The sequence below is a fragment of the Bacillus sp. MYb209 genome (assembly GCF_002975175.1).
In the GTDB taxonomy this organism is placed as follows: Bacteria; Bacillota; Bacilli; order Bacillales; family Bacillaceae_G; genus Bacillus_A.
Map to the genome: position 1 here is coordinate 1 of NZ_PCNZ01000017.1, position 57,671 is coordinate 57,671.

Here is a 57,671-nt window from a genome sequence, read left to right on the forward strand (position 1 = left end):
TATCAAAAATTTTCCTTCGTCTGTTTGACCTCTTACAGAAAAACGGACGGAAATCCCATCGATATGAGAAAAAGACAGTCTTTGATATTTTAGGCGTTGTTTATCAGTGCACTGTATCCAATCAAAAGCAGAAAACTGCATAACCTTTAAAAATACACCTTATCAAGGTTTATTTGGAATGCGTATTTTTAAAAACAAAGAAATAAAATATCAAGCATGTAGGCAACAAGAACGGAAGTTCATGGAATACCCAACCTTAGCTTGATGGGCATGTATGGTGACCCCTATTAAATAAAGGATTCTAAATATGTTTTGATCAAACTTTTTATAAAAACATATGCTGTATACAAAAATGGCTTCAATTTATTAGCTGTAATGAGGGATAAAAGTGGAATTAAGATCATAAATTGTCGTGATAAAAGGAGTGGCTCCCCACTCCTCTTTCATTTTAGTATAAGTGTTAAACAACATGTATTTAATGTTAATTCAAGCCTAAAACTCTATTTCTTTTGTCTTTCAGTAAAAGTTATTCTTCTCGGTTTTACTTATTTTATTTCTATAATATCGTTTGAACTATAAATATGAATACCAGATTCTTCACGCAGCGCTGTTATATACATTCCTTTCGCCACATCTTTAGCTGAAATTGGTTTATACTTTTTAAAAGCCCCTTTAAATATAAACGGAAGAATACGAGATAATTTCTCAGCCATTCTTTCCCCAAAGCGATATTCTTGTCGATTTCCAACTAATAATGACGGCCTGAAAATATGTATGCCACCAATAACTAGCTTTTTCAGCTCCTCTTCCATTTTCCCCTTCACTTGCGAGTAAAAGAAAAATGATTTAGGTTTTGCTCCCATTGATGAAATAACAAGAAAATTTTGCACGCCTTGTTTTTCAGCTAAGCAGGCAGCTCGTATCGTATATTCATAATCTACTTTTTTAAAATTCGCCTTCGACTTCGCTTTTTTTATCGTTGTTCCTAAGCAACTAAAAACATCATCTACTGCAAAAAATTCTTTATATTCCTCTAATACTGAAAAATCCACCTGTTTCTGTTGCAATTTCTCATGCTGTAATTGTAATGGTTCCCTTACAAAAATAGTAACCGAATCGTAGTAATCTGAGTCAAGTAATAGTCGCGTTATTTCTTGTCCAACTAACCCACTTGCGCCAAGTACTAACGCTGTTCGCTTATTCATATATGTGTATACCTCTTTATTTACTATTCTCTCCTATAGCTAATCGTCGCTAACAGGAGTTTCCGTTCTCCCATTTTATCATAAGTAAAGCACTATGCGTATGCATAGTGCTTTACTTACTCTTTTTTCTTTTCTTTTTCTTCCGCTGGCAATTTCGTAATTGTTGTAGCATCTCCTAAATTACTTATTAATCTCCTTAAAAAAATTAAAACAAAAGATAATGGCAATACTACGGCAAGTATTAATAAGATAGCCTCCATGAAGTAACCCAAGCACTCATCCCCTTTTTTTCTGCTCCCTCCCAATATATGAAAGTAACATTGTCACATATGCACCCATCATAAAAATTAATACCGTTCTTTTTGACAAATTTATAACAAAAACAAATCGTAATGATTATTATTTATTGCAACTTTCATAAAGATGTATTATACTAGGTCCGCAAACTAAAACGTAATTATTCCGTTTTGTATTAAAACGATATTTTTCTTCTATAATTGGGGAAGATATATCCGTAAAAAAGAAAAGAGGAGAACTTCATGCTTAAAAAATTGACTATATTTTCATTCTTACTTATTTTCACTTTAATTTTTACTGGCTGCTCAAATAAAAAAGAAGATACTGCCAAGAAAGATGGAAAACTAACTGTTTATACAACCATTTTCCCACTTGCTGATTTCACAAAAAAAATCGGTGGTGATTATGTAAATGTAGAAGCAATTTACCCACCTGGTGCAGATTCTCATACATTTGAACCGAGTCAAAAACAGACTGTACAAATCGCAAAAGCCGATTTATTCGTTTATAATGGGGCAGAATTAGAACCATTTGCCGAAAAAATGGAAAAATCATTAAAAAAAGAAAACGTAAAAGTTGTAAATGCATCTAAAGATATAGAACTTCGTGCTTCATCTGAAGAAGAGCAGCACGATCATGGAGACGGTCATAAAGAAGATGAACATCACCATGATAAAGACCCACACGTTTGGATAGATCCTACTCTGGCGATGAAACAAGCAGAAAAAATTAAAAATGCACTTGTAGAATTACAACCTGAACATAAAAAAGAGTTCGAAAAAAACTTCGCAGCACTACAAACAAAATTTACTGATTTAGACGATCAATTTAAAGCTGTTGTTGCAAATGCAAAAACGAAAGAAATATTAGTTTCACATGCAGCTTATGGCTACTGGGAACAACGCTACGGTCTAAAACAAATTCCAATCGCTGGAATTTCAGCATCTGATGAACCATCTCAAAAACAGCTTGCTGACATTACAAAAACAGTAAAAGAACACGGTTTAAAATATATTTTATTTGAGACATTCTCTACTCCAAAAGTAGCATCAGTTATTCAAAAAGAAACAGGTACAAAAATTTTACGCTTAAATCACCTTGCTACTATTTCTGAGGATGATGCAAAGAACAATAAAGATTACTTCACATTAATGGAAGAAAACGTAAATACTTTAAAAGAAGCAACAAACTAATCAACTATATTTTCTAGGCAGCTGAATATATCATTCAGCTGCCTTTTTATGTATTTACCCTTGACTTGACCGAAATAACAAGTAAAATTATCCATATTAGCTTTTAAGCTATAATAATTTAGAAGGTGAGTTGGAACTATGAATCTTCACATTTGTGAAGTAACAGTAAATAATTGGCGTTCAATTGCTGCTTTAGACGTAGCAAAAGACCAGCAGCAATTTATTGAAAGCAATGCGTTTTCTTTAGCAGAATCATTATATGAAGAAAACGGAACGTCATTGGGATTATATGATGAAGAAACACTTGTTGGATATGCAATGTACGGTTGGTATTCCCAAAAACATGAAAGCGTATGGTTAGATCGTTTTATGATTGACCAACAATTTCAAGGAAAAGGATATGCAAAACGTTTCCTTCGCTTATTAATCCAATTCTTACAACAAAAATTTGAATGTAAAAAAATTAATTTAAGTCTACATCCAGACAACAAACTTGCAATGGGACTATATGAATCATTTGGATTTCGCTTAAATGGTGATATTGATGATGAGGGCCCAGTTGTAGGTGTTGTAATGGAATTGCTTATAGATGAAAATACAAGCCTGTGAAAACAGGCTTTTTATAATTCACTCATATATCTTTTGAAACTAAAAAAATAAGCCTGCGATTTACGCAGGCTTACTTCACACACTCTTGAAAATGTTCTTGAAACCATTCTTTATTAATATCTTTTCCGATGAAAACTACTTCACTTACTCGTTTTTCACCTTCTTGCCACTCTCTATCGTACGAAGCAGCAAATAATGTATGTACACCTTGGAAAACGATGCGTTTATCTACTCCATCAATAGATAAAATTCCTTTGTAACGATATAAATACTCCCCTAGCTCTTGAACAACAGCTGACATCCACTCATTCAGTTTTTGTAAATCTAACGGGCGCTCTTCGCGTAATACAAATGATTTTATACCTTCTAGATGGTTATGTTCTTTATGAGGGTAAATTTGTAACGTATCTTTCGTTTTAAATGTTTGTATTTGTAGTAATGATGGAATATCTACTTCACAGTTAGTCGTCTCAATTAATTTTGCAGTTGGATTAATTCCTTGCAGTTCATGTAAGAGATTTTCCTTTTCACTTTCGTCAATTAAATCTAATTTATTTACTAAAACGACATCAGCAAATGCAATTTGTTCCTTTGCCTCTAGCCCTTTTTCAAAATGTTTATGTATATGATAACTATCTACTACCGTTACAACACCGTTAATTTGATATGCAGATTGAATAACAGGATCTAAAAAGAATGTTTGAATAATCGGACCTGGATTTGCAAGGCCAGTCGTTTCAATTACTAAACCATCAAAATCCATTTTCCCTTCTGCTTTTACATCCAGTAATTGTTTTAAAGCAACGAGTAAATCTTCACGTACAGTACAGCATAGACAACCGTTTGTCATCTCCATAATTTCTTCTTCAACGTTCATAATCAATTGATTATCGATACCAATTTGCCCTATTTCATTTACAATCACTGCTAATTTCTTACCGTGATCCTCTGATAAAATTCGATTTAATAATGTCGTTTTCCCTGATCCAAGAAAACCAGTTAATATTGTTACTGGAATCATTCCTTACCTCTCCTTATAGCTATATGTTTCTACATTATAGCATATAGAGAAAAACGTTTTTGTAGCAAAACATATTTATTGTATGTACAACCGGGTAACTATATAATAATATGTAGCAAGAAAGCCTTTTCAAAAACATTATCATTCATCAAGGGGGTACTTATAATGGAACGAGTTCAAATGGCCGAAACACTAGAATTTTCTCGTATTATTCAAGGGTTTTGGCGTTTAGCAGAATGGAATATGACGAAACAAGAATTACTTTCTTTTATTGAATCTTGTATGGATATGGGAGTTACTACTTTTGATCACGCTGACATTTATGGCGGATATACATGTGAAGGATTGTTTGGAGAAGCGTTACAATTAAAGCCTTCCTTACGCGAAAACATGCAAATTGTCACAAAATGTGGAATCGCTCCCCCATCACCAAAATTTCCAAATCGATATGTCGCTCACTACAACACGAGTGCTGAACATATCATAAAGAGCGCGGAGGATTCATTACAAAACTTACATACAGATTATATTGATGTATTGCTCATTCATCGTCCTGATCCATTCACGGACCCAAATGAAGTGGCAGAAGCGTTCTCACGCTTAAAGCAAGAAGGAAAGGTTCGTCACTTCGGTGTATCTAACTTTTTACCTTCACAGTTTAATATGTTGAGTTCATATTTAGATTTCCCGCTCATTACAAATCAAATTGAAGTATCTGCAATGCAGCTCGAACATTTTGAAAAAGGTACTATTGCTTTATGCCAAGAAAAACGAATCAATCCTATGATTTGGTCTCCTCTTGCTGGTGGAGAAATCTTTACTGGCCAAACTGAACGTGCTGTACGTTTACGCGAAACACTGCAAAAAGTTGCTACTGAGCTAGGCGTTGATAGCATTGATACTGTTATGTATGCATGGTTACTTGCTCATCCAGCTAAAATAATGCCAATTGTTGGCTCTGGCAAATTAGATCGAGTAAAAACGGCTACAATGGCAACAAAAGTTAACTTAGATCGCCAACAATGGTTTACAATTTTCGAAAGCTCTAACGGACATCCTGTACCATAATAAACAATTTAAAAAGAAGAGCTACTACTTATAGCTCTTCTTTCTCGTATGTATTTCTCGTCATTGCAAATACACACATATCTCTTAATCCATTCCCATCTACCGCAACACTCGCACTTTCTAAAATACCTTCTAATTTAAAGCCTAATTTCTCAGGTATCGCTCTACTCTTCTTATTTTGAGTATCACAACGAATTTCTACACGGTTTGCTTTCAGTTCAACGAAAGCATAATCCAATATACCTTTTGCCGCCTCTACCATATAGCCTTTCCCACTAAACCTTGAATCTATCCAATACCCAATTTCAAATTGAGGTATGTCCCAAATAATACGATGTAATCCAGCAGAGGCAATAAATTCACCTGTTTCTTTCGAAAACACTAGTAATCTCAAATCTTCTCTCTGCAAAAATTGAATATGCGATTTTCTTATACTCTCTTCTATTTCTTCCTCTGTTTGCTCTTTTTGCGCAAAGACCATCCAAGGCTTTAATTCTTTCATTGAAGCTTGAATCGCTTCATATACAACCTTACCATCACCTGGTTTTGGCATTCGAATAATGAGCCTTTCGGTATAAAATTCAGTAGGAAAATCGAATAATAACGGATTCACTATAAACACTCCCTATAGATCTTTTATATATAATAATATCCATCTCAAGTTATATAGTAAATAAATTTCTGAATTTTATAGTTTTTACTCATTCACCTCTACCGCTACACAAACTCCAGATTCAATTGCACCTTGAATCCATCCGTGATATAACGTTGTGTGATCTCCGGCAAAGTATATTCTCCCTTCTGGTTTTACAATCGCTGGTTGAAGTTCAGATTCTTGACCAGCTTGAAAAAGTGCGAACCCTCCAAGCGCATATGGATCCAATGTCCAACTTTTGGATATTCCAGACATAAATTCATCATATACTTGACCACCTAATATTGTTGCTAAATTTTGTAGTGTGTAATAGATGCGATCACCTTTTGATAAACCATCCCATAGTAATGCATCGTATGACCACGTATAACTCCCTAGCATAATGGCTGGCCCTTTTGAACCGATTCCATGACTTGGATAATAGGCGTAACGAATTGGCAAATCAGTTATAATTCTGCCGCCTAATTGCCCTTGTTCTTCCCAAAATCGGCTTTTAAATTGAATTCCTATTTTCGTCGCAGGCATATAATGCAATTCACGAATTGCCTTCCATTTCGCATGAGATATAGAATCAAATGGCTCTACTTCCACAAAACGCATTGTCGAAAACGGAATCGTAACAATAACTAAATCCCCTGTAATACTACTATATTCAAAAGTTTCCTCATTCCGATAGTAAGCTGTCACACCATTATCATGTTGATGTAACTTCATTAATTTTTGATTATATATAATATTTTCTTCTAATTGTGGTAAAAAAGACTTTGGTAATCTATCATTTCCACCTATTATTTCACAAAATCCGCTCTCCTCTTGCATAATGTATAAAAAACGTAACGTCTCAACGAATGACCTTTCTAAAAAACCTTCTAAATCTAATAGAACACCAATCATCTCAATCGTTACTGGCGAAAAATACGTATTATATTGATAAGGATGATACTTTAAAAATTGCCCTGTAGAATATTTCCCAAAATCCTTTACTACAATATCCCAATTTTTTTCTGGATTTCTTTTAATAAAATTTATAATTGGCTGTACCGCTAATAATAATAGGTCCTCCGACGTTTTCCCCTCTTCGTTCATTTCCACCGGATACTTTAAAATACTTGGGTCCTTTTCATATTGTTTCAACGTTGTTTTCCGACCATTTACGTATATAATATCAGTCTCATTCCTATTAATAAAAGGGCTCACCTGTAGCCCAAACTTTCTTATATATGCCATCGTTAATTTGTGCGAATACGGAATTCTCATCGCTCCAACATCTAAATATAATCCGGTATCTTCCATCCTAACTGTCTCTATGCGGCCACCTACACGGTTGTTCGCTTCAAAAATCTTCACTTCATGCCCTACTGCTTTTAATAAAGATGCCGAAACTAATCCAGCCATACCAGCCCCTACTACAATGATTTGTTTCGGGCGTGTCGTCTTCTTTAATCCCTTATTTATAACTTTTAACGTTTCATCCATCTCAGTGTTATACATTATATCTTTCTGCACAATTCCACCCCTTACTTCATGAAATACGAATTAGTGGTTTAGTGCATTTTATTCATAAATTCACTTAAACATAACACCGCCACAATTTGAAAATTCACTAAAAATACATAAGGTGCAGCTCTCCCCCTACCACATGCTTCATATTATAAACATACAGATAGTAACTGTAAGGAAAGGGTGGATACACATGAAACGTACTTACGATTATCATGCTACAAAAAAACATTTAGAATTAAAGAAACAGCAGCTATGTAAAAAACTCACTAGCGTTAAACTAACTGAAGAAGAACGCAAGCAAATACATTTAGAAATTGATAACTACGAATATATATTAAACTTAATCGAAATGAATCATTATGAACGAGGATTTTCTCGTTAAAAGCGGATATAATATAATCCTCTTTTTTGTGTGAGCATTTCACTACGCATTTTTCGTAAGTAAATATATAATAGAATGTACATTAAGATTGAGAGGTATATTCTATGATTAAATTAAGTGTTTTAGACCAATCACCTATTTCTGATGGCAGCACAGCAGCTGAAGCTTTTTCACATACAGTAACACTTGCGCAAGAAGTTGAAAAACTAGGATTTACACGTTTTTGGGTATCCGAGCACCATAATTCAGTTAGCTTAGCTGGTTCAAGTCCAGAAATACTCATTTCACATATTGCTGCGAAAACTGATTGTATTAGAGTTGGTTCTGGTGGTGTTATGCTTCCACATTATAGTCCATATAAAGTTGCCGAGAATTTCCGCGTTTTAGAAGCACTTTATCCAAACCGCATCGACCTTGGTGTCGGGAGAGCACCTGGTGGTATGCCGATAGCAACTCGCGCACTTCAAGAAGGCAAAATGGTCTCACTTGATCAATATCCAGAACAAATTGCAGATGTTACTATGTACTTACATGATCAAGTACCAGAAAACCATCATTATGCAAACTTAAAGGCTACTCCAGTTATCCCAACATCTCCTGAAATGTGGATGCTCGGTTCTAGCGGAGAAAGTGCAATGATTGCCGCAAAGCAAGGAGCTTCTTTTGCATTTGCACAGTTCATTAATGGATACGGTGGGCCTGAAGTAATGAAGGCTTATCAAGAACAATTCCAACCTTCTTTTTTAGGTGATAAACAAAAATCAATCGTATCTATTTTTGTTATTTGTGGAGAAACAAATGAAGAAGCGGAGAAGATTGCATCAAGTCTTGATTTATCTATTTTACTATTAGAGCAAGGCAAACGGACTACTGGTACTCCGTCTATCGAAACCGCTCAAAACTATTCGTATAGTGCTTATGATTTATTCCGCATTAAGGAAAATCGCCAACGTATGATTGTCGGTGATCCGTCTTCTGTAAAAGAAAAAATAGTAAACTTAAGCAAAGCATACAATACTGACGAATTTATGATTGTCACAATTACTCATCAATTTGAAGATAAACTAAATTCTTATCGCTTATTAGCAAATGCTTTTAATTTATCCCGCATTAACGGTTAGTAAGACTCCCACCTCAAAATTTGGCGCAGGCGCGGAAGCTAGGTGGGAGATTAACCGTCCGTAAAAGCCCGATTGGTATGGGCTAATAATTAGTGGAGGATGGACACCCCCCCACTAATTAAAGTTTCACTTTATAGTTGTAAAAGGGAGATACATCAACTACGATGTATCTCCCTTTTACAACTACTTATTGTTTTCACTTCCTATATATTCAATAGCTTCTTTTAATAACTCATCAAAATGACTAGGATAATCATGATTTAAGTTAGGCACAACTTTATACTTATGTTCTATATTCTTATCTCTTAATAATTGTACAAATTGCTGTGTGCATTCGAAACAATCTTCATCTTGATCCCCGCATACTATATATTCCTTTATATGTTTATCCTGTAGCACTCCCAGCAACTCATTCCATTCTTCAATCTCTGGAAGCCATGGTGCCATAAAAATAAAACCATCCACATCTATATCTTTTTGTAAAACAGTATATAAAGCTACTTTTGCCCCAGCAGAAAAACCACCAATAATTACATTTTCTACTTTATGATTTTCTATAAACTTATCGTAATGCTCTTTTAATTCCCTTCTTCCTCTCTCTATATCATCCCAAACAAACCCATCTGAAAACTGAATTTGCGAAGACTTTGGTAAAGCTAACGTGTAACCTTGTGTCAAAACTGATTTCCAATATGGTTCTATTATTTGTATGTTTTCTTGGTCACCATGCATGGCAATTAATAAATTCGCCTTTTTCTTGCTGTCTATATATTTCACGTCTGCTCGTTCCGTTTTCTTTGCTACTTCTTCTCTTTCTTTACATAATTGAACCATTTCATGAAATTCTTCAAATTTATGTAGTGGTTTTAAATCGTCGTCGGAAATTAAATACTCATTTCCATACCAAAATCCATTCTCTATAATAGCTTCCTTCATTAAATGCAACGCTTCTTTTTCAAGTCCTGCTGCACTTGCTAATGCATATTTAAAATTATATATTTGCGCTTCATTACCTATTACACCTTTAGCATTTTTCGTTATATAAGAATACGCTTCAAAACTTCCTTTATTTGCATAACAATCTAACGTTTCATTTAATAACTTAATATAAGTCATACTATTTTTCATATAGAAATTCCCCCGTAACCTTTTATAATAATTGTTTCTCCAATATTCCTATCATTCTAGGGTCACGGTATAAGTAGGTGAATTCTACAATTCAACTTAACAATACCTGATTCTCAGAATGATATTTAATAATTAATGTATGTATACGCATAATACACCACTCCTTCCTATCCACTAATTGTAGTATAAAGTTAAATAGACTGAAAAATCAATATTTTAACAACAAAAAAAGAAAACAATATATTATTGTTCTCATAACATCTACCCACTATTCTTTCTTTTCTTGTCTGGTTTACTTGAAACTAAATAATGTTTTTCTGAAATATATAAGTTTCTTTTTAATATACGATTTAAATATGGTCCTAATTTCACTCCGCATATGAGGCGATCTTCACTATCTTCAACAATTGGGAACATTTCTTTTTCTGTTACATATTGATCTACGGCCTTTTGTACGATATCAATTTCTTTAACTAGGTTTAAATTTTCTTCTGTATGTTCAAATACCTCAAGCGTTTCCTTCGTTATCAGAAAAAAATTTGTTGGAAATGCAGGTAAATAGGGCTTTAACAAATCATAATTTACTGTGTAATCATCATTTACTAAGACTGTATAAACGATATTAGCATTCGTTTCTAGAAACTTAGCCATCGCTTGCTCTAATTCGTCTTTCGTAATTTCCCGCTCTTCTTTTCCAGTTCTGAAAAAGCGAAACATCACATCGCCTCCTTTTTACTATATTATAGCATAAAAGAAAACTGAAAAATTATAAAAAACTCTATTGAAAGAATTTTTCAATAGAGTTTTTTAATCCATTTATGTTTATCCCGATTGAAGTGGGATAATAATCAGTGGGGATGAAAAAAACCACTGATTAAAGTTTCACTTTATTTTAAGAATGCATTTAACATCCATACATGTTGTTCTAATGTCGTATGAATTGCTAATAGCATATCAGCCGACGTTTCATCATCAGATTCATCAGCTACTTCCATACCTTCTTTTAATTCTTGAATTAGTGCAGAAAAATCATTTACTAAAGTTTGTACCATTTCTTCTGCAGACTCTTTGCTTGTCCCTTCACTCACAGTTGAAGTTGCTAGATACTCTTTCATTGTCGCTAACGGTTTTCCTTCTAGCGCTAAAATACGCTCAGCTAACTCATCAATGTATGTTCCTGCTTCATTATAAAACTCTTCAAATTTTTCATGTAATGTAAAGAAGTGTGGTCCTGTCACATACCAATGATAATTATGCAGTTTCACATATAACACATTCCAGTTTGCTACCTGCTTGTTTAATACTTCAACAACATTCGTTTTCGTACTCATACAATCCACTCCTCTTATCATGTTACAATCTTTTAATGACCTAACTTCATTTTACCATACATTCCCTATTCTTCCGAATGGACAGCTTATATGTAACAAAGTTTTAACAACCTTAATATTCCCCTAATAGCATATAATTCATGTATCCTTTCAACTACTTCATATGTCTAATTGTCCAAGCTCAGACATATGCATAATAGTAAGTCAAGCTCATCATAGAAGAAAGAGGGATAACATGGATAATCAACAATGGCAAGTAGCAAAGAAAGTCGCTGCTACTTATATCGGAACGGTCGTTGGAGCTGGATTTGCTACTGGGCGAGAAATTGTTGAATTTTTTACAGTTAACGGATTGTACGGGACCATTGGCATATGTATAAGTGGATTTTTTTTTATTTGGCTCGGTACAAAAATGATGTTACTTTCATCACAAATCGGGGCATTTTCAGCGCAAGAATTTAATAAATATTTATTTGGGGATGTATTTGGAAATGTCGTAAATACTTTATTATTACTCGTATTATTTGGCGTAACTAGCGTTATGTTATCAGGAGCCGGGGCAGTATTTGAAGAACAACTCCGTCTCCCGAGACAACTTGGTATTTTTATCACAGTCATCGCCTGCCTCATTATTGGGAGCCGGGGATTACAAGGTGTTTTTGAAGTGAATACACTTGTCGTACCTATTATGATGATTTTTATTATCGGACTTGCTATTACAACCTTTATTCATGGTACAACTCCTATTATTGACACCGTTCCTACAGAAAGTTGGAATATGAAATGGATTACTAGCCCTATTACATATGTCGCATTAAATCTTTCTCTCGCCCAAAGTGTTCTCGTCCCATTGGCCAGTGAAGTAAAAGATCGAAAAGCTATTTTATGGGGTGGTATTTTAGGAGGCGCGGGGCTTTGCTTTATTTTATTATGTAGCCATTTAGCAATATTATCAGTTGAACAATTTTATCAATATAACATCCCAATGGCTGAAGTTGTAAGAAGGTTTAATGCAACTTTCCATTTTTTCTTTGTTCTTATCATTTTTGGTGAAGTATTCACAACATTAGTTGGGAATATATTCGGAATGACAAAACAAATGCAATCCATTACCGGCTGGAAAAGTAATAACATTATTTACTTCATATTACTAATTAGTTATTGCTTTAGTTTCATCGGATATAGTGAATTACTTCATATTCTATACCCTATTATCGGTTGGGCGAGCATCATTTTACTACCGATTATTGCCTTTAAACAACTTCAAAAAACATGAAAAAACATCCGTGTATACGGATGTTTTTTCATGTTCATTCACAGTCTTCACATACTTCCCAGTACGGCCCCATTTCTACTGCAAGGTATGGCTTTAATTGCAAACGAATCATTCGACTTGGCATGCGTTCTAATACGAATTGAATGCCTTCTTCCTCTTCATCTAACTCAACTTTTGAAATAGCAATTCTTTGCATAGTAGTAATAGGGCTTCCATCTTTATATAAAGTGATTTTCACCTCATCATACTCATTAAAATACAATTCAACATTCATTTGCTTTTTTAACATTTCATCAACAATTTCATAATTATCATTTTGTTCCTGGATTATATATTTCCAGCCGCCTCTATCCAATTCTATCGGAGCAGCTTGGAATAATGTCATCAAATCCTCGTATAGCATAAGATAACCCCTCTCTTACTAAAAAACGATGAGTATTTTATATACCCTTTATCTCTATCACTATCCATGTTTATTGTACCATATATCACGAATCTTACCGCATTCATTTGCTTCATAAACACATATAAAACATATAGTATTCTTAATTCATTATCTACTCTCTACTGATAACTTATCTCTTGCCTCATTTTGAGGTAGGAGTCTTACTGCCCATCAATAGCAGGGTAAAGATTTAAGATTCTATATAAAAAAGAAGAGTGACCTTAATCACTCTCCCCTCAAAAGACTTTTCCCGTCGCTGCTAATGCTAAAACTATAATTAGCCCTGCAAATAATAGCGATACTATTAAACTAAAAATCGGTAATACTTTCTTTTCATTCTTCTTAGATAGTAACCTTAGACTAAGAATGATATTTAATGGTACAAATATAAAATAAAAATATTTAACGATTTGTAATGAGCTATTTGAAAGTGCTTTCAATACAAACACTTCAATTAAAAAAACAGCAAAGAATAAAATACTTAACCAAAATGAGACATAGCTAAGCCAAGAATGTCTTTTCGTTCCCCAATACACTCCCATACTGATCTCCTTTAAACGTAGTCTATATTATATTAATTATACACCCGCTTAACAAATTCCTCTATTGTTCGACAAACATTACATACATTGAACCTCTAATCCGTTTATCAGCTAAAAGACGGTCTCTAATAGCACTAATGCTATTTTGAGACAGCCTCCCCTTTTTATACTTTAAATCTTTCAATTAATACTTGTAACTCTTCAGCCATTTGAGATAGTGTACCAGCTGCAGAACCAATTTCCTCCATGAAAGCTAGTTGCTCCTCAGCTGACGCTGCAACACTTTGTGTACTCGTCGCATTATTTTGTGCTGTCATTGCAATTTGACCAACTGAAATAGATACTTCATTTGCACCTTTTGACATTCCATTAGCCGTTTCAACCATCGTTTTAATTTGATCAGCAATTTCATTTGTAGATTGTAAAATCTCAGTAAAATTTTGTTTCGTTTCATTTGCAATAACAAGTCCAGATTGAACTTCTTCATTTACATTATTCATAGATTTTACTGTCTTACTCATATCATCTTGTATTTCACAAATTAATTTACTAATTTCACTTGATGATACACTAGATTGTTCTGCTAATTTTCGTACTTCATCAGCAACGATTGCAAAGCCTCTTCCATGCTCACCAGCTCTTGCAGCCTCAATTGCTGCATTTAAAGCCAGAAGATTTGTCTGATCTGCAATATTTTGAATGACTTCTAAAATATCACCAATTTGCTTCGATTTATTATTCAATAACTGGATAACAGCATCTGATTGCGAAACAGACTCCGCAATAGATTGCATTTGATTTACTGTTTTTCCAACTAGTTTTCCGCCATCCTCTGCTTTTTCACGAGTATGAGCAGACGCAGTATTAATAGATGATGAACTATTTGCTACATGTTGAATCCCTTCTGTTACATCAAACAGTAACATGGCACCATTTTCTACGCTTGATGTTTGCGTCGATGCACCACTTGATATTTCATCCATTGCCATTGTAATTTGTTCAGTTGCTTCACTTGCTTGTCTCACACTTGCTGTTAACTCTTCAGATGCAGCTGCAACATGCCCTGCTGAAGTATTAATTCTTCCAATTAATATACGCAATGAATGTGTCATCTCATTAAACCCTTTAGCAAGTTGTCCAATTTCATCATTTGAATGTATTTGAATCGTTTGAGTTAAGTCCCCTTCGCTTATTTCTTTAGAAGTGACAACTAATTGTTTTAAAGGTTTGGTAATAGAGAGTGTCACGAAATAAATAAGCGCTCCGCCTACAACTAATGAAATAAACATTACAATTAACATATTATAAAATACAGGTTGAGCAGCTTCAACTACTTCATTTGAGTACATCGTCCCCGCAATTTTCCAACCTGTTTTTAAATTTGTGGCGAATACCATTTTCTTTTCACTACCACCATAAGTGTATGAAAAAGTGCCATGGTTATCTTCGTATATTTTCTTTGCCCAAGAATCATCTGCCTTGTCACCCGATTTTTCTTGAGGGTGAGCAATTATTTTTTGTTTTCCATCTAAAATGAAAGCATAGCCTTTTTTACCAATATTGATTAACTTTGTTGTTTTTAATAAATTATCTAAACTTAAATCTACCGCAATAACACCATTTTTATCTTCAGTTTGTTTTGCGATTGTTACGAGAATATGTCCATTCCCTTGTGCCTTATATGGTTCAGTGACAACAATTCCACCTTGCTTATTCACTGCATCTTTATACCAAGAACGTGCTGTTGGATCATAATCTGCTGCCATTTGTATATTTGGTTCTTGCACAAATTTTTTATCGTTTCCGGCAACATACACTTGTTCTACATCTTTGTTCAAACTAATATATTGGGATAATGTTTTTCTTAGTTCATCCTGATTATCCCCTTGATACATATCACTCTGAATCACTCGTGCAAAATTATTTACATCGTTGAATTTCGCTTCAATCATTTGATTGATTAAATTATCCAATATTTTTATATTATCCTGAGCGCTACTCATAATTTGTGATTCAAAATTCTTTTTAGCTGTTTGATACGACATGCCCCCAATAATAGAGACTGCCGCAATTAATATAACAAAAAATGAAATTAATAGCTTTTTTGCTACTTTCATATCTCTAAACCAACTTACTAGTTTACTCATTATAAACCTCCTGCATTTCAATATTAAGCTTTAAAGATTAAATAGAGCTAATTTTGAATATATCCCATTCCTTAGTTTCTATTTTTATAACTTGTTTTGATGAACACTTTGTAAAGTTTAAACAAATAAATTCCCTTCGTCTATATATACGAATAATATTATTATAAAATTTACAAATACAAAAAACCAAAGGGACAAGCCCTTTGGTTTTTTACATTTTTTTATGTTGTTTAGAAATCTTTTTCCATCTATCTCGTTCCGCTCTTGCCAGAGTAATGTTTTGTTTTCTCATAACATATGCCAATTCTCTTTGCAGCTTTTTATAGCTTAGCAAGCGCTCTACGGGTATAATTCCGTTATCTATAGCACTTCGCACTGCACATCCTGGTTCACCGTCATGTTTACAATCTCGAAAGCGGCAAGTATTTGCAAGATCTTCAATATCAGAAAATATAGTTTGAATTGCCGCGCTTCCTTCCCAAAGCTGAAGTTCCCTCATACCAGGAGTATCAATTACTAAACCGTGACTCGGTAATTGGAACAACTCACGGTGAGTTGTCGTATGTCTCCCTTTACTATCTTCTTCACGTATATCTCCGGTTTTTGCTACATCTGTTCCTATTAATGCATTTAACAAAGTAGATTTCCCTGCACCTGAAGATCCAACTAAAGCAATTGTTTTTCCTGGTGAAACAAATTGTTGCAATGATTCTATTCCAACGTACACTAGGCTATCAACAACAAATATCGGAACACCCATTGCTACCGCTTCAGTTTCTGCAATTTTCTGTTCCACATCTTCACATAAACTACTCTTCGTTAAAACAATAACAGGCATTGCACCACTCTCATAAGCCAATAGCAAATAACGTTCCATCCTTCTTACGTTGAAATCATGGTTAAGAGCATTCACTAAAAATAGATAATCTACATTTGCTGCAATAATTTGTTCTTCAGTTCTGTTACCAGCTTCTTGTCTTGAAAAAGAACTTCTTCTCGGGAAAATACGGTGAATAATTGCCTTTTTCTCATTTTCTATTTTCTTTATATACACCCAATCACCAACTGCCGGATAATCCCCCTTCGTTAACGCTTCATGACGAAACTTTCCAGACAGTTCCGCTACATATTCACCATCATTACAAATAATCCGATATATATGCTTATGCTCAAGTAAAATACGTCCTACTTCATAGTTCTCTACAGCTTGTTCCTCAAAAAAAGAATCCCATCCGAACGATTCTAAAATATTTTGATTCAAATTGATATCCTCCCTAGTTTGAACTCAGTGGAAGGATTGTGCGCTCACTTATAGAGTATCGCCCTTTCCGTCCACCTTTGTATTTGGTTTATTATTCATATAAGTCAATTTCTCCATAATACATCACCCCGTTCTAAATTTAATTACTCTCATTATATGGAATATCTCATTAAAAAGCTACCTTATTTAACGTAATTTTCAAACAACTTATTTTTTAGCATTTTAATTTGTCCACGATGACTAATTTCATCTTCTAGCACATGAAACCAAAGGTAGTGCTGATTATACGCTACGCCATTAGGCCACTTTCTTTCTGACATTAGCCATTTTTCATCCTGCTCATTCAAACACTTTAGTGTTTCCTCTCGCACTTTTTGCAAAAGTTGTACATAATACTGTATTTCATGACCACGAATCGTTCTCCCCGCTTCTCCTAAATACAGTGCATCTTTCCATACTTCTAATTCTTCTTTTGTGAAGTCACGATTTTGAAATGAAATAAGCTGATGTACTTTTTCTATAGCCGCTATATGCTTTAATAAAGCACCAATTGAATTTCCACCACTCGGCATTATTAAATCCAATTGCTCCACTTCTAAATCATCTATTTCCTGTAATGTTACTGCCCGCGTATGCTCCATCATACTTACTAGTTCCCCTATATTTTTTGTATAACCATCTACACTTCTTATTCGATAATCTATATACATTTCACGCACCTCTTTCTGAATTCATATTAGTGAAAAAATGCTTCATATAATAGACTGAAATATATCAGATTTTTCTGTTATAATTAAATTGAACAAGTAAATAGCCAGAACAAATTTTCTCAATATGCTGATATAAAATTTAAAAAGGAATATATATTTAATACACGAATCTTATTCACTAAAAGGAGTGGATTCGATGGAAATGTATCAATGGCTAACTGCTGTTCTAGTTGGTGGCGTTACTGGCTTCGTTTCCCATCTGATCAATAACCAAGGTAAGTTATTGCTTCCACGCCGTTTAAAAACGTTTTTCCACTTTGGGTTTTTAACCGATATATTAACCGGTTGCCTAGCTGCACTTCTTGGACTCGTTTTATTCGATGTCACCACAATAAAAGAAATTATAAAAGTATCTATTGTAACTGCCATTTCAGGTCAAACATTTTTACTTCATCAAGCTTTAGGTGGTGAACAGGCTAAAAACACACAAATTGGGAAAGCTGATGAGAAAATTCAAGAAATTGACAAACTATTACGACGTTAATCTATACTTTCTTTAAAAATTATTGTTATAATGAAAAATAAATATTTTCTATTGCGTCGTTTGTCAGAAGAAAGGGTGTTTCGTATGACAAAAAAGAAAATAGAAGATTTCTTAACAAACTCCGAAAAAGAGGAACTGCTAGAAAACTATAAATGTTTACGAGAAGCCCGCACAAAAAGCGAAGCTAACTATTTTGGTGAGGCAGTAGACCATCTATTAAATAAAGTAAAAAAACGAATTATTGAAGAAGCAGGAATACATGATGAAAATGCGGCAACAGTTCAATCTAAACGAAAAGCACTGTTTTAGTTAGATTAGCTAAAACAGTGCTTTTTCTTTATAACGCTTCTATGATGCAACTCCCTTTTCATTTTTGCCATCTCCTTATATATGAAAAGAGGGTAATACCACTCTTTTCTATTAATGCTCTAATATTGATTCCATTTTTTTCATATCCTTCTCATTCAATAAAACGTCCACAGCTCTTACACTTTCTCTTATTTACTCTGCACGCTTTCCACCAGGAATAACAGCGTCAATTCCTGGTTTATTTAATAGCCACGCTAACGCTAAATGGGGAATTGCAATATTATTTTCTTTAGCTAAACCTTTTAACTTTTCAACTCTCTTAAAGTTTTTCTTATATGTATTTTCCTCAAAAAGATTTACATCATAGCGCCAATCTTTTTTATCTAATTTGAAATCTTCTGTATATTTACCACCTAATATTCCGAAGGCAAGTGGCCCATATGGAATAAATGAAATTCCCGCTTCAATACAATAAGGTAAAAGTTCTTCCTCTGCAGTACGATCTAGCATATTGTAACGCGATTGTACAACATCTATATCTCCATATTGATTCGCCTCTTTTAATTGTTCTACATTTACATTTGATATCCCAATTGAACGAATTTTCCCCTCTTCTTTTAAACGGATAAGCTTTCCAATTGAATCTATGTAACTTGTTTCAGAGTTTGTAAAATGTAAATAATATAAATCAATATACTCTGTCTGTAATCTTCTTAAACTATTTTCCACTGCATTTTATTTCAATTCGTGAAGAAGACTTAAATACTAGATTCCCCGGTTTATTAGATGTTGTAATACATGCGACAGAACCATACTAAAAAACATCTCATATAAATATGAGATGTTTTTTAGTAATTACTATTCTTTTAATAAATCTATTAATCCATTCCCTTCAGATGTACGTTCATACCCTAAAGGTACAGTCCTTTTTATAAGTTGCGCGTATATTTCCGGCTCTGATAATTTTCTACCGTACTCTCTCTCACACTGCTTTATGAGAAGTGCTAGCGCCCCAGCGACATGCGGCGTCGCCATTGAAGTACCACTTAATACTGCATATTTCCCCTCTGGATACGTAGACAGTATTTCATCACCCGGCGCTACTAAATCAATTTCTTGATTTGAATTACTAAAGCATGAAATTTTCCGCTCTAAATTAACAGCACCTACTTCGATTACTTCAGAATAAGCACCTGGAAAATCTAATTCTTCAGTATCATCGTTACAATCCCCATCATTTCCAGCAGCGCATACGACAAGTACGTCTTGTTTTACCGCATTTTGAATAGCTTCATGTAATTCTGGTACATCTTGCGGACCACCAAGTGACATTGAAATAATTCTCACTTTCTCTTTATTCGGTCCTCTCCAATTTACAGCATAATGAATGGCCTCAATAATTTGCTCATAACTTCCAGAACCATCTCCAGCTAACACTTTTAAAACTAGCATTTTAGCAAGTGGCGCTACACCTAAAACACCGACACCATTTTCAGTCGCTGCGATTGTCCCCGCTACATGAGTACCATGTCCATTATTATCAAGATAAATTTTCGGATCACCTTCATAATCTTTTGTGAAATTTCTTCCATCAATAATATGATCTTTTAAATCTACATGATTTATATCACAACCTGTATCTAAAACGGCAACGACAATGTCTTTCCCTTTCGCACTCTTTTCCCATACTTCTGGAGCGTGAATCAGCTGTACACCTGGTGGAATTTCGTTTACTTGTTCAACCACCTTATTTACGGTAAACGGAATCAACTGTATACCCTTTTGTTTATTCGCTGTACTACTGTTCATCGTAATCCCTCCTGAAAATATATTATTTTCATTTCAGACCACTATTGAATGCGTTTAGATTTAACATTCGTTTTATTCGTTCCATTTCCCTTCCTCTCAAATGTTTCTCAATAAACAAAATAAAAGGACCCATTAATGGTCCTTTTATTTTTCAGTTTTTCAAAAGAATAATATAAATTAAGACTAAATCTCACTCTTGTTCAAAAACTGCTCAATTTCTTTTATTACATGTTTTGCCCCTTCTATACTAACAGTAATGCTTCCATTTGCTAATGAAATATTTTGGTCTGAAACATCACCTGTTATTTGACAAGCATTGTAAGGTTGATATTTTTGTAAAATGACTTTGTCCTCTTCTACAAAAATTTCAAGTGGTGATTTGATTTGTATTCCTAATACATCTCGTAATTCTTTAGGAATAACTATCCGTCCCAATTCATCTACTTTTCGAATAATTCCTGTTGCTTTCATGTTACTCCCCCCTTATTCTCTATTATTTTTTTCACCTCGCTATTTTCATTTTATCACTATATATTTGGTAATGGCTTACTCTTTTTAGAAAATATAGTACAAAAGTTAAAAAAACACATTTAACGAATATTCAATCTTTCTTTCAATTGTTTTAAATAACGAGATCGTATAATGACGAAATATAGAACTTGAATACTTACAAAAATACTTAATACAATCGTATTCTCTTTAAAAAGTGAGTACTCAAACATTTGTCCTAATGCCGTTAATGCTACTGCCCCGTGTAATGTTGCAACTCCAACTGGAACGAAGAATAAAAGCGCTAAGCGGATTGTGACTACTTTCGATAATTCGCCTCTCGTCAATCCAACTTTTCGAATCATTTCAAATAAACGAGTATCTTCCTCCAAATCAGAAAATAAGCGGAAGTAAAGGAAGCTTCCTGCACAAACGAAAAATACAATACCAATAAAGAAACCTACAAATAAAATGGGTCCTGCGATTTGTAAACTTTGATTTTGATCGTACTCTTCTGCACTAAACGTTGAATGTTCTTGATAAGGCTTAATCTGATGTGTAAGCTCTTTACCAACCTCAATTTCATCTTTCGTTCCTTTTGTTTTATACATATAATCTTTTTCTTCTTTAAATCCATCTTGTAATGAATCATATTGATTTTTAGAGATTACATAAACATTACCTCTTAGTATTTTACTTAATGAAGAAGTATTAACTTTTTTCACATTTAAAGGTTCATTCACATTTGGTAAAGTAATTTCTTTTCTTTCTTTCATGGGTGGTCCTGGTATTTCGACTGACAAAAATAAAGCCTCTTTATTTGATACAGTATTAAATGGTTCTCCTGTTAACTTTGTATATTCCTTATAATCTGATTCTTTTATAAAACTGGCGCTTCTTAACGACTGCTCCTCCGTTGTCTTCGATGAAATATTTATTTTTGAAGCTGCTATATTATGTTTCTTTAATCCTTCGTCAATAATCTTCAGATGCTGTGACTCATTGCTATTTCCTTGCTTAGAATGATAGTGAAACGCAATTGGTCTGTCCATAATTTCTTTCGTCATCGAAGCAAAACCAACCAATGTACCTATTGCTGAAAATGCTACTGTTGAAATAATTGTTACAATAAAGAACATCCTGGCATTATCTCTCATACGGTATGCTAAATCTGACAAAGTAATAATATTTGTCTGTGTCCAATAGAAACGTTTACTTTTTTTACATAGTCTAATAATAAAGACGCTCAACTGCTTGTACAGCAAATACGTACCAATAATGACTACTGTTGTAACAGGAATCATCATTACAAATACCATTGCACCATGTGACATAAGAGCTCCTGCATAACCAGCACTAAGCAATACTACTGCTAATATAGAAGAAATTATAGATGCCTTCGGTTCTGGTTTCGCCTCTGCTGATCCTCTAAACAATTTCATGATTTTATTTTTACGAACCATTCCTGCACTGAACAATGAAATAATCATAAATAATACGAAAAACATAATACTCGTTACAACAATCGCTTTCATCGGTATGTAATAGGATAAAGAAATATCTAATTTTAAAATCATCGGGGCTACAAAAATTAATATCCCTGAAAATAACATACCTGAAAGAATCCCAAAAATAATTGCCCCTATTCCAATCATGATATTTTCAAAGAAGATAAGACGCTTTAATTGATATTTCGTCATACCTAGCATCATTAAAATTCCTAGTTCACACTTTCTCGTTTTCAAAAACATTCCCATTGAATATAAAATAAAGAAGAATGTAAATAAGTAAATAATAGACTGTGCAAAAGACATACTTATAAATACGTACTGCCCTAATTCTCCCGCACTTAATGCCGGATGGAACGCAAAAAATGAATATACAAAAAAGGCCATAATGGCAAATGCACTACTCAAAAAATAAGCTGAGTATGTTCGTCTATTTCGCGTTACATTTCGAAATGCGAGTTCTCTAATGTTCATACTACTTCTCCGCCCTTCTACTAACTATGCTTTTATATTAGTAAAGTTCGGAAATGCCTTCCATCGATTCAAATGACAAAAACCTTACATTATTGAAAGGTTTTAAACAATTGCTTATATAAAACAGTTTATTTATAATAGCTACTATTCATACACGCACCCTATTGTATATTCGTTAGTTTTGCGAAATAATAAAGGATAGAAATATGTACCAATATACATATAACCTTATTTACTGCTTTAAAATGAATAGGAGGAAAACATAATGACATTACAAGAACAAATTATGAAAGCATTACATGTTCAGCCTGTAATTGATCCGAAAGTAGAAATTCGTAAACGAATTGATTTCTTAAAAGATTATGTAAGAAAAACAGGTGCAAAAGGATTTGTACTCGGTATTAGCGGCGGACAAGACTCTACATTAGCAGGGCGTTTAGCGCAGCTTGCGGTCGAAGAAGTTCGTAATGAAGGTGGTAACGCAACGTTTATCTCTGTACGTCTTCCTTACAAAGTACAAAAGGATGAAGATGATGCACAATTAGCATTACAATTTATTAAACCAGATCAATCCGTTGCTTTTGACATCGCAACAACTGTTGATGCCTTTTCAGATCAATATACAAATTTATTAGGAGATTCATTAACAGATTTCAATAAAGGAAACGTAAAAGCACGTATCCGCATGGTTACACAATATGCAATCGGCGGGCAACAAGGATTACTTGTTATCGGAACTGATCACGCTGCTGAAGCTGTAACAGGTTTCTTCACAAAATTCGGAGATGGTGGTGCAGATTTATTACCATTAACAGGTTTAACGAAGCGCCAAGGACGTGCTTTATTACAAGAATTAGGTGCGGACGAGCGACTTTACTTAAAAATGCCAACAGCTGATTTATTAGATGAAAAACCAGGTCAAGCTGATGAAACAGAGCTAGGCATTACTTACGATCAATTAGATGACTATTTAGAAGGTAAATCCGTTCCAGCTGACGTTTCTGAAAAGATCGAGAAGCGTTACAAAGTGAGTGAACATAAAAGACAAGTCCCAGCATCTATGTTTGATGATTGGTGGAAGTAAATTATATAGAAAAAGAAGCTAAATGGAAATTAGCTTCTTTTCTATATATTAACGAAATACCCCTACTCTTTTCTCTAATAAATCATGCAAGCAATCTTCATGTTGTTTATTAAACAATGGCGGCATTTTGTCTAAAGGGAAAAACTGCAAATCTAACGTTTCATCACCATCTATTTTTTTGTTCCCTCCAACGATTGAAAACTTAAAGAATATTACAATTGTCTGTGCCTGATCTCCATTCGGATATGTTTGAAAATATTTCGTATACACGCCAATGAGCTCATCAATTTCTACATCAAATCCTGTTTCTTCTTTAACTTCTCGAATGGCAGTTTCTGCGGCAGATTCCCCAATTTCCATTGCACCGCCCGGAAATCCCCATGCATCAAAATCCCCTCTTTTTTGCAGAAGTACTTCACCAAATTCATTAAATACACAACCACCTGCAAAATTCAAAATAACATAATCATGCCCTATTTTTTCACGTAATTCCTTTATATAATTCGCCATTTTCTTCTCCTTTTTATACATCTTCCATCATTCTTTTTTATCTTTTTCAAGCAATTCTATAATTCGATCTAACTTCTGATTCATATTGATCACATGTTGTTTTTTCATAGTGTTGTTTTGCAATAATCTTTTAATGAACAGAGTAAATGATACAAAAAACAAAACGATAAGTCCGATTACTAGACAAAAATATATCAATGCAAATATATTATTTTCGAACAAATTCATTCAGCTATCACGTCCTCTATTTTCAATTATTTTATCACACAATTCTAAATAATCAATAGGATTATAACCAAACGCAAAAAGAGCACCTTTTAAAGATGCTCTTTTTCATTAATACGTAAATGTAATTGTCGCTAATGAATAACCTGTCATTGCACTATATGGCGCAACTTGATAAGATACACGCTTTGCACCTTTTGGCCAAGTTATTTCATTTAATACTTTCTTTATATCTTGCATCGTTCCATCCATTGACTGCTTATATCGTACTTCTACTTTTTCTGGCTTGGAAGCAAATTGTTGCTGTAATTTCCCCTTAAATTCATTGTAAGTTTCCGCTCCATATTGTGCAGACAAATACTTTAAATTTGTTTCTTTTAACATTTGCTCATATACGACAGTTTTTGAACTACCGGCTTTTATTTTGTTTGTTAATTCATTGAAGTAACTTGTAGTTGCCGCTGGATATTTACTACGATCCCATTCATGGTCTTTGCTTAACTGCTCGTCTGACATATTAAAATATGAATATGTCACGCGCCCAGCTTTATCTGGAACCGGATCATCGAATGTAGTATCAAGGTGGTACCACTTGTTATCAATGTTCACTAAATTCCATGCGTGAGCTTGTCCATTCCCTGTACCTGTTACAATATGATTTTGAATACCTGCTTCTTGCAATAATTGATATGTTAATAATGTATATCCTTGGCAAACTGCAGAACGATTCGCTAACGCTTCATACGCTGTATACGCTTGATAAGACGTATCATAAGATACATGTTTCACAACATAATCATGAATTACCTTCACTTTTTCATGTTCATCCATACCTTGTTTAATGATAGAATTTACAATTGCTTTCGCCTGAGACTTTACATACTGTGTTTGTTCTTTTGATTCACGATACTCCACTTGTAATGTAAACGTATAATTCCCTGGCATACCTTTTATAGAATACTTAGTAGATGCTACATTATATTTTACATACTCATCCGCATCTACAATTTTATTATATTCTTTGTATAATTGGTCCATAACATCTCTAGCATTTCTACCTTTTGTTTTATATGCGATTGTAATATTTTCATCTCGATTATCAATATGTTTTTTTAATTCTTTTCGAAAATCATCTAACAATTTAGCATCTGATTGTGTAGTACCTACAGTCGATTTCGTAGCTGCGTAAGATACAGATGACGCGTGTAAGCCACCCATTACAATTGTTGAACAGAGCAGGGCAGCTGTTACATACTTATTTGTCTTTCTCATTTCGTCACTCCTTATATTCTATAAATATACAATACTTTTCAAAAAAGGTCATATGAGATTATGCATATTTAACATTTTAAAAAGGGTTGTTCTTTCAGAAAAAGAACAACCCTTTTTTTAGCAAGTTTGTAACACACAACATGTATTTTCAAAATGTCGATTTTTCAAGTCTTCATTTCCAATACAGAAATAAAGCATTCCTAAATCTCCCCACATCATATTACAATTTTTAGTATCTGAATCAATTTGGAATAAGAGCTTCATATGCTGTGGATCTATCCCCATATATTGTTCAGTCTCGTACAATACCTCATCTTGTACAGAGAATGGTTCTCCAAACATTTGATGATTATCATAGTTGTCTGGGATTAGCTCTTCAAGTAATTGCAAGAAACGATCTGAATCAGCCTCATCTTCAATGAAAAGCTCTGGTAATTTATATGTCAGTTCAAAAGTAATTGCACACTGGTTATATTTCGCTTGTATTTCATCTGCTCTACGTAATTGCTCTACAGGGATATCATAATAAAGCACACGTCCAGCTTTGGTTGGATCCACATCTTCTTCAAAGTAATTTTCAATACTAAAGAAATATAACATCCCTGTCTTAGGAAGATTATGATCCATGCCAACGTTTTGTAAATCACTTAAATTAAATTGTGCGATAAAGTATAGAGGACTCCCTTTGTATGTTGGATATTCAAATGAACCCGGCAAATCAGGAACTCCGCCCATTTTCGAACTACCTATCGCAATTGTTTCCTGTTGTTTTGGCACAACTTTTACACAAGGAAATACAGTATTAATAAGCTCCTCTTTTAAATGTGTCAGTCCATATTTATCAATTAATACTTCAATTTTTTTATCCATAAATTCTCCTTACATTTACATACTTATTTGTATCATAGCACAAAGATTATACTCCATTCATCGTGAAATCAACAAGCCTTCAAAAAAACGGGCTTATCCCTCGTACGCGAACAAGTTTAAAAGAGCATAGTATACATTGTTCCTACAAACATGATATCTCATAATTTCTTACAGTATACTTTCCCTCGTTCATTTTCACTTTTAATATAAGGAGGAATTCCACATGGGTTACGGATATAGTTGCGGTGGTTACGGCGGTGGTTACGGTTACGGCGGTAGTTGCGGTGGTTGTGGTTATGGAGGTTTCGCTTTATTAATCGTTTTATTTATCCTTCTAATCATCATCGGAGCTAGCTGTTGGGGCGGCGGATTCGGCTGCTAGTAAACTTAAAAACTATTGTAAAAAAGCGCGTACAATACGTGCTTTTTTGCCATTTTCAAATTTTCCATCTGAAAGGAAGTATGTTTAATGAAGATTGATGGTGTTTTCGAGGGAGGCGGTGTACGCGGAATTGCTCATGTAGGGGCAATTTGCGCGTTAGCCGAAAAAGGTTATGAATGGGAACGTTTAGCTGGAACATCAGCCGGTGCTATTATTGCAGCTCTTCTAGCAGCAGGATATTCTTGTTCCGAATTAAAAACTATTGTAACAGACATTGATTATGAAAAATTCACTAAAAAAACTTTTCTTGATAGAATCCCCTTTATTGGTAAAGGATTAAGCGCTTGGTCTACTCTAGGCATTTATTCAAATGTATTTCTCGAAGAATGGCTAGAAGACCTGCTTAGAAAAAAAGGAATTCATTTGTTTACAGACTTACCAGACTTGAATAAACTCAAAATTATCGCTTCAGATATAAGCAATGGTAAAATGGTTATTTTTCCCGATGACTTGCCAAACTACGGATTTTCAAATTATCGCTTCCCTATCGCTAAAGCAGTAAGAATGAGTGGAACCATTCCTTTCTTCTTCGAACCAGTGAAATGGAGAACACCGAAATGGAAACAACCTTGTTATATGGTTGATGGCGGTATCTTAAGTAATTATCCAATTTGGATTTTCGATTCACCGACTTCTCCTCGCTGGCCTACCTTTGGATTTCATTTTGTAAAAGATGAGATTCAAGCTGATCCCGCCCACTATGAAGAACCTATTTCCATGTTCAAAGGACTATTTAAAACAATGATGCAAGCTCATGATTTACGTCATTTAGATAAAGAATCAAAGGCTAGAACTATTACAATTCCAACAGGAACCATTACAAGTACTAATTTTCAATTAACTAAAGAAGAGAAAGAATGGCTCTATAACTCTGGTTATAATGCCGCTAATAAGTTTTTGCAATCCTGGAACTTCAGGCAATATGTTGATGAATATAGAGACGGAAATCAGGATCGAAAAACAAATCGGTATTTCCGTCAACTTGACTCATAATTATATTATTTTCCCTGTCACACTTTAATAGTAAATAAGCCTAATAATATAGTACATTATTAGGCTTATTTACTTCTTATGTACTCTCCTATTGTTTAAGGATAAGTTAACCCCTCTGCTTCTTCTGCAGTAATTACTATGTAACGATTTCCAGTTCTTAACCCTAATAATTCTGCTTTTTCAATTGCATCCTGTTTTGTTTCCGCATAAGCAGCTAAATATTTATCTCCATCAATCATTTGGCAAATCACATATTGCTTCATGGTTTTCTCCTTTTACCCTTTAATTAATTGCGCGATCTTTTTTATTCCAGCTTCAATTTCTTCTACAGTTGCATAGGAATAAGAAAGACGTAAAAATTGGTTAGCACTTCTATCATACAAAGTGCCTGGGTTTAATAACACCTTTTCTTGTAAAGCTTTGTCAAATAAACTACGATTCGAAATTGGTAGATTTATATGTAGCCAAATGTAAAAGCTTCCTACTGGCTCATGCCAAGTTGCAATGCCACTACAATACTTTTCTAACATACTTATCATAAAATCTCTACGTTTTTTCAATTCACTTCTTACAAACTGTAAATGTTCATCATACAATCCATTTTCAAACCACTCCGCTGCAATCTGCTGGGATATAGAACTTGAACCATAATCAGTTTGCATTTTTATATCTGCTAATCTTTGAATAACGGATTCTGATCCAACAACCCAGCCAATTCTTAAACCAGGACTAATGACTTTGGACATACTTCCAATATGTAGCACGATACCATTTTTATCATATGCCTTTAAAGGCTTTGAAACTGGTGCATCGAACCATAAATCTTGATATACCGCGTCCTCAATAATAGGTAATCCAATTTCATTACATATCTCCATCACTTCTTCCCTCTTCTTAGTGTTCATACTAAAATTGGTCGGATTATGAAAAGATGGGATTGTATATAAAATAGATGCGTTAAATTGTTTCTTATATTTTGTAATATATGAAGTATTTATACCATTCTCATTCATTGGTATTCCAATCAAGCGCATTCCTGCTGATTGAAATACATTAAGCGAATATAAATATGATGGTTTTTCTAATAAAATTGACGCTCCTTTCGGAAGAAGCCCCATAGAAATAAGTTGCAGTGCTTGAATTGCCCCTGAAACAATTAAAATAGAGTCAGGAGATACATATACCCCATGCCCTTTTAAATATTCCGCAATTTTTTCTCTTAAATGGAGATTTCCTTTCGGTTCCTCATACCCAAGTGTAACATTTGATTGTAAAATTTTACTAATAATACCCTTCATCTTTTTCTCAGGCAAGAGACGCGGTGAAAGTTCACCTGTTCCTAATCGAATTACATTGGGAGTAAATTCAGCTTGATTAATCTCTTGTACAGCAGGAAGATTCGGATAATGAAGTCCTGTTTCTACATAAGACTGCCAGTTTGGAGGCGGGGCATATGTAGAAGTACTCTCACTATTATTTATAACAATTGTTCCCTTCCGGCCATTCCCCTCAATATATCCTTTTGCTACTAATTCATCGAAAGCCATTACAATTGTACTTCGATTCACTTCAAACGTATGCGCCAAATCTCTTTGTGAAGGTAATTTAGTTCCAACTGTCCATTCCCCATTAACAATCCTTTCTTTTATATAAGATTCTATTTGTTTATATAAAGGAATAGACGAAGACATATTAGGTTTCCAAACGAGCCTTTCCATTATATCACCTCACATACTTTATGGTTGGTAACCTATCCAACCATATGGATGGATACAAATTTTCATTTCTTCTATACAATATACACTATCATAACTAATCAAATTAAGTAGGAGGTAATATGATGAGTGAAGCAATTATTCACGGTATCATCCTTGCATTTGGTCTTATCATTCCATTAGGTGTCCAAAATGTTTTCGTCTTTAATCAAGGCGCTAGTCAACCAAATATTTGGAGAGCTGCTCCTGTAGTCTTGACTGCATCTATATGTGATACATTATTAATATTAATTGCTGTACAAGGTGTATCCCTTGTACTCCTTACTTTTTCTTGGTTAACAACTACTCTGTATATGATTGGATTTTTCTTTCTTATGTATATGGGCTGGGTTATTTGGAGAAGTGATCATTCAAATGATGTAAAACAAGAAAAAAGCATGCCTTTAAAAAATCAAATTATTTTCGCCGCATCGGTTTCATTACTAAATCCACACGCAATTTTAGATACAATTGGTGTAATCGGAACAAACTCTATACAGTACATAGGAAGTGAGAAATGGGCTTTCACTTTTGCAACAATTATAGTTTCTTGGATTTGGTTTATTAGTTTAGCTTTTGTTGGAAAATTTCTAAAAGGATTAGACTCGACAAGAAAAACGATTACAGTATTAAATAAATTTTCAGGGCTAATCATATGGGGAGTCGCACTTTATATGTTAAAACAAGTTATTTTTCCTAACTAATTAAAGAGAATTGCATGTTATGTAATTAGCATGCAATTCTCTTTCGGATTATGAAGTTGGTTCCGGTTCCTGTTTTAACATCATTTTATCTTTTGCTGGTTTAATCCAAATAATTGCAATGACAGCACCAATAGCAGCGAAGATGCTCGTTAAATAAAACACTTCATGGTCCGATCCTTTCATAAAAAAAGAATAAAGGGGTGGTCCAGCTGCTACACCGATAAATCGCATTGAACTATAAAATGACGTAACTGTCCCCCTCTGCTCTTTTTCAATCCCTTGTGTAATAAGAGCATCTAAACATGGTAACGCCATACCAATTCCTATCCCCATAATAACGAGACAAAGAATTAGCAAATAGATTCCTTTTAGGAATAAAGGTAAGAAGACAGATACAGCAGCCAGTAAAAATCCAATATAAATACACTTTTTCATAATATCTTGTTTATCTCCAATTTTTTTACCAGCCATATATGAGCTAAGTGATAGTACAAGTAAAGGAATAGCGAGTACACACCCTTTCCATATACCATGAATATCGTACTTCGACTCCAGTATAGTTGACAGATAAAAAAGTATTCCGAATAAAATAAGCATAATAATTGCACCTAGTATAAAAATGGCAATTAACCATCTTCCCTTTTCTCGAAACGTAGAGATAATAGATTGAATAAATTCTTTAAGTGGTGGGACTTCTTCTTCTTGTTTCTTCGCCTTTACTAGTACCAGTAGTAAAATAATCGATATTACACATAAAACTGGAATCGCCCAAAATGGTAAGAACCATACAATAGCTGCAAGAGCTGATCCTAATATGGGACTCAATACTTTTCCAAATGTATTTGACGTCTCAATAATTCCTAAACCTGCACTAACCTGTTTTTCATCTTTGTATAAATCACCTACACATGGTATGACAACTGGCATAGCACCAGCAGCACCTATCCCTTGAATTGCTCTTCCGATAAGAATCCAAATGTAAGGGTTATCAACTTTCCATGATACCCAGCCCGTTATCGCTCCTCCAATAGCTGCAATTAATAAACTTGGAACCATTACCATCTTTCGTCCCCACCTATCTGATAAATAACCAGCAATCGGTATAAGTATAATTGCAATGATAGAATAAATTGTAATTATCATGGATACTTGGAAAGATGAAATATGTAATTTCTTTTCAATGGTTGGCAGGATTGGAATAAGCATTGAATTACCTAACGTCATAACAAGTGGAACTGATGCAAGTGCAATTAAACAACAGTTTTCTTTTTTTAACATGTTGATTTCGGAACCTTTCATCATATATTTCTTACCATATAATAGCCCTGCTGGAAATTATGTTTACATTCCACCAGGGCTATTTCATCTTTACTACTTTCCATTTACAACAAAAGAAATTGGGTAAAATATAGCATTACTCCTATTCTTTGAATCCTGTTCACAATATATCCATACCAATTAATTGAAAATAAAAAAGAAAGGAAGAACCCTTCCTTTCTCCTATAACCTTCTACATTTAGCGAGTATATCCGCCACCAAGCTGTTGTTCTGCCATCGCTACAAGGCGTTTTGTAATTTCACCGCCTACAGAACCGTTTGCACGTGAAGAAGTATCAGCTCCAAGCTGTACACCAAACTCTTGTGCAATTTCATATTTCATTTGATCTAGAGCTGCTTGTGCTCCATGTGATGCTAATTGATTAGCGTTACGATTTCTAGCCATTACCGATCACCTCCTTATATATATTAAATTGTATCAAATTCGAAATTAAATACATGGTAATTTTTGGTTATTGTTACTTTTTAAAAAAAGAGTCTCTTAAACGAGACTCTTACATCATTCCATCTTATGAAGTTACTACTTCTAATTTTCTATTTGTTAATACCTTCATTTCTTCTTTCAAGATATCTTTCGCATTATTTCCAAACCATTCTAGTGAAGCAAAATGGTCAGTATCTTTCACTTCCTGAATGATTTCATCATAATTTACTATACCTTCAAATAATGGAACCATTCCTTTACGACTTCCAGCTGCGGCATATACATTATGAGGTTCAAACACATGTAAATAATCCGCTGACGATATATTCTTAAAATGGTAATGTTGTATCCACGACTTTAGTCGACGAAAACTGTCTACCGGTTCTGCACCAGACTCCCATATGTGAAGAAAATCAAGGTTTATTTTCAAATATGGATGGTCTACTTCTTCTAACAATTTCAAAGTAGAAGGCAAAGTATCCGTTAATGTATTTGGGTGTGTTTCTAATAAGACATATATATTGTGCTGAGCAAATAGATCACAAATCATACGAATTCGTTTCACATACTCTTTTCTCTCTTGTTCCGAGAAATCCTCACTACCTTTTTGCCCAGCAAACGTACGAATTTTATTTGTATTAAACCAATTAGCTAGTGTTACCAGTTGTTCACATTTTTCCAGCGTTTTTTGAAAATCTGCTAATAATGATATATCTAAATAATCACTTATCATCGTAACTTCTAAATTTTTATCCTTTAAAAAATCCAGCTCTCTCTCTGTCGTTTCACGCTCTTGCATATATAAATTTTGTGCATGAGTCCCCCACAACTCAATCCCTTCAAAACCGTTTTCGTATGCAAATTGAACAATATCAGTAAATGAAATTAGTTGATGGCGAAATGAAATTGTGCATAGTGAATATTTCATAGGTTTGAACTCCCTTATCTTAAATTCAGTTAGATTGCTTTAAAAAGTTAAGACAGACTGATTTGTTTTCATATCTTTCCATGACAGAAACTGTCTCACTAATTCATCCTTAATTTGCAGTTCAATTGTATTCATTTCATCAAGCTTCTCAACAATTGTTATTAACATATCTTTATTTTTTGTCATTGCCATTTTGATTGCGCGGTACTGTACATTTGTAAATCCTTGTACAATGTCTTCCACTAGATCACACCAATAATCAAAGTCTTGTTCCGAATATTGTAACGTTTCATGGAAGTATGCAAAGGCATGTTCATAGCTATATTTACGTATTGCCAATACGGGTATTTGCTTTACTGCCGCTACGAGCCCCGAAAGTGAATACCCATCCTCTTCATTTACCATTTTTTTAATTAATTTTTTTAATTCCATAGTTAGTTCATTATCATTCTTTTTGAATGTTTCCATGAAATAACTTTCTACTATCTCTTGTTTTGGCTCCTGAATTCCTTCTATATCAATGAAATAGCCTCCACCAAATGGGTTGTCTTTAACCGAGTGAAGCACTTTATCTTTTTCCATATTCCCTTCCCAGCGAAAATCAGGATCAAGCATGAACCATTCATTTTCTTTCTCTGTTTTCGATATCATTAAATAATGTGGAAACGGTTTTTGATGAAACTTATTTTCTCTCTCTGGTAATAAAGACATATCGACCATTACAATTATGTAACGATTTTCAGGCTTATTTTCCACTAATTCTAAAAATGTTTCTACATTGATACTCTTACCTTTTGAATGATCATACCATTCGTTCACTTTTATCCCATACAATTTTTCATACCAAAGCAAATAATTGTCATGGTTAATATTTTCGGAATGATAAGAAATAATCCCGCCTTCTGTTATATCAAAGTCTCCATCCCATAATCCGAAATAAAATGGACGGAAATCTATGTCACTACGCCTTTTTATAATTTCACAAAAACAACTCACTAAACAGTGAACTTTAATTGAAGTCATACTCTCATCCACTTTCTCAAAGGTTAGTTATTCACATTTACTGCTTGTAACGGTTGTAACTCTTCCATAAAGTCAAGCAAGGAGCCTACTGTAAGAAACGCCTTTGGATCTATCTCATCCTCTGGAACACATAACTTTAATTCCATTTCAATGTATACAATAAGCTGCAACATCATTACCGAATCAATATATAAATCTTGATTTAAACGCATCGTTTCTTCTAAATGCGTTACATTTTTCAGTTCCATTTTTTCTCTCATAATGCTTAATACTGCATCTTTTAAAGTTTCACGACTCATGTTGTTATCTCCCCCCTCTCTAATAACTTCCGACTTACTTTCCCTGTTTTATTTTTCGGAATCTCTGTTACACTTTCAATTTCATGAGGTACTTTGTAAGACGGTAAGTGCTGTATGCACCATTCTCTTATTTGTACCGGTTCAATACGAGAGATTACTTTCGCTTTTACTATTTCCTCCCCCATCACAGGATGCTTCCCGCGATATACAATTGCCTCTTGAATGCCTTCTAGTCGAAGCATCGTTTCTTCCACCTCTATAGGAAAGACCTTTAGACCAGATACATTAATAACATCATCCATACGCCCCATAAATTGAAGGCCCCGCTCAGATTTATACCCTAAATCTTTCGTATAAATATCCTTTTCCGCAATTTTCACTACGATTTCTTCCGGCTCATTTTCATCTGAACCAATGTTAATACTTACATGAGGAAGTGGTTTTCCTAAATCTAAATGTGTTTCCATATCATGACATATACTAATGCAACCAGCTTCAGAGCATCCATACTGCTGCATCATATGTTTCGTCATCCCTTTCAGCTTGTAAAATAGCGTTTCTGGCAAAGGTGACCCTGATGTCATAATTTTATGAAACTGAAAAATCCCTTGTGGAAAACTCCCCATAATATGTAGCATAAGTGGTACTGCGTATATGATATGTTTTTCTGTATTACGAACTATATTTAATGCGAATTTAGGGTTTTTATTAGTAATGATGATAGGCTTGCTACCCCTCGTAATTGCAGATAACGTGCCACAAATTAGACCGTATGAATGTGAAACGGGAGCCATAACGATTGGCACTTCGTCTTCATCACATTTTAAAACTTCATTGTAAGCATCGATTTCCGTTTCAATTTCCGTCCATGCTCTACGAATCAGTTTCGGTTCCCCTGTTGTTCCTGAACTATATTGTAATAACGAAGGTTCTTCTTGCAATGGCTTTTCTACTTCTAATTTTATAAAGTCGTTACTTTCTACGTATAAAAGTCCAGTACAATTTGCACGCCTTGCCATTTCAATAGCTGTATCCTTGGGTGTATCTTCATGAATAAGTAGTACAGATGCTCTCTTTTCTCGTAGGAAAAACACAAGTGTAATAATATCAAATGGATCTTTTAGACAAAGGGCAAATCTATTTCCTTCTGCTTCTTGGAACTGTTCCATTTCCTCGTAAACTTGTAATTTCAATTCAAAATCATTTTTGCTATATTCTTGTTTATTAACGATTAGCATGATTTCCCCCTGTAACAACTGATTTTTGTATTTTAAGTTACCTTGCTCCATACAATGGATTTGGAACTTCATGAACAAGTGATTCCACATCCATATATAAACGCCGCTTCGTTAATTGCTCTGCATGGAATGTAGGTGTATATAATTGTAGTGCTTCAAAACGTTCTTTCAAATGCGAAAATCTGCTAAAATGATTTTCTAGTTCTTCGACAACCATGATCCAAAATCTCTCTTCTTTCAATTGATATTCATCGGCCAGTACGAAAGCTAATTCACCTAGATTGAATAGGAAAAGCGCATCTAAAACCATTTCTTGCAAACATTCAATACGATCCATTTCAAAGAAATTATTTATTTTTCCATTTGCATATGTTTTATGCATTTTCGTAAAATCAGGACATTTCCCGTATTCTTTCAAGTAAGGACGGTAAAACTCCAGTCCTTCATGAAAATCTTTTAATGCAATTCGGGTCGGCATTCCTTCTTCATGAGCCAAAATCATGTTTTGCCCATGTGATTCTAACGCAATTCCATGTTCTACAACGAGGTGTACAACTGGTATAATTGCTTTTTGAATAAGCAATTGTAGCCAGTGTTCTACTCCATATCTCTTTAACCACGAATCAATAATCGGTGTACCATCTTTCCCCTTAGCATATAATCCGTTAAAAGGAATTGCATCTTCCTGTTCATCCAAATACTTGTGAACGCTTTCGCGCCAAATACATCCCAATGAACCGTATGTAGCCTTTTTATTCGAATCATACGTTACACTCGAAAATTCCTTTAACAAAATCAAACGCAATTCATCCCTTAAATAAGAATCCTGATTTACTACTTCATTTAACCAATTCGATATAGCCGGTGCACTCACAACCGAATGTGGTTTTAATGTACGGATAGTTGAAGTATTGAGTAGATTCATTGATAGCTTTACATACGGCTTCGTTGGATTCGTAACATTTCGCAATGTCCTCATAGACTGTTGCGCACAATAATCATCCGCTGTTTCCCCTAAATAAATAATATATTTATCCTGTATATGGTCAGCATAATTCGGAATAATAAAGTTCCCCCACTGCCAAGGATGAACAGGTATAAACATATACTGCTTCGAATCACAGCCCATTTTTCGAATACGATTTAAATACTCTCCGATTTTCTGCTCTCCGATTTCTTCTTTCAAAATACAGTTGTAACTCTCTTCATTTTCATAACCTACAGTCGTATATTTCTGATGAACTGCTATCCATATAAGCTTTATTGGCTGTATAAACTCAAAACCATATTGAAAATTATCACGATATTGAAACCCGATGCGTGCTTTATAGCTAGGATGATATGGATGTCCATCTATTAAGAGACTTTCAAGCTCATCGTACGATTTCGCAACATATTCTTCCACACTACTTCTTTCATATTGTGCAATCGTATCTTTAAAGATTGTTTGTTCTAATTCTTGAATAAAAGAATCCAATTTCATTCGATCCACTTGAACAATTCGAAAAATCTCCTGTAAAAATTGTGAAACTGATTGTATTTCTTCTTCCTCATCTTGAACTCTCATTATTAATGAGTCATGTAAACAAATACGCCCAAATGTCATACGTTCTTGTCCATAGCATTGGTACGTTACATTTTGATTATTTTCATCAAGACCTTGTATAATAAAAAGTATTTTCTCTCCCATTTGTATACGAATCGGCGTAATGATTTCTTCATAAATTAACGATTCTATTAACTGCCGGAATACTCTTCTTCTTACTGAAATGTACTCTTTTGATTGGAGTGCCTTCAATATTTTTGCGTGATAAACTTCTTCTTTCATAAATCCCTCCGCTATAATACGGAATATCGAATTCCATTATTTGTATTACGTGAAATTTTAGCACTACTTATGAACGAACAGCCACTTCTCTAACAAGTGGATTATCTACTTGTACATAAATTGCTTGCTCTAATGGATTCGTTAACTCATCGACATCGAAAAATCTCGTCAGTAAATTTGCTTTACATGCCAATTTATCTTCTTCTAACAATTCTCTTAAAAATGTAGAAGGTTCACGGTTAAATGGAAGGAACGATTCAATTACAGACCTTAATTCAGAAAGAAGAATTTCTTCCTTAATTAACCCTGCTGTACCAAAACCGTTAATGAGCCCAAACATATGATTGAAAATTAAATAATAACGAAATCTTTCATCCACAATATAATCGTCATATAAATTCCCAGTTTGTTCACCAATACCGGTCAATTCTTTATCTAGCACCGATTTCATTGAATTACAGAAATAAAACCCTTGATTATCACGGAAGTAAAACTTTACTGGATAGCCACCTTCCAATCGCACGACACTATTTTGCTGATGAGCTTCTAATGCAACTCCATAACGTAAATACATCCATACCATCGGCTTTAAAGAAATATTTAAATACCGTCTAAACCATTCTAAACTTACCTCTTCGCAACTTTTATTTTCTAGATCCGCTAAATGATGAATAATATTTGATAAACGAGTGCGTTTTCCAGGGATAGCATCTTGTACTAGACCAGCTATTAAAGTAGCGTCATTCGCATTTTCACTATAAAAAGGATTATCCCGAATAATCACTTCAAATCCGGACTCTTGCATACCATATTTTAGTGTAATGAAGGCTGGATCACATATAAAATCAAACCCTGGAAACTTTTCTAACACTTCACCAATTTTAGTATTTAACATTTCCTTACCTTCAAGACCACTCTCAAGTTCCTTCAATTTATTAATACGCATTGAATTTGTTACCTTTACAGGGAATGAAAACTTGAGCATATACTTCGAATGAGGATGATATAGCGTTCTAAGTGATGATGTTGCCATATAACACTTACCTTCTGGACCGATATATTCAAGAGCACCTTGATTCATCCAATTTTGCACATAAGATTGATGTAATAACCATTCTGCTTGAAGCGGATGGATTGGAATTAATGAATACTCATCTTCTTGACAGTACTTCGTAATAAATTCCTGACTAACAATTTCATCATTCTTTAATTCCTCTTTTATAATTGTTGTCGTAGAATCTATTAATAATGATTTTTCACTTACTATACTTTTATGTGCTCGAAAATAGTGAAGCTGACATTCTCCTTTTAACTCCGGAGAGTACATTGAACTTTTCCAATCCAATATACCTTGTCTACTCTTTGGTGTAGGATGGGTTAAATGTCCAAATAATAAAGATTGCTCCGCTTCTATAAAGGACGTATAGAAACCATATAATTCGGATGTATCCTTCACTCTCTCTTTTGTAAATTCCTCAATATTTTGACAACTACGAATGACTCGAAGCATAAGTTCAGCAGGATTTGTACCTTCTCCATAGTTGATAGACATTTCTTTTATTAAAAACGTAATAACCGTAACGTAATCTGCTTTTATGACATTTTTGTCTTCTCCGATTTGATAATAAAATTGTTCTCCAAACAAATGACGGTCTGTTGGTGATTTATATATAACCTCTCCATACAAAGTAACGTTTTGTGCCGATAACCGACAGCATAAATAAGTGGGGATAGCATCTCTTTGAAATGAATGGCAGAAAATATTTTCTATCCTTTTATCCTCCGTAATCCATTCTCCACTTCCTGTTTCTCTTAAATAACAATTTAAAAAGCTTTGTATTGTTGCATGTTCCGCGATTTGTTTCGCATGGTGCATACTGCTCCTCCTCTTTTAGACGAACACTATCAAATTTTTATAAAACTTCTAATAATTGAATTTCATTATCAATTATGATTCTAATTGATAATGATAATCATTTCAAGAAATATTTCGGAATTTTTTCACCTAACCAAACTTTCCGACTTTTCTTGGTATTACATCCGTACGCAAAAAAATACATCAATATAATCATTGATGTATTTTTTAATACTCAAATGTTTAGTTTACATAACAAAATTATTTGAATCTAAATTGATAATGATTTGTATAAGCAATCCATATCTCGCCAAGCATATGCTATTTCTTTTACATTTAGTCTTTCTAAAAATTTTGTATCAATTTTTTCAGGATTATATTTTTCATAAAACTTTTTAGACGGATTATTCGAAATCACCCAAACTAAAAGAGATTGTATATTATTTTTTTTATATTCAGAGAGTAAAGCTTGAAATAGTCTATTCCCTATTTTCAATCCTTGATACTGTTGTAATAGGTAAATCGCATATAATTCTCCATCACAATTATATGTACCTGTCCTTTCAACTCCCCCATCAATGAATCCAATTATTGTTCCATTTAACGTCTCTGCTACAAATCTATATTTGTTCTCATCTTCTTTTTGGAAGATGCTTTCCCATTGGTTTTCTCGTTGTTCATACGTTATATTTTCTAAAATTCCGTTAGCAACTATCCCTTTATATGTGGTTTTCCAGCTCTCCACATGCACTTTTGCTATACCTACAATATCCTCTTTCATTGCCCTCCTAATATTTATCTCCATCATTTTCATCCCCTTTTGTAAATGATTATAGCAAAATGTTTTATCCCATATAAAAAAAGAGTGAATTTTCATCACCCTTTCCACTCTTTTTTTATCTACTTTCAACCTCAACAGATACAACATGATTGATCTCTTTTAGTGAACTATATAGCTCCGTTGTATATAAATCTTCCGGCGCTAAAATAACCATTTCCAATTGCTGAGATGCTCCGTTATCAATATCTTTAATTTTCACTCGTTTCACTTGCATGTTTAAATTTTTAATTTGCTTAAAAATCCCATCTAACTCTCGATGCTCATTTACAGTAATTTTGATAGACAAGTCCTTTTGTCTCAATGAATATGGGCCTGCAATTTTCACAAGGTGAGGAAGTACATTGATTGCTAATATAATTAAAACCATAGCAACCGTCGCTTGTATATAAAATCCTGCTCCAATCGCAATACCTAAAGCTGAAGCAGCCCATACCATAGAAGCTGTCGTTAATCCTGAAATAACATCATTACTTCTTCGTAAAATTACCCCCGCCCCAAGGAAACCGATACCACTTACAATTTGGGCAGCAAGGCGCATTGGATCCATATTCGTATGACCCGGTACAGAATACACATTCACTGATTCAATTGAAACCATTGTAATTAAACAACTTGCGACAGAAATAACCATACTTGTTTTCACACCAAGCGGTTTATTCTTTAGCTGCCTATCTATCCCGATGAATAATCCTAAAAAGAGTGCTAAACCTAATTTGAATAAAAATTCATATGACATATTTCATTCTCCTTACTTTACAATGTTTCCCTTCGAATAATACACTATAACTCTTTTATGATATCAATTCCAGTCCTTTCTATTCATTTAATGACAAAAGCCGAAAAAACATTTTTTATTACAATGTTTTTTCGGCTTTTTCTATAGGTTTTTTATCGTGATTATAATACCTCTTTATTTTTGTTCTTTAATCTTAATCTGTGCATCTTTATAAAATGCTAATTTATTATCATTATACTCTTTTGTATGTGTATTAAATTGTTCTTTCGCCTTTTGCGCTTCCACATTTAACTCATTAACAGTTTTAACTTTTTCACCGATTTCTTTTAACTTCGTTTCTTTTACTTTTAATTTTTCATACAGTTCTTTTTCAGTCGCTAACGCCTTCGTGTAATTCTCATTCATCTTTTGGAAGGCATCATAACGATTTTCATACGATTCTTCTACTGCTTTTGCTTGTTTTTGCAATTTCTTATCTTCAAGCTTCTCTATATTGCTTTGAACCGATTTCGTTTCCTTCTGAGCTTTTTCTAACAGTTCTTTCTCGTTTTTCAATACTTTTTCACGCTCATCTACATTTGCAGTAGCTTGCTCAATTTTCTTCGTAACTGCTTCATTATGTTCTTTACCTTCTTGTAAAATTTGAGAATATAGTTCTTGCCCTTGCTTTTCTAATTGCTCTAATTTTTTCGTATCCTCAACTAAAGATTTTTCTTGTGTCGCTGCTGCTTCAAAAGCCGTATGTAAATTTTCTTCTGGCTTTTCACCGAAACAACCTGATAATAATCCTACTGATAATGCTCCAACAACTGCTACTTTTCCATACTTCAACTTCAATTCCTCCAATTACATACGGTTATCGTGCCAGAAATTCACTGGGAAGTGATTCTCTTCATGATATGCTTCAAATTCATAACCTTTTTCTTTTAGACCCTTTAAAATTGCTGGCACAGCAGCAACTGATTGTGGGTGAATGTCATGCATTAAAATGACTTCTTGCGGTTTTGTTGCACCAGCTAATACATTTTGAGCGATTTGCGCTGCCGCTGCATCAACTGGTACTTTATTGTATTTCCAGTCTAAAGAGTCAATTGTCCAGTCCCACACTTTTAAACCATCCTCAACTACTTTATTTCGGAGACCTTCATTTAAACCAGGCATCGATCCGTATGGAGGACGTGTTAATTTAGGGGCTTTCCCAATAATATTTGCGATTAAGCCTTGATCTTCTTTCATTTCATTAACATACTCGCCATTTTTATATAACTTCGCAAAATTGTGTGTCATACTATGCATTCCAACATAATGTCCTTCTGCATTTTCACGTTTTACTAAATCAGGAAACTGTTTCACATTCGCACCAATTAAAAAGAATGTCGCCTTCGCATCATGCTGTTTTAACATATTCAATAATTCAGCCGTATATTTTCCTGGCCCATCATCAAATGTAAGGTAAGCAACTTTTCTTTCCTGTCCATTAAAACGACTTGGTGCCGTTTTATTCATTTCAACTTTCGGTTGTTCACTTGCAAGCTGTATTACATTTTCTTGTTTCGCAACAGCTTTTGCTGGTGAAGTAATAGATTGAAACATGAAATACCCAATAGCTACTGCTGCAATCGCTATTAAAACGACTACTACTCGTTTAATTTTAAAAGCCTTTTCCATTCTATCGAATTCCTCTCCCTATTAATCTCATATATAAATCACCCAATATAATTATACATCTATTTATTTTTATTACACTATATAAACTTTATATAAATTATAGTGGGAGTTTTATCAAAATTGTTGTTCCTACGCTTTCTCTACTTTTAATACTAAGCGTACCACCATGAAGCTCCACCATTTTTTTTACAATGGCTAATCCAATGCCTGCACCTTCAATATGGTTATTAATCTGATAAAATGACTGCTCTATAAATGGTAGATGTTCTTTAGCAATTCCAATACCTTGATCTGTCACCTTAATCACGGCTTGTCCTTCACTTTTGGTCGCTTCAATGTAAACTGTACTTTTTTCATATGAATATTTAATAGCATTATGAATAATATTTAGGAAAACTTGTTTTAGTCTATTTCGATCTCCTACTAGTTCTACTCGTTCTAAATTAGCAACTAGATGAATCTGTTTCTCTTCTGATTTAGGAGTTAATTGCCAAATCGTCTCCTCTAGTATATCGTACAATTGTACCTTTTGTTTATATAAATTAAAATGATTTGACTGCAATCTTGAAAAATCTAGCAATTCCTCTACTAAATGAATCAATCGGTCTGTCTCACCTGAAATAATTCCCATACCTTGTTTTATTTCTTCTTCCGTTAAATGATCTACTGTTTTTAACGTCTCGCTCCAACCTTTAATTCCCGTTAAAGGCGTTCGTATTTCATGAGAAATAGAAGCAATAAATTCATTTTTCATCTTTTCTGCTTTTTCTATTTTATTAGACATATGATTTAAACTGTGTGCTAACTCACCTAATTCACCAGGATAATCCTCTTTAATTTGCTCCTTTAATGTACCTTCCGCAATTTGCGAAGAAGCATGAATAATAGATTCGATAGGTTTCACAAACGAATTCGCCAATCGTCTACTGATTAAGAATACGATACCTGAAATGACAATTCCGACTGAAATAGTAAACATAATAATTTCAATAATCTTTGCATTTACATGTGTTAAAACAGTCGTATATTTTAAAACACCGATAGTTTGCCCTTGATGTACGAGTGGACTTAATACTTCTAATTGTTCCACGTTATCTTTCGTAGTAATAACTTGGTGATACATTTCCCCCTCTAGTAAAGAATAAGGAATACTCACTTTACCTTCAACCTTTTGCCCACTTGACGATTGTATAATTGTACCGTGTCGATCGATTAGTTGTAATTCGGTTCCTTCTAACTGGAAGCTTTCAATTATGTCTCCACTATATTCTTGCAAACGAATAAAATATAATGAATTATATTCAGAAAAAAATCGTGTACTCGTCTTCGCATGAGATTCTACATATTGCACAATACCATTATAGTAATATCGATAAATTGAGATTGAAAATACTACTTCAAATAATACAAGCATAAGTGTAATGACCGTCATAAAATATAAAGTCACTTTCCGTTTCATCTCATACTTTCCTTCCACACATATCCTTTTCCCCACACAGTAAGGATAAATTCAGGTTCTGATGGATTACATTCTATCTTTTGACGTAAACGTCTCATATTTACATCTACTACTTTCGTCTCGCCTACGTAATTGGTTCCCCAAATCATATTTAAAATTTCATCACGCGAAACTGGCTTTGAAGCCTGATTCATTAAATACTGTAATATCATATACTCTGTAGGTGTTAAATCAACTAATTGTCCACCTTTATATAATCTTTCTTCTATAATATTTAACGAGAACGGACCAGACGTGATTGTATTCGTTTTTTCTTCATGTACTTCTATTCTTCTTAATAAAGATTGTATACGCGCAGTTAATTCTACTGGACTAAACGGTTTTGTAATATAATCATCTGCACCAATTCCGAGTCCTTGTACCATATCCCCATCTTGTACACGGGCGGTTAACATAATAATGCCCATTTTTTTATTTTCTTCCCGGATAGCTTTACAAACTTGAAAACCATCGATCCCCGGTAACATAACATCAAGTAACGCTACATCAACAGTATGTTCACTTAAAATCTGTAACGCTTCTTCTCCAGTACTAGCTTCTAATACATAAAATCCAGCACGTTTCAAATTTAGGACAATAAAGCTACGGATTGGTATTTCATCTTCTAAAACTAAAATTGTTGACATAATTCCCACCTCCCTACTCTTGTTGATAATCCGCTAGCGGTTTTATATATGCTTTCATTTTTTCAAATTTTGATTGCTTCGGTACTGCATATACATGAGAAGCCGTTTTAACTGCTGCCTCGTATCCTTTTATTTTGAACCATTCTTTCCGCTTAAAAATATGGACTTCAAGCCATATTTCATTTGTAGTTGCATCCAAAAACTTTTGAACACTTGAATCCTTTTGCTGATCTGGAATAGTAATTTTTCCTATTAACTCTTCAGGAATTTTCACAAAATATCCTTTTTCTATATTGATATATCTTTCTTCTATAGGTTTAGTTCCATCTTCACTCCACTGTATGTAACGTTCAAAGAGCGGACTATCACCATGTGATTTATCTTCCCAACCTTTTGGACGCACAGTACGAACAAATTCAATAATGCCGTCTTCATTAACGTCTTTACTTTCCACAACATACTCATTGAATAAATCTTCTTTCCCGTCTATAGGTAGTCCCTCATAATGATCCTTATCAAATTTTGCTACATATGTTATACCTGAATGAGCCCCCACTCCTGCATCAATTACAACTGCCTTTGACATGTTAGAAATACGCCCCATTTGTATTCGCTGAATACTATTTATATATGGATCGAATGTAACTTCAGACATAGTCTTAAATTGTTCAATGAACTCAACTTTCAATTGCTCATCTTTTTTATAAGTAACAAGGCTTATATCATTAAGGCCATTTCTATTTAGATCCTCTATAAATAACTTCGTATATTGCCGATTATAAATCTCCTTCATATCATCATTTTCTTCCGAAAAAACATACATTACATGTTCTAAAGATTCACGACTTACAGAGATTCCAATTAATAACTCTCGCTTCCCGTTCCCTGTAAAATCACCGACTTTAACGATATCTATATTCTCACCATCAAATGTATGAGTGGACTTTAGTTTCCAGCCAGTGCTGCTTTCCGCATAAATAGCTAAATATATACTCCGATCTTCATTCGGTACTTTATAAAATACGATTGCTTCTTTTTTATTATCTTGTTTAAAATCCAGTGACCAAATCATCTGTTTATCTTTATTAGACATTGGAGTAAGCAACCGATAATTAACAGGCAAATCTTTATCTATTTGCTCTTTTAGTTCATTAATCCACTTTTCATTTGCAGGAGCTCCCATTAAACTTGTTGGAGCTTCAGACATTTTACATCCAGTCAATATAAAAATGATTCCCAAAATGCTTATCCATTTCTGCATATGATATCTTTCCTTATTACAAATTTTAAGTATTTCACTTTACTTTTTGCTTCTCCAATATTCTCATACATATGAGTATAATTTTTCTGAAATAAAAAATCGTTACAGAAAAGTTACAAATACATTTCCATAAAAAAAGATTGGCGGAGGCCAATCTTTTTTACTATTCGTTTCGAGCTGGTTTTGGTGTTATACCCAAATGATTATTTAATTTTTTTGAAATATCTTTTACATTCTTTTCATTTGGAATGTAATAATAAATACCACCAATACGTTTATCCGTTCCTTCTATTTGCATCTTTTCCATTTGCAGATCAGATCCTGCCATATTTTTCGTAATAGCAAGCATATCATCAAACGTTAAGTTTGTTTTCATATTTTTATCAACTGCATCAAGTAAAGAGCCCATTTTACTAATTGATTGAACAGACATTGCTTTTTTCGCAATTGCTTCAATTACAAGTTGTTGCCTTTGACCACGCATTGCGTCACTGTCAATTTTACGCGTTCTAGCAAGTGCAAGGGCTTGTTCACCATTTAAATGTTGGTAACCTTTTTCTAAATGGATCATACCTGCTTGGTCTTTACTATCTTGTTCTGTGAAAGTAACCGGTACATCAATATCAATACCACCAATTGAATCTACAATTTGTACAAATGACTCAAAGTTAAACTTCACATAATAATCAACTGGAACATTTAAAAATCTTTCCACTGTATCTCTTGTACTTTCAACACCACCAAATACGTGTGCGTGTGTAATTTTATCTAATTTCTTTCTAGATGGAATATAAACACGTGAATCACGAGGAATGCTTACTAATTTAACGGATTTATCATCTTTATTAATTGTCGCTAATAAAAGTGCATCTGTTCGAACCGCTTCACCATATTGGCTTTTTCTCATTTCGCTTCCATCGACACCCATGATTAAAATCGAAATATTATCCTTTAAAGGTTCCACTTCTTTGTCCCTTTTTGATGACTTATCAATTTTTGCATATGCATCACTTACAACAGCTTTTGCTTTGTTATATATAAACGATCCATATCCTACTCCTCCAAAAATAAGTAGGAAAAATGGAATTAAAATGAACCATTTTATTGATTTTCTTTTAGAACGTTTTTTACTGCTTCTCGTATCTTGTTCTAATTCAGAGCTCATGTTCATTCTCCTCTCTTTCTCTTTTCCTAGTATAATGTATGTCTAGTAATCTTCATATTGAATTTCCTTTCAATCACCTTACATTTTTGTAAGGTTACTTCATAAATTCAATATGTATTCCATTTCACATTATACTCTCGTGCTTATTTTTAGCAAGTCACTATTTATCAACTAAAAAAAATCAATACTTCAGAACATTCAAATTTACAGATTTATTATTCTGTTATTTGCAGGTAGCAAGACTTTCACCTCGAATTTCAGCACGAATAAAGAGTCAAGTTGCCCGTAAAATCCCGATTAATACAGTCTGATTATAGTTTTATTTTCCTATTTCTCATTTGGTGTGTATATTATTTGCTTCCCATTATTATTAATTAAAGCTGACTTTGCTTTTATTTTCGTTTTTTCTATTTCCACATCATCATTAGAGAAATTCACAATGATTTTAATGTTTTTTCCATATGAAGCAGATTGTACCAGCTTATCTTCTGACAGATATGCAAAGTTCGTCATTTCTTCTTTTACTGCCTTTTCATGAACATCATTCCAAACTTTCAGATGCTCTGTCATTTCTTTTTTATGCTTATTCCACTCTACTTCATCTAAATGGTATAAAGGTGGAACATTATACAATAATTCATATAACATACGATTTCCAACCTCGTCCTTTACCTTCAAACTTCCCCATTCCCAGTGGTGCGTTGTAATAACCGAATCATTGTATACTAGTTTATATAATGGCACCGAATATACTGGATTTAAATATACTTGCTTATATTCTTCTTTCAACGGTACTTGTTTTGCATATTTTTCTGGAACATTTTGATTTGGTGACCAATACCCACCGACATAATACGGGCTTGTTTTATTTTTTCTCATATCTTCATCATCCCATTTAATTACAGGCGTTTCAATTCCGTGCGCAAATGCAATTGTACTACTTGCAAAATCATTTCCACCTTCAGAGCCTACTACCATCCCTTTTTCTTGCGCGATATAATCCATTCTTTTTAATCGTGCTTTTAAATCTTGTTCTTGTGTCGTTAAATGTTTTGTTGAATAATCATCATAAATTTCGCCCGTCGCGTCACAATCAATAAACCATGAATTATATTTAGGGCCATTTTGTAATATATCGTTCATTCGTTCTTTTACACTAGGAAGTGATAATGTCGGATTTAATTTTCGGCCTCTCCCTAAAAACCCTTGCACTTTCTCTCCATTTTTCTTCGTTACAGTTGCTTCTTCATATAACGATGGATCATTAAAGGAAGCTGTGTTCCAATTTTTATCCCCTTTTTCGTGAATGGAATGATAAGAATCATACGGACCAACTAAATATCCCATTTTCTTAGCTTCTGTAACAAAATTAGGTTGCATATATCCTTGTTCCCAGTTCGGTAGACCAATCCACGCTTTGTCTATCCCTGCTTCTTTCATTTCCTTTATAATATCCGTTCCATCTGCGTTACCCCATTTACTTACTTCTTCAACGGCATCACCAAGTATCGACTTTAATAAATGCTTATTTAAGTTATATAACTCCATCTTCGATAAGTTATCTACACCTTTTTTTAATAACTCACTAGCCACCTGATCAACTTTCGGGAAAATATCCTCTTTATACAATTCCTTCATTGATAATGCTTCGTTTACATAACGCAAAATAACTTCTTTTTGATACTTATCGATGAAATCTTGTTTACCTACTCGCTCAAATACATTCAGTTCTCCAGGCTCTGAACTATTTTTTTGAATGAGCTCTTTTATATGGCTAAACACCGGACTATTTATTTGCTCTCTTAGCTTCGGCCAATTTACGTTACTTTCTGATAAACCATTTTGATTCCAAAAGTAAAAATGGGCTGCCCCGTAAAGTTTTTCGATTTCTTTATTTTTTCTTGCCTTTTCTTGTAATGTTTTAAATTCACCTTTTTCAACAATATTATCCTTATACAGTTTAGCAATACTTACTGCATCATTATTTGTCACATATAATTGAAAGCCATATGTTTTATTTTTATTTATACTCGGGAATTCATGTGTAAAATCAAACCCTATTTTCGGATCTGAATGAAATTTCAATTCATTATTAAACATATTGTTCGCAATATATACGATTGAATATTTAGAACCATTTAATGCAAAAAACTTCATAGAAAATGATTCAGCAAATGAATATACATCATCCTTTAAAAACTTCTTCCAATTCTCATCATTACTTGGAATTTGCTTACCTTCCCATAACGGAAGTGTATAATTTTCAGCTTGCACTTTTGGCCATGTGAAACTTTCTGCACCAGTCGATTCCACTTCAATATTTAAGTGATCTTTTTTCTTTTCTAAATTTACTTTTACTTTTTGATCAGGATATTCCCAAGATGTATGATCCTTGTCTTTTTTCAAATTCGATACCTTCATTTTCGGTAACGGTTGCGATGCCTGTTCCTTTACACCATCATGTTCTACAGTTAACGTAAACGTCTCAGGATTAACCTCATACGTAAAATCTTTATACATTTCTTTCTTTATTTTAGACTCTTGTAAAGCATCATTACCTTTTACATCACACCCGACTAAAGTCGAAAGTGACAATGTTGTAAGAAGACATACCGCTATCATTTTTTTCATCTTCTGCACCTCCACCACTGAATATACAGGAGCTTTGTTACAGGAATGTGGCAAAAAATAATGAAGACTGTCCCAAAAGCCGAACTTTAAAATGGGGTTATGTTCTTACTGAGTAAATTTACAACAGCACATGAAATTATATCAAACACAACTCTACTTATCTCGAAGCTTCGACAAAGAATATCGACTTAACTACAAAATATGACAATAATATCCTACCTATTAATAAGAGAGGGCCGTCCAAAAAAACTTTTTGGACGGCCCTCTTCAAAGTATAAAAATAAGTTCATTTTCACTACTTATGAGTTCAAACAAATCAAATTTTTAACAAGCTTTCCTTAACTGAAAAAGTAACTGTATATAATATATCCTAAAACTAGCACTAAAATTAATATCCCTGTACCTTTCCAATTCATACCACCTGTCATATCAACGGGGTTACCTGTTTCTGCTCTATTGAGTCCATCATTCAAAGAACCGGTAGGATTATTTTTCAATTCACCTTGTCTCATACGTTCTCTTTTTTCTTCTGGTGACTCTTTTGAACTCATATAATCACCTCTAAAATTAATATTCATTGTATATTCTCTTTCTAAAATATTATCACTCCCAAAAAAATTCCATTTAAAATAGATTCCCCATAACTTAAAGAAAGCTAGCAATGCTAGCTTTCTTTATAATCCAATATGTTCTTCCTTATTTACAGTAATCCCTTTATGATCGATTTCAAGCTCACATACTTTCATAGCTGCAAATACTCTCGCTAATTGGTCAGCAATTTCTTGACGCTTCTCATACGGAGTTAAAATAAAAATGGATGGTCCCGCGCCACTAAGAGCTGTACCATATGCTCCGAATTCTTTTGCGCATTTACGAATTGATGGTAATAACGGTACAAGTTCTAAACGATATGGCTCGTGGAAATGATCTCTTTCCATCATTTCACCTACAACTTCCCACTTCTTTTGACATAACGCAGCTACTAATACGTTACTTATTGCACTAGCCTTAACCGCTTCATGAAACGGAAACATCTCTGGTAATACAGATCGACTTTCATCCGTATTTAGCTCTTCATTCGGAATAAGAGAAATTACGCCTAATTCCTTACTTTCAATCCTTACAACCGAAACATTTTTTCCATCAAGTGCTCCGATTACAGTTCCACCTAAAATAGAAGCAGCAACATTATCTGGATGTCCTTCAAAATTTGTAGCAATTTGAACTTTTTGATCAGTTGTTAAATGCAAATTTCCAAGTTGATTCGCAAGTTCTATCCCTGCTACAATTGCTGATGCACTACTTCCTAGCCCTCTTGTCAGCGGAATATTACTAGTTACTTCTATTATATGGGGTGATAAAGAAGGACATACTTTACATGCCGTGCTAACAATTAAATTTTTATCATCTTTTGGAATTGAATCGTCAAAGGAATGTATAACTTGCCATTTATTAGCTTCTCCCTTTACACTAACTTCTAAATATAATGACAAAGCTATTCCAACAGAATCAAATCCAGGTCCAACATTTGCTGTACTAGCAGGAACACGAACTCTTAATGGTATCACGACATAATCACCCCTTTAATATGATCTTTAATTTGTTCTATATCATTTGACACACTTGCAATTTCTAATTTATTAGAAGAAATTGCAATATCAGGATCTTTTAAACCATTTCCAGTTAATACTGCAACAACTGTTTCGCCTTTTTTGATTTTTCCAGATTGAACATGTTTAATTACGCCTGCTAATGAAGCATTTGATCCTGGCTCAGCGAAAACCCCTTCCGTTTTTGCTAACAATCTATACGCATGTAAAATTTCTTCATCTGACACCATATCTATTTCACCATTAGACTGTTCGGCAGCCTCTACTGCATACGGCCAACTTGCTGGATTACCGATACGTATTGCTGTTGCAATTGTTTCAGGCGCTTCAATTACATGTCCTTTTACAATTGCCGCTGCTCCTTCCGCTTCAAAGCCGTGAATTCTTGGTTTCTTATAGCCTTTTTCTTTCTCATATTCACAGAACCCTTTCCAGTATGCTGTAATATTCCCAGCATTTCCAACAGGAATAGCTAGAACATCTGGTGCGTTTTGCAACTGGTCACAAATTTCAAATGCCGCTGTTTTTTGCCCTTCAATTCGATAAGGATTCACTGAGTTTACTAATGTAATCGGCTCTTCTGCAGCAATATTTCTTACAGCTCTAAGTGCATCATCAAAATTCCCTTCTATTGAAATAATCTCCGCTCCATAAGCAACTGCTTGCGCTAATTTCCCATGCGCAATTTTTCCTTCTGGTATTACGATAATACATTTCATCCCGAGGCGTGCCGCATAAGCTGCCGCCGATGCCGATGTATTACCTGTAGATGCACAAATGATTGCCTCTGCCCCTTCTTCTTTCGCCTTTGCAACGGCCATTACCATACCACGATCTTTAAAAGAACCTGTTGGATTCGCTCCTTCATACTTTCCGTATAACTGAATCCCTAATTGTTTTGATATATTTAATAATGGAATAAGGGGTGTATTTCCTTCCATTAAGCTAACATCAGGTGTGTTTTCATTCACTGGTAAATAAGTAGCATACTGTTTTAATAGTCCTTTATACATATTGTTTTTCCTCCTCAATAATGTAGTAACTGTTTATTTCACTTGCGACATCTTCTATCGCCCCTAAAACTTGTTCGAATTGATATTTTGAAGTTCGATGCGTCACAACAACGACTTCTGCAAGCTCACGATTCAAAGGTAATTGAATTACCTCTTTTAAACTCACAGAATAATCAACGAAACATTCTGTTATTTTTTTTAAAATTCCAGGCTCATCTCGTAATGAAATACGCAAAAAGTATTTCGAAACTACTTCTTCATCTCCTTGTAATTCATACGGCTCCGGTTCTTTTAATACACTTTTATTTTTCGGAACTTGATTCATATTTTTAACGATTGAAATAATGTCACTTACTACAGCAGAACCAGTTGGTAACTTCCCAGCTCCAGGTCCGTAAAACATCACTTCTCCTACTGCTTGACCGTGAACATACACCGCATTGAATTCGTTATTCACATTCGATAGCGGATGATGACTTGGTAATAAAGTCGGTTCTACACTTAAGTGAATGGATGATCCTTGTTTTTCCGCTTTACCAATTAATTTCATAGTAAATCCTAATTTTTCGGCCATCTCTAAATCTTCTTTTTCAACCTTTCGAATACCTCTAACTTGCACATCATCTAAAGAAACATTCATCGAAAAACCTAAGTTTGCAAGAATTGCTACCTTTCTCGCAGCATCTAGCCCATCTACATCCGCTGTTGGATCGGATTCTGCGAAACCTAATTTTTGTGCCTCCTGTAAAGCCTCTTCATACGACCATCCATTTTGACTCATCTTTGTTAACATATAATTTGTTGTTCCATTTACGATTCCCATTATTTTTTCAATTTGATCTGACGCTAGCCCATCTGCTAATCCTCTTAATATTGGAATCCCACCCGCTACACTTGCTTCGTAACATAAGCCACATTCATTTTTATTTGCTAATTGCAAAAGCTCCGCACCATATACAGCCATTAAATCTTTATTTGCTGTAACGACATGTTTCTTGTTTTGTAAAGCCCTAATAATATGCTGTTTTGCTTCTTCAATTCCGCCCATTACCTCTACTACAATATCAATATTTGAATCATTTAGAACTTCATCGACATTACTTGTTACTACGATTCCATCAATACAAACATCACGTTCTTTTTCCAAATCACGTACAACGACTGTCTTTACTTTCACTTCATATCCTGTATCAAGAGCGATTTTTTTATAATGTTCCTTCAAAATATGAACAACACCACTTCCGACCGTACCTAAACCTAATACCCCAACATTAATAACGTTATTCATCTTCTAATCTCCTCCTAAAATTTTATTTTTCGCTTCTATCAATCACCTTGCTCTGCCATTTTCCCGTGCAGGTGGTGGTTATTTCCGTACGTACAAATCGTTTCATGTTACAGCACCTCCCTTCAAAATAATAAAAAACACACTCATCCCTAGGAAAGGGACGAATGTGTTTTCGTGGTTCCACCCTTGTTCCAACCTAGACTTATTTCCTTCTAGATTGCTCAAGTTCAGATAACGGCTGATACCGTCAATAATTACTAGATTACTCGTTCACTATTGAAGTTCAAAGGTGGTAAGATCATTTCTCGTGTTAGGAAGCTCACAGCCTTGGCTTCCCTCTCTGTAAACCGTAAATATGTTCTCATGTCCTTATCGTTACTTTTTCGTTCATATATATTTGTTAACTCATTATACTCGCATAAAAAACAAAATCAATACTATTTTTTAATTATTTTAAATTTTCAATCTTAAAGACTATAAAAAAACACACTCATCCCTAGGAAAGGGACGAATGTGTTTTCGTGGTTCCACCCTTGTTCCAACCTAGACTTATTTTCTTCTAGATTGCTCAAGCTCAGATAACGGCTGATACCGTCAATAATTACTAGATCACTCGTTCACTATTGAAGTTCAAAGGTGGTAAAATCACTTCTCGTGTTAGGAAGCTCACAGCCTTGGCTTCCCTCTCTGTAAACCGTAAAAATGATTTCATGTCCTTGTCATTACTTTTTCGTTCATGTCTATTTGTTAACTTATTATAGTTATGAAAATTTTAAAAAGCAAGCCTATTTTCACTCACTATTTTAAAGATACTTTTTTATTATATTTCACAATAACATTTTACAACGACTGCTCTTATTACTTTTTTTGCAATTTACTAGCTTGTAAATCAACGGTTCATATATAAATATTCCATTTTAAAACGAGAAGATCTCCACTTTCTAAAACTATATCAATAAAGATTTTTTTAATACAATCTTTTCGTATAACTTTCTTCTAAAGAACGTGCAACGTCCTCTTCTGAAGCATTCACTTTCGCATGCTCTAATAACATCTTCGCTGCTGAAGGTAGCTCTTTTTTATTTAACCACGATTTTGGATCCCACATTTTTGAACGTATAAAAGCTTTTGCACAATGGATATAGCACTCCTCTATCTCAACAACAATTCCAAGTAACGGATTACGTCCATTCGCCTGCATTTCTTTCAAAATTTCTTCATCGTTTGTAATGTATGCTCGGCCGTTTATTCGGAGTGTCTCCCCAAGACCAGGAATAAAAAAGATTAACCCTACATTTGGATTTGAAATAATATTTAAAATAGAGTCTATGCGACGATTACCCGGTCTTTCAGGGATGATAATTTTATTTTGATTTAATACATATACAAATCCAGGTGCATCTCCTCTCGGCGAGGCATCACACTCTCCTAATTTATTTGCAGTAGATAATACTAGAAAAGGAGATTTAGACAGAAAATCTACGCAATGGTGGTCTAGTGATGAAATAACTTTTTTTAACGCTCGCTCACTTGGTTGCCCCAATATTTGCCGTAATTCTTCCTCAGTTGAAATTATTGATTTTATTTCCTTACTCTCTATCTTCACTTATAATCACTCCTTTTTCTTTATTTTCCCAAAATTCAATACAAATATTGTATAATAATATTTACAGAAAGGGGAATTAAAATGACAGAGTGGTTAACAATATTTGATCCTGAAAGACATACACTTGGAAAGAAATTACGTGATGAAGTGCATCGTGACGGTGATTGGCACGAAACATTTCATTGCTGGTTTGTAGAAAAAGATGCTGAAGATATGTTTTTATATTTTCAATTACGCTCTATAAATAAAAAGGAGGCGCCGGGTATATGGGATATTACATCAGCTGGACACATTATGCATGATGAAGATGTACAGATTGGCGGCCTTCGTGAAATTGAAGAAGAATTGGGGCTTTCCTTTCATACGACTGATTTAGCATACAAAGGAATCTTTAAAATAGATTATGAAATTTCAAACCTTACTGATCGTGAGTTTTGTCATATGTATTTTCACAATGTAATAAAACCACTTCCATTTGCACCGGGTGAAGAAGTAGACGACGTGATGAAAGTACATGCAACTTCTTTTCTACAACTACTAAAAAAAGATATTTCATCTATAACGACTACTTCTGTTTTAAACAGTAATCCGATAACGATAACATTTGAAGATATTTATCCATATGATCTTGAATACTATGAATTTGTTGTAGAACAAGCAAAAGAATTGCTAAAAAATAATAGTTTGTAAATAAAGTGAAGGCTAATAATCAGTGGGGATTTTGTTCATCCCCCACTGATTATTAGCCTTCACCAATCGGGCGTTTACGGGCAGCCCGACTCCCACCTAACTTCTTTGCTCCAGCCGAATTTTGAGGTGGGTGTCTTACTGCCCGTTAATGCGGGATAAAATAGGACTCCTAGCTTATATTGCCCGGGAGTCCTATTTTATTCATCATTGTTGTTCAAGTGTCTTCAATCTTTTCTCTACTCGCATAAATAAGCGAATGATTAACAATAGCATGACAGCCATAATCACTGCTGTTGTATGGGGATATCTAAACAATATACTAGTAACACTTCCAATTAACATCATAATAAATCCATTTTGATTCATCACTTCTGCACTATACCTGTTACCCGCATCCCATAATTCCTTATTTTTCATTGATCGTTTCGTCCGGTAACCATATGCTGCGTTTATATCTGTCGGTGGATTCTTTTGAAGAATAAGTGCAGCAAGTATAAATATAATACCAATCAATATACTCATTCCTATATTTACTAGTGCATACATCAATTATATCCCCTCCTAACCTACACTTTCATTATACGGTATAATCCTGTATTTCCCAATTGATAACACATTCATTTTCTTTCTTTCGATGTCTGGAACATACTTGGAAGTGTTACAAAACGTGCACCTTTCGTTTTTAACTGTGGAATGATTTTGTCTAGCGCATCTACAGATCCTTGTAAATGCCCACCTGGAGTTGAATGCTGAAGTATTACACTACCAGGAAATGAATTCCCTAACACATTATTGGTAATCGTATCAGCAGTTACCCCCTTCCAATCAACCGTATCGACGCTCCACTGTACAATCATAAAATTTTGCTCCGTTGCCCACTTTAATTGACTTTCAAGTATTTCACCATACGGCGGACGTATAAATTTAGGAGCATAGCCAGCTAAATGCTTTAATATTTCTTCTGTTTTTATAATTTGATTACGGTACTCGGCCTCATTTACTTTCGCTAAATTGGGATGACTATACGCATGATTACCAATTACATGCCCCTCATTCGCAATACGCTGTACTACATTCGGATACTTTTCTGCGTTTTCGCCAAGCAGGAAGAAAGTAGCCTTCACATTATGCTTTTTTAACTTATCTAATATTTTCGGCGTAAATACTAAATCTGGTCCATCATCAAATGTAAGAGCTACTTCC

General features: G+C 34.1%; 59 protein-coding genes, 2 pseudogenes and 2 other annotated features (1 of these 63 running past the window's edge). Of the genes and pseudogenes, 14 read left to right on the forward strand and 47 right to left on the reverse strand.

Going from position 1 to position 57,671, the window contains the following annotated elements:
- Window positions 1-545: 545 nt before the first annotated feature.
- Complete coding sequence (locus CQZ94_RS20785) at window positions 546-1,205, reverse strand: oxidoreductase (RefSeq protein ID WP_105586883.1); 660 nt, start codon at window positions 1,203-1,205, stop codon at window positions 546-548.
- Between the two features lie 116 nt (window positions 1,206-1,321).
- The gene (locus CQZ94_RS31265) at window positions 1,322-1,477 is read right to left on the reverse strand and encodes a hypothetical protein (protein ID WP_157383767.1); all 156 of its coding nucleotides are present in this window, start codon (window positions 1,475-1,477) and stop codon (window positions 1,322-1,324) included.
- A 267-nt stretch (window positions 1,478-1,744) separates the two neighbouring features.
- Between CQZ94_RS31265 and CQZ94_RS20790 the strand changes: the two genes are divergently transcribed.
- Together CQZ94_RS20790 and CQZ94_RS20795 are read left to right on the forward strand one after the other, a co-directional pair.
- Window positions 1,745-2,695, forward strand: coding sequence for a metal ABC transporter substrate-binding protein (locus CQZ94_RS20790; RefSeq protein ID WP_105586884.1), 951 nt, complete (start codon window positions 1,745-1,747; stop codon window positions 2,693-2,695).
- A gap of 138 nt (window positions 2,696-2,833) precedes the next feature.
- Window positions 2,834-3,304: a GNAT family N-acetyltransferase gene (locus tag CQZ94_RS20795; protein ID WP_105586885.1), complete on the forward strand. Its 471-nt coding sequence runs from the start codon at window positions 2,834-2,836 to the stop codon at window positions 3,302-3,304.
- Between the two features lie 70 nt (window positions 3,305-3,374).
- On the opposite strand, the gene CQZ94_RS20800 is transcribed toward CQZ94_RS20795, so the two are convergent.
- A complete protein-coding gene (locus tag CQZ94_RS20800; protein WP_105586886.1) occupies window positions 3,375-4,325 on the reverse strand; it encodes a CobW family GTP-binding protein in 951 nt (316 codons plus the stop codon).
- 165 nt (window positions 4,326-4,490) lie between these two features.
- Between CQZ94_RS20800 and CQZ94_RS20805 the strand changes: the two genes are divergently transcribed.
- Window positions 4,491-5,393, forward strand: a complete 903-nt coding sequence (locus CQZ94_RS20805) for an aldo/keto reductase (RefSeq protein WP_105586887.1) — start codon at window positions 4,491-4,493, stop codon at window positions 5,391-5,393.
- A 28-nt stretch (window positions 5,394-5,421) separates the two neighbouring features.
- Here CQZ94_RS20805 and CQZ94_RS20810 read toward each other — a convergent pair whose 3' ends face one another.
- Both CQZ94_RS20810 and CQZ94_RS20815 read right to left on the reverse strand, forming a co-directional pair.
- A complete protein-coding gene (locus CQZ94_RS20810) occupies window positions 5,422-6,006 on the reverse strand; it encodes a GNAT family N-acetyltransferase (RefSeq protein WP_105586888.1) in 585 nt (194 codons plus the stop codon).
- Window positions 6,007-6,090: 84 nt separating this feature from the next.
- The gene (locus CQZ94_RS20815) at window positions 6,091-7,554 is read right to left on the reverse strand and encodes a flavin monoamine oxidase family protein (protein ID WP_105586889.1); all 1,464 of its coding nucleotides are present in this window, start codon (window positions 7,552-7,554) and stop codon (window positions 6,091-6,093) included.
- A gap of 187 nt (window positions 7,555-7,741) precedes the next feature.
- Here CQZ94_RS20815 and CQZ94_RS20820 point away from each other — a divergent pair, with 187 nt between their 5' ends.
- Together CQZ94_RS20820 and CQZ94_RS20825 are read left to right on the forward strand one after the other, a co-directional pair.
- Window positions 7,742-7,933, forward strand: a complete 192-nt coding sequence (locus tag CQZ94_RS20820; RefSeq protein WP_105586890.1) for a DUF3896 family protein — start codon at window positions 7,742-7,744, stop codon at window positions 7,931-7,933.
- A gap of 104 nt (window positions 7,934-8,037) precedes the next feature.
- Complete coding sequence (locus CQZ94_RS20825; protein ID WP_105586891.1) at window positions 8,038-9,054, forward strand: LLM class flavin-dependent oxidoreductase; 1,017 nt, start codon at window positions 8,038-8,040, stop codon at window positions 9,052-9,054.
- 183 nt (window positions 9,055-9,237) lie between these two features.
- On the opposite strand, the gene CQZ94_RS20830 is transcribed toward CQZ94_RS20825, so the two are convergent.
- The 3 genes from CQZ94_RS20830 to CQZ94_RS20840 all read right to left on the reverse strand — a co-directional run bounded on the left by CQZ94_RS20830 (window position 9,238) and on the right by CQZ94_RS20840 (window position 11,513).
- The gene (locus tag CQZ94_RS20830; protein ID WP_105586892.1) at window positions 9,238-10,182 is read right to left on the reverse strand and encodes an alpha/beta hydrolase; all 945 of its coding nucleotides are present in this window, start codon (window positions 10,180-10,182) and stop codon (window positions 9,238-9,240) included.
- 261 nt (window positions 10,183-10,443) lie between these two features.
- Window positions 10,444-10,899: a DUF3939 domain-containing protein gene (locus CQZ94_RS20835; RefSeq protein WP_105586893.1), complete on the reverse strand. Its 456-nt coding sequence runs from the start codon at window positions 10,897-10,899 to the stop codon at window positions 10,444-10,446.
- Between the two features lie 170 nt (window positions 10,900-11,069).
- The gene (locus CQZ94_RS20840; RefSeq protein ID WP_105586894.1) at window positions 11,070-11,513 is read right to left on the reverse strand and encodes a Dps family protein; all 444 of its coding nucleotides are present in this window, start codon (window positions 11,511-11,513) and stop codon (window positions 11,070-11,072) included.
- Between the two features lie 235 nt (window positions 11,514-11,748).
- Between CQZ94_RS20840 and CQZ94_RS20845 the strand changes: the two genes are divergently transcribed.
- Window positions 11,749-12,789, forward strand: coding sequence for a YkvI family membrane protein (locus CQZ94_RS20845; RefSeq protein WP_105586895.1), 1,041 nt, complete (start codon window positions 11,749-11,751; stop codon window positions 12,787-12,789).
- A 34-nt stretch (window positions 12,790-12,823) separates the two neighbouring features.
- On the opposite strand, the gene CQZ94_RS20850 is transcribed toward CQZ94_RS20845, so the two are convergent.
- The 5 genes from CQZ94_RS20850 to CQZ94_RS20870 all read right to left on the reverse strand — a co-directional run bounded on the left by CQZ94_RS20850 (window position 12,824) and on the right by CQZ94_RS20870 (window position 17,894).
- Window positions 12,824-13,192 (reverse strand): DUF3979 family protein, encoded by a 369-nt coding sequence (locus CQZ94_RS20850; RefSeq protein WP_002118522.1) that lies wholly within the window; start codon window positions 13,190-13,192, stop codon window positions 12,824-12,826.
- 278 nt (window positions 13,193-13,470) lie between these two features.
- Entirely contained in the window at window positions 13,471-13,776 is a 306-nt protein-coding gene (locus CQZ94_RS20855; RefSeq protein ID WP_105586896.1) for a hypothetical protein, read from the reverse strand.
- 164 nt (window positions 13,777-13,940) lie between these two features.
- Window positions 13,941-15,923, reverse strand: coding sequence for a HAMP domain-containing methyl-accepting chemotaxis protein (locus CQZ94_RS20860; RefSeq protein WP_105586897.1), 1,983 nt, complete (start codon window positions 15,921-15,923; stop codon window positions 13,941-13,943).
- Between the two features lie 211 nt (window positions 15,924-16,134).
- Window positions 16,135-17,184 carry a ribosome small subunit-dependent GTPase A gene (gene rsgA / locus CQZ94_RS20865; RefSeq protein ID WP_105586898.1) on the reverse strand — a complete coding sequence of 350 codons (1,050 nt, stop codon included), beginning with the start codon at window positions 17,182-17,184 and terminating at the stop codon, window positions 16,135-16,137.
- A 182-nt stretch (window positions 17,185-17,366) separates the two neighbouring features.
- Entirely contained in the window at window positions 17,367-17,894 is a 528-nt protein-coding gene (locus CQZ94_RS20870; RefSeq protein ID WP_105586899.1) for a DinB family protein, read from the reverse strand.
- 196 nt (window positions 17,895-18,090) lie between these two features.
- Between CQZ94_RS20870 and CQZ94_RS20875 the strand changes: the two genes are divergently transcribed.
- Both CQZ94_RS20875 and CQZ94_RS20880 read left to right on the forward strand, forming a co-directional pair.
- The gene (locus tag CQZ94_RS20875) at window positions 18,091-18,438 is read left to right on the forward strand and encodes a DUF4257 domain-containing protein (protein ID WP_105586900.1); all 348 of its coding nucleotides are present in this window, start codon (window positions 18,091-18,093) and stop codon (window positions 18,436-18,438) included.
- An 84-nt stretch (window positions 18,439-18,522) separates the two neighbouring features.
- Window positions 18,523-18,747 (forward strand): hypothetical protein, encoded by a 225-nt coding sequence (locus CQZ94_RS20880; protein ID WP_002171494.1) that lies wholly within the window; start codon window positions 18,523-18,525, stop codon window positions 18,745-18,747.
- 111 nt (window positions 18,748-18,858) lie between these two features.
- Here CQZ94_RS20880 and CQZ94_RS20885 read toward each other — a convergent pair.
- Window positions 18,859-19,482, reverse strand: a pseudogene (locus CQZ94_RS20885) (aldo/keto reductase); the annotation flags it as partial.
- Here CQZ94_RS20885 and CQZ94_RS31525 point away from each other — a divergent pair.
- Window positions 19,482-19,565 (forward strand): annotated as a pseudogene (locus CQZ94_RS31525) (transcriptional regulator); the annotation flags it as partial. The pseudogenes CQZ94_RS20885 and CQZ94_RS31525 overlap by 1 nt on opposite strands.
- 40 nt (window positions 19,566-19,605) lie before the next feature.
- On the opposite strand, the gene CQZ94_RS20890 reads toward CQZ94_RS31525, so the two are convergent.
- From CQZ94_RS20890 to CQZ94_RS20900, 3 genes are all read right to left on the reverse strand, one after another.
- A complete protein-coding gene (locus CQZ94_RS20890; protein ID WP_105586902.1) occupies window positions 19,606-20,556 on the reverse strand; it encodes a serine protease in 951 nt (316 codons plus the stop codon).
- 183 nt (window positions 20,557-20,739) lie between these two features.
- Window positions 20,740-21,027 carry an AbrB/MazE/SpoVT family DNA-binding domain-containing protein gene (locus tag CQZ94_RS20895; RefSeq protein WP_002148618.1) on the reverse strand — a complete coding sequence of 96 codons (288 nt, stop codon included), beginning with the start codon at window positions 21,025-21,027 and terminating at the stop codon, window positions 20,740-20,742.
- A gap of 119 nt (window positions 21,028-21,146) precedes the next feature.
- A complete protein-coding gene (locus tag CQZ94_RS20900; protein WP_105586903.1) occupies window positions 21,147-23,027 on the reverse strand; it encodes an ABC transporter permease in 1,881 nt (626 codons plus the stop codon).
- A gap of 265 nt (window positions 23,028-23,292) precedes the next feature.
- On the opposite strand from CQZ94_RS20900, the gene nadE reads away from it, so the two are divergent.
- Window positions 23,293-24,111: an ammonia-dependent NAD(+) synthetase gene (gene nadE, locus CQZ94_RS20905; protein WP_105586904.1), complete on the forward strand. Its 819-nt coding sequence runs from the start codon at window positions 23,293-23,295 to the stop codon at window positions 24,109-24,111.
- A gap of 48 nt (window positions 24,112-24,159) precedes the next feature.
- Here the strand turns inward: nadE and CQZ94_RS20910 are convergent, their stop codons facing one another.
- The 4 genes from CQZ94_RS20910 to CQZ94_RS20925 form a co-directional block, all read right to left on the reverse strand.
- Window positions 24,160-24,621: an NUDIX hydrolase gene (locus CQZ94_RS20910; RefSeq protein WP_105586905.1), complete on the reverse strand. Its 462-nt coding sequence runs from the start codon at window positions 24,619-24,621 to the stop codon at window positions 24,160-24,162.
- Window positions 24,622-24,648: 27 nt separating this feature from the next.
- Entirely contained in the window at window positions 24,649-24,849 is a 201-nt protein-coding gene (locus CQZ94_RS20915; protein WP_002141377.1) for a DUF4083 domain-containing protein, read from the reverse strand.
- A gap of 108 nt (window positions 24,850-24,957) precedes the next feature.
- Window positions 24,958-26,118 carry a transglutaminase domain-containing protein gene (locus tag CQZ94_RS20920; protein ID WP_105586906.1) on the reverse strand — a complete coding sequence of 387 codons (1,161 nt, stop codon included), beginning with the start codon at window positions 26,116-26,118 and terminating at the stop codon, window positions 24,958-24,960.
- Between the two features lie 117 nt (window positions 26,119-26,235).
- Window positions 26,236-26,988 carry a YwqG family protein gene (locus tag CQZ94_RS20925; protein WP_105586907.1) on the reverse strand — a complete coding sequence of 251 codons (753 nt, stop codon included), beginning with the start codon at window positions 26,986-26,988 and terminating at the stop codon, window positions 26,236-26,238.
- Between the two features lie 223 nt (window positions 26,989-27,211).
- On the opposite strand from CQZ94_RS20925, the gene CQZ94_RS20930 reads away from it, so the two are divergent.
- Both CQZ94_RS20930 and CQZ94_RS20935 read left to right on the forward strand, forming a co-directional pair.
- The gene (locus tag CQZ94_RS20930; RefSeq protein ID WP_002118476.1) at window positions 27,212-27,370 is read left to right on the forward strand and encodes a YjcZ family sporulation protein; all 159 of its coding nucleotides are present in this window, start codon (window positions 27,212-27,214) and stop codon (window positions 27,368-27,370) included.
- An 87-nt stretch (window positions 27,371-27,457) separates the two neighbouring features.
- The gene (locus tag CQZ94_RS20935; RefSeq protein WP_105586908.1) at window positions 27,458-28,423 is read left to right on the forward strand and encodes a patatin-like phospholipase family protein; all 966 of its coding nucleotides are present in this window, start codon (window positions 27,458-27,460) and stop codon (window positions 28,421-28,423) included.
- 95 nt (window positions 28,424-28,518) lie between these two features.
- Here CQZ94_RS20935 and CQZ94_RS20940 read toward each other — a convergent pair whose 3' ends face one another.
- Window positions 28,519-28,686 (reverse strand): DUF3933 family protein, encoded by a 168-nt coding sequence (locus CQZ94_RS20940; protein ID WP_000816387.1) that lies wholly within the window; start codon window positions 28,684-28,686, stop codon window positions 28,519-28,521.
- A 12-nt stretch (window positions 28,687-28,698) separates the two neighbouring features.
- Window positions 28,699-30,141 carry an aminotransferase-like domain-containing protein gene (locus tag CQZ94_RS20945; protein WP_105586909.1) on the reverse strand — a complete coding sequence of 481 codons (1,443 nt, stop codon included), beginning with the start codon at window positions 30,139-30,141 and terminating at the stop codon, window positions 28,699-28,701.
- Between the two features lie 122 nt (window positions 30,142-30,263).
- Here CQZ94_RS20945 and CQZ94_RS20950 point away from each other — a divergent pair, with 122 nt between their 5' ends.
- Entirely contained in the window at window positions 30,264-30,881 is a 618-nt protein-coding gene (locus CQZ94_RS20950; RefSeq protein ID WP_105586910.1) for a LysE/ArgO family amino acid transporter, read from the forward strand.
- Window positions 30,882-30,929: 48 nt separating this feature from the next.
- On the opposite strand, the gene bcbE is transcribed toward CQZ94_RS20950, so the two are convergent.
- From bcbE to CQZ94_RS21060, 22 genes are all read right to left on the reverse strand, one after another.
- Window positions 30,930-32,183, reverse strand: coding sequence for a bacillibactin exporter BcbE (bcbE, locus tag CQZ94_RS20955; RefSeq protein WP_142395888.1), 1,254 nt, complete (start codon window positions 32,181-32,183; stop codon window positions 30,930-30,932).
- A 214-nt stretch (window positions 32,184-32,397) separates the two neighbouring features.
- Window positions 32,398-32,604, reverse strand: coding sequence for an alpha/beta-type small acid-soluble spore protein (locus CQZ94_RS20960; protein WP_000113539.1), 207 nt, complete (start codon window positions 32,602-32,604; stop codon window positions 32,398-32,400).
- 124 nt (window positions 32,605-32,728) lie between these two features.
- Entirely contained in the window at window positions 32,729-33,571 is an 843-nt protein-coding gene (locus tag CQZ94_RS20965; RefSeq protein ID WP_105586911.1) for a sugar phosphate isomerase/epimerase family protein, read from the reverse strand.
- A gap of 39 nt (window positions 33,572-33,610) precedes the next feature.
- Window positions 33,611-34,594, reverse strand: coding sequence for a DUF6005 family protein (locus tag CQZ94_RS20970; RefSeq protein WP_142395889.1), 984 nt, complete (start codon window positions 34,592-34,594; stop codon window positions 33,611-33,613).
- A 23-nt stretch (window positions 34,595-34,617) separates the two neighbouring features.
- Window positions 34,618-34,893 (reverse strand): petrobactin biosynthesis protein AsbD, encoded by a 276-nt coding sequence (gene asbD, locus CQZ94_RS20975; RefSeq protein WP_002148642.1) that lies wholly within the window; start codon window positions 34,891-34,893, stop codon window positions 34,618-34,620.
- Window positions 34,890-36,131: an AMP-binding protein gene (locus CQZ94_RS20980; RefSeq protein WP_105586913.1), complete on the reverse strand. Its 1,242-nt coding sequence runs from the start codon at window positions 36,129-36,131 to the stop codon at window positions 34,890-34,892. Before CQZ94_RS20980 ends, asbD begins: the two co-directional genes overlap by 4 nt.
- A 37-nt stretch (window positions 36,132-36,168) precedes the next feature.
- Complete coding sequence (locus CQZ94_RS20985; RefSeq protein ID WP_105586914.1) at window positions 36,169-37,959, reverse strand: IucA/IucC family protein; 1,791 nt, start codon at window positions 37,957-37,959, stop codon at window positions 36,169-36,171.
- Window positions 37,960-38,026: 67 nt separating this feature from the next.
- The gene (locus tag CQZ94_RS20990; protein ID WP_105586915.1) at window positions 38,027-39,835 is read right to left on the reverse strand and encodes an IucA/IucC family protein; all 1,809 of its coding nucleotides are present in this window, start codon (window positions 39,833-39,835) and stop codon (window positions 38,027-38,029) included.
- A 250-nt stretch (window positions 39,836-40,085) separates the two neighbouring features.
- Window positions 40,086-40,622: a GNAT family N-acetyltransferase gene (locus tag CQZ94_RS20995; RefSeq protein ID WP_105586916.1), complete on the reverse strand. Its 537-nt coding sequence runs from the start codon at window positions 40,620-40,622 to the stop codon at window positions 40,086-40,088.
- Window positions 40,623-40,710: 88 nt separating this feature from the next.
- Window positions 40,711-41,391 (reverse strand): MgtC/SapB family protein, encoded by a 681-nt coding sequence (locus tag CQZ94_RS21000; RefSeq protein ID WP_105586917.1) that lies wholly within the window; start codon window positions 41,389-41,391, stop codon window positions 40,711-40,713.
- Between the two features lie 174 nt (window positions 41,392-41,565).
- Window positions 41,566-42,222, reverse strand: a complete 657-nt coding sequence (locus CQZ94_RS21005) for a YkyA family protein (protein WP_105586918.1) — start codon at window positions 42,220-42,222, stop codon at window positions 41,566-41,568.
- 15 nt (window positions 42,223-42,237) lie between these two features.
- The gene (locus tag CQZ94_RS21010) at window positions 42,238-43,059 is read right to left on the reverse strand and encodes a peptidoglycan-N-acetylglucosamine deacetylase (protein ID WP_105586919.1); all 822 of its coding nucleotides are present in this window, start codon (window positions 43,057-43,059) and stop codon (window positions 42,238-42,240) included.
- Between the two features lie 97 nt (window positions 43,060-43,156).
- Window positions 43,157-44,518 (reverse strand): sensor histidine kinase, encoded by a 1,362-nt coding sequence (locus CQZ94_RS21015; RefSeq protein ID WP_105586969.1) that lies wholly within the window; start codon window positions 44,516-44,518, stop codon window positions 43,157-43,159.
- Window positions 44,515-45,204: a response regulator transcription factor gene (locus tag CQZ94_RS21020; protein WP_105586920.1), complete on the reverse strand. Its 690-nt coding sequence runs from the start codon at window positions 45,202-45,204 to the stop codon at window positions 44,515-44,517. Before CQZ94_RS21020 ends, CQZ94_RS21015 begins: the two co-directional genes overlap by 4 nt.
- Before the next feature lie 13 nt (window positions 45,205-45,217).
- Window positions 45,218-46,465, reverse strand: coding sequence for a hypothetical protein (locus tag CQZ94_RS21025; protein WP_105586921.1), 1,248 nt, complete (start codon window positions 46,463-46,465; stop codon window positions 45,218-45,220).
- 163 nt (window positions 46,466-46,628) lie between these two features.
- Window positions 46,629-47,630, reverse strand: a complete 1,002-nt coding sequence (locus CQZ94_RS21030; protein WP_142395890.1) for an LCP family protein — start codon at window positions 47,628-47,630, stop codon at window positions 46,629-46,631.
- A gap of 327 nt (window positions 47,631-47,957) precedes the next feature.
- Window positions 47,958-50,261, reverse strand: coding sequence for a glycoside hydrolase (locus tag CQZ94_RS21035; protein WP_105586923.1), 2,304 nt, complete (start codon window positions 50,259-50,261; stop codon window positions 47,958-47,960).
- A 338-nt stretch (window positions 50,262-50,599) separates the two neighbouring features.
- Window positions 50,600-50,812: a DUF6366 family protein gene (locus tag CQZ94_RS21040; RefSeq protein ID WP_105586970.1), complete on the reverse strand. Its 213-nt coding sequence runs from the start codon at window positions 50,810-50,812 to the stop codon at window positions 50,600-50,602.
- 123 nt (window positions 50,813-50,935) lie between these two features.
- Entirely contained in the window at window positions 50,936-51,829 is an 894-nt protein-coding gene (gene thrB, locus CQZ94_RS21045; RefSeq protein WP_105586924.1) for a homoserine kinase, read from the reverse strand.
- The gene (thrC, locus tag CQZ94_RS21050) at window positions 51,826-52,884 is read right to left on the reverse strand and encodes a threonine synthase (RefSeq protein ID WP_105586925.1); all 1,059 of its coding nucleotides are present in this window, start codon (window positions 52,882-52,884) and stop codon (window positions 51,826-51,828) included. The genes thrB and thrC overlap by 4 nt, the downstream gene beginning before the upstream one ends.
- Window positions 52,877-54,172 (reverse strand): homoserine dehydrogenase, encoded by a 1,296-nt coding sequence (locus CQZ94_RS21055; protein ID WP_105586926.1) that lies wholly within the window; start codon window positions 54,170-54,172, stop codon window positions 52,877-52,879. The genes thrC and CQZ94_RS21055 overlap by 8 nt, the downstream gene beginning before the upstream one ends.
- 153 nt (window positions 54,173-54,325) lie before the next feature.
- Window positions 54,326-54,557, reverse strand: a binding site (T-box leader).
- A gap of 115 nt (window positions 54,558-54,672) precedes the next feature.
- Window positions 54,673-54,904: a binding site (T-box leader), on the reverse strand.
- A 235-nt stretch (window positions 54,905-55,139) separates the two neighbouring features.
- Window positions 55,140-55,778: a pyridoxamine 5'-phosphate oxidase family protein gene (locus CQZ94_RS21060; protein ID WP_105586927.1), complete on the reverse strand. Its 639-nt coding sequence runs from the start codon at window positions 55,776-55,778 to the stop codon at window positions 55,140-55,142.
- 81 nt (window positions 55,779-55,859) lie between these two features.
- Between CQZ94_RS21060 and CQZ94_RS21065 the strand changes: the two genes are divergently transcribed.
- Entirely contained in the window at window positions 55,860-56,468 is a 609-nt protein-coding gene (locus CQZ94_RS21065; RefSeq protein WP_105586928.1) for an NUDIX hydrolase, read from the forward strand.
- Window positions 56,469-56,672: 204 nt separating this feature from the next.
- On the opposite strand, the gene CQZ94_RS21075 is transcribed toward CQZ94_RS21065, so the two are convergent.
- Both CQZ94_RS21075 and CQZ94_RS21080 read right to left on the reverse strand, forming a co-directional pair.
- The gene (locus CQZ94_RS21075) at window positions 56,673-57,014 is read right to left on the reverse strand and encodes an SdpI family protein (protein WP_105586929.1); all 342 of its coding nucleotides are present in this window, start codon (window positions 57,012-57,014) and stop codon (window positions 56,673-56,675) included.
- Window positions 57,015-57,085: 71 nt separating this feature from the next.
- Window positions 57,086-57,671, reverse strand: the 3' portion of a protein-coding gene (locus tag CQZ94_RS21080) for a peptidoglycan-N-acetylglucosamine deacetylase (RefSeq protein WP_105586930.1). 245 nt of this gene lie beyond the right edge of the window; the window shows 586 of its 831 coding nt (coding positions 246-831); the start codon falls outside the window, past its right edge — the gene reads right to left on this strand; its stop codon occupies window positions 57,086-57,088.

Excerpts from the sequence above, each read along its gene's own strand:
- CQZ94_RS20785 (WP_105586883.1), bottom strand. The coding sequence starts at position 1,205 with ATGAATAAGCGAACAGCGTTAGTACTTGGCGCAAGTGGGTTAGTTGGA.
- CQZ94_RS20790 (WP_105586884.1), top strand. The coding sequence starts at position 1,745 with ATGCTTAAAAAATTGACTATATTTTCATTCTTACTTATTTTCACTTTA.
- CQZ94_RS20795 (WP_105586885.1), top strand. The coding sequence starts at position 2,834 with ATGAATCTTCACATTTGTGAAGTAACAGTAAATAATTGGCGTTCAATT.
- CQZ94_RS20800 (WP_105586886.1), bottom strand. The coding sequence starts at position 4,325 with ATGATTCCAGTAACAATATTAACTGGTTTTCTTGGATCAGGGAAAACG.
- CQZ94_RS20805 (WP_105586887.1), top strand. The coding sequence starts at position 4,491 with ATGGAACGAGTTCAAATGGCCGAAACACTAGAATTTTCTCGTATTATT.
- CQZ94_RS20820 (WP_105586890.1), top strand. The coding sequence starts at position 7,742 with ATGAAACGTACTTACGATTATCATGCTACAAAAAAACATTTAGAATTA.
- CQZ94_RS20825 (WP_105586891.1), top strand. The coding sequence starts at position 8,038 with ATGATTAAATTAAGTGTTTTAGACCAATCACCTATTTCTGATGGCAGC.
- CQZ94_RS20830 (WP_105586892.1), bottom strand. The coding sequence starts at position 10,182 with ATGAAAAATAGTATGACTTATATTAAGTTATTAAATGAAACGTTAGAT.
- CQZ94_RS20835 (WP_105586893.1), bottom strand. The coding sequence starts at position 10,899 with ATGTTTCGCTTTTTCAGAACTGGAAAAGAAGAGCGGGAAATTACGAAA.
- CQZ94_RS20840 (WP_105586894.1), bottom strand. The coding sequence starts at position 11,513 with ATGAGTACGAAAACGAATGTTGTTGAAGTATTAAACAAGCAGGTAGCA.
- CQZ94_RS20845 (WP_105586895.1), top strand. The coding sequence starts at position 11,749 with ATGGATAATCAACAATGGCAAGTAGCAAAGAAAGTCGCTGCTACTTAT.
- CQZ94_RS20850 (WP_002118522.1), bottom strand. The coding sequence starts at position 13,192 with ATGCTATACGAGGATTTGATGACATTATTCCAAGCTGCTCCGATAGAA.
- CQZ94_RS20855 (WP_105586896.1), bottom strand. The coding sequence starts at position 13,776 with ATGGGAGTGTATTGGGGAACGAAAAGACATTCTTGGCTTAGCTATGTC.
- CQZ94_RS20860 (WP_105586897.1), bottom strand. The coding sequence starts at position 15,923 with ATGAGTAAACTAGTAAGTTGGTTTAGAGATATGAAAGTAGCAAAAAAG.
- CQZ94_RS20870 (WP_105586899.1), bottom strand. The coding sequence starts at position 17,894 with ATGTATATAGATTATCGAATAAGAAGTGTAGATGGTTATACAAAAAAT.
- CQZ94_RS20875 (WP_105586900.1), top strand. The coding sequence starts at position 18,091 with ATGGAAATGTATCAATGGCTAACTGCTGTTCTAGTTGGTGGCGTTACT.
- CQZ94_RS20880 (WP_002171494.1), top strand. The coding sequence starts at position 18,523 with ATGACAAAAAAGAAAATAGAAGATTTCTTAACAAACTCCGAAAAAGAG.
- CQZ94_RS20890 (WP_105586902.1), bottom strand. The coding sequence starts at position 20,556 with ATGAACAGTAGTACAGCGAATAAACAAAAGGGTATACAGTTGATTCCG.
- CQZ94_RS20895 (WP_002148618.1), bottom strand. The coding sequence starts at position 21,027 with ATGAAAGCAACAGGAATTATTCGAAAAGTAGATGAATTGGGACGGATA.
- CQZ94_RS20900 (WP_105586903.1), bottom strand. The coding sequence starts at position 23,027 with ATGAACATTAGAGAACTCGCATTTCGAAATGTAACGCGAAATAGACGA.
- nadE (WP_105586904.1), top strand. The coding sequence starts at position 23,293 with ATGACATTACAAGAACAAATTATGAAAGCATTACATGTTCAGCCTGTA.
- CQZ94_RS20910 (WP_105586905.1), bottom strand. The coding sequence starts at position 24,621 with ATGGCGAATTATATAAAGGAATTACGTGAAAAAATAGGGCATGATTAT.
- CQZ94_RS20915 (WP_002141377.1), bottom strand. The coding sequence starts at position 24,849 with ATGAATTTGTTCGAAAATAATATATTTGCATTGATATATTTTTGTCTA.
- CQZ94_RS20920 (WP_105586906.1), bottom strand. The coding sequence starts at position 26,118 with ATGAGAAAGACAAATAAGTATGTAACAGCTGCCCTGCTCTGTTCAACA.
- CQZ94_RS20925 (WP_105586907.1), bottom strand. The coding sequence starts at position 26,988 with ATGGATAAAAAAATTGAAGTATTAATTGATAAATATGGACTGACACAT.
- CQZ94_RS20930 (WP_002118476.1), top strand. The coding sequence starts at position 27,212 with ATGGGTTACGGATATAGTTGCGGTGGTTACGGCGGTGGTTACGGTTAC.
- CQZ94_RS20935 (WP_105586908.1), top strand. The coding sequence starts at position 27,458 with ATGAAGATTGATGGTGTTTTCGAGGGAGGCGGTGTACGCGGAATTGCT.
- CQZ94_RS20940 (WP_000816387.1), bottom strand. The coding sequence starts at position 28,686 with ATGAAGCAATATGTGATTTGCCAAATGATTGATGGAGATAAATATTTA.
- CQZ94_RS20945 (WP_105586909.1), bottom strand. The coding sequence starts at position 30,141 with ATGGAAAGGCTCGTTTGGAAACCTAATATGTCTTCGTCTATTCCTTTA.
- CQZ94_RS20950 (WP_105586910.1), top strand. The coding sequence starts at position 30,264 with ATGAGTGAAGCAATTATTCACGGTATCATCCTTGCATTTGGTCTTATC.
- bcbE (WP_142395888.1), bottom strand. The coding sequence starts at position 32,183 with ATGATGAAAGGTTCCGAAATCAACATGTTAAAAAAAGAAAACTGTTGT.
- CQZ94_RS20960 (WP_000113539.1), bottom strand. The coding sequence starts at position 32,604 with ATGGCTAGAAATCGTAACGCTAATCAATTAGCATCACATGGAGCACAA.
- CQZ94_RS20965 (WP_105586911.1), bottom strand. The coding sequence starts at position 33,571 with ATGAAATATTCACTATGCACAATTTCATTTCGCCATCAACTAATTTCA.
- CQZ94_RS20970 (WP_142395889.1), bottom strand. The coding sequence starts at position 34,594 with ATGACTTCAATTAAAGTTCACTGTTTAGTGAGTTGTTTTTGTGAAATT.
- asbD (WP_002148642.1), bottom strand. The coding sequence starts at position 34,893 with ATGAGTCGTGAAACTTTAAAAGATGCAGTATTAAGCATTATGAGAGAA.
- CQZ94_RS20980 (WP_105586913.1), bottom strand. The coding sequence starts at position 36,131 with ATGCTAATCGTTAATAAACAAGAATATAGCAAAAATGATTTTGAATTG.
- CQZ94_RS20985 (WP_105586914.1), bottom strand. The coding sequence starts at position 37,959 with ATGAAAGAAGAAGTTTATCACGCAAAAATATTGAAGGCACTCCAATCA.
- CQZ94_RS20990 (WP_105586915.1), bottom strand. The coding sequence starts at position 39,835 with ATGCACCATGCGAAACAAATCGCGGAACATGCAACAATACAAAGCTTT.
- CQZ94_RS20995 (WP_105586916.1), bottom strand. The coding sequence starts at position 40,622 with ATGATGGAGATAAATATTAGGAGGGCAATGAAAGAGGATATTGTAGGT.
- CQZ94_RS21000 (WP_105586917.1), bottom strand. The coding sequence starts at position 41,391 with ATGTCATATGAATTTTTATTCAAATTAGGTTTAGCACTCTTTTTAGGA.
- CQZ94_RS21010 (WP_105586919.1), bottom strand. The coding sequence starts at position 43,059 with ATGGAAAAGGCTTTTAAAATTAAACGAGTAGTAGTCGTTTTAATAGCG.
- CQZ94_RS21015 (WP_105586969.1), bottom strand. The coding sequence starts at position 44,518 with ATGAAACGGAAAGTGACTTTATATTTTATGACGGTCATTACACTTATG.
- CQZ94_RS21020 (WP_105586920.1), bottom strand. The coding sequence starts at position 45,204 with ATGTCAACAATTTTAGTTTTAGAAGATGAAATACCAATCCGTAGCTTT.
- CQZ94_RS21025 (WP_105586921.1), bottom strand. The coding sequence starts at position 46,465 with ATGCAGAAATGGATAAGCATTTTGGGAATCATTTTTATATTGACTGGA.
- CQZ94_RS21030 (WP_142395890.1), bottom strand. The coding sequence starts at position 47,630 with ATGAGCTCTGAATTAGAACAAGATACGAGAAGCAGTAAAAAACGTTCT.
- CQZ94_RS21035 (WP_105586923.1), bottom strand. The coding sequence starts at position 50,261 with ATGAAAAAAATGATAGCGGTATGTCTTCTTACAACATTGTCACTTTCG.
- CQZ94_RS21040 (WP_105586970.1), bottom strand. The coding sequence starts at position 50,812 with ATGAGTTCAAAAGAGTCACCAGAAGAAAAAAGAGAACGTATGAGACAA.
- thrC (WP_105586925.1), bottom strand. The coding sequence starts at position 52,884 with ATGTATAAAGGACTATTAAAACAGTATGCTACTTATTTACCAGTGAAT.
- CQZ94_RS21055 (WP_105586926.1), bottom strand. The coding sequence starts at position 54,172 with ATGAATAACGTTATTAATGTTGGGGTATTAGGTTTAGGTACGGTCGGA.
- CQZ94_RS21065 (WP_105586928.1), top strand. The coding sequence starts at position 55,860 with ATGACAGAGTGGTTAACAATATTTGATCCTGAAAGACATACACTTGGA.
- CQZ94_RS21075 (WP_105586929.1), bottom strand. The coding sequence starts at position 57,014 with ATGTATGCACTAGTAAATATAGGAATGAGTATATTGATTGGTATTATA.